Below are 57,671 nucleotides of genomic sequence, written 5' to 3'. Positions count from 1 at the left end.
TTGGTCAGCTCGGCGCTGCGCAGGTCCATGAACATGATGCGGTCGTGGTTGCGGTTGAACGGCGCATAGAGATCGCGCATGACCTCGCGCACTTCGTCACGTTCGCAGCCGATGATGATGCGATCCGGGCGCCGGCAGTCAGCCACCGCCGAACCTTCCTTGAGAAATTCGGGGTTGGAGACGATATCGAACTGCAACAGTCGATTAGCCTCCTGAAGCCTGCGCTCGATGTGTGCGCGCAGGGTGTCGCCGGTGCCCACCGGGACTGTGGATTTTTCCACCAGAATCACCGGTTGTTCGCGATGACGGGCCACCGCATCACCGACCGACAGCACGTATTTCAGATCGGCCGAACCGTCCTCGCTGGACGGCGTGCCCACGGCGATGAACAACACTTCGCCATGCTGCACGGCCAGTTTCTCGTCGGTGGTGAACTGCAGGCGCTTCGCCTCCAGGCTCTCTCTGACCAGACTGGCCAGCCCCGGCTCGAAAATGCTGACATGGCCCTGCTGGAGCAATTCGACCTTTTTGGCATCGATGTCCATGCAGATCACATCGTGGCCGACTTCAGCCAGAACGGCAGCCTGTACCAGGCCAACGTAACCACTACCAAATACACTGATTTTCATGGGTCATTCCTGAGAACGGAGACACGGGCAGGTCGAGAGTTGATGGTGATGACACCTAGGATGACGAGCGCCACCCCCAGGCTTTTTGCGAGACTGAAATGTTCGTTGAACGCCGGCAGGCTGGCGGCCAGCAGGTACACCAGCGCATAGCTGATGCTCAGCAGCGAATAGGCCCGACCCAGCGGCACATCGCGCAGGGCGAGCAACCAACTGAGCATCGACAGCCCGTAGGCGAGGATCGCTGCCAGTACCACGCCGACCGCAGTCAGATCGACGTTGCCATCCCGCAGAGCGGTTAGCCAATGATCGGGTTGCGGCAACCGGCTCATGCTCCAGCGCATGCCCAATTGCGCGGCGCTGACGAGCATCACACTGCCCAGGGCGAAGGTGACTCCACGGCGCAAGCTCATGCGTGTTGCCCCAGCAAAACCACACCGCCAATCACCAGCGCGACGCCGAGCCAATGACGATGGTCGACGGGTTCGTGAAAGATGAAACGCGCGACCAAGGTGATCAGCACGAAATTGAGGCTCAGCATTGGATAGGCGAGGCCGACTTCCAGGCGTTGCAACACCAGCAACCAGACCAGCAGGCCCAGGCCCAGGGAGAACAGCGCCAGCCACAGCCACGGCGAACGCAATTTCTCGCCCCAGCCGCCGTCTTTGCCGCGCCAGCTCTCCACGGCGTACTTCTGGGCAATCTGGCCCAGGCACGTCAGCAGGCACGCGGTCAGCAGCAGAAGCAGGCTCATGACGCATCCTTGGGGATAATCAGAATCACCAGGTTGCCTTGCTCATAACGCTTGCCCTCTTTAGGCAGCAGATCCACTTCGTGCAGTTCGTCGTCACCCTTGACCCGCATGACCACGCCCACCGAACCCTGCTTGCGAGCATCGCGCATCCACTGTTGCACTTTGTCGAGGTCGATCCGCCGATTAGCCGATTCGGGATAATTAAGCCCGTATTTCAGCTCGCCGACGGTGTTGTACAACGCCACTTGCGGGTTTTGCAGACGCCAGGCCAGCGCCGATGCCGCCCCCAGATCGTTACTCATGAGCTGGTGGGTCTGGCTGAGTTCCTGGGCGTGTTCGAGGATGAATTGGTCAGGGGTCTTGTTCGACACCACCGAGTTGGGCAGCCCGGACGGAATCAGCCCGATGAACAACAAACTGCCGAACGCTGGCGCCGCCCAGCATTGCAGGGGCCGGAAGGCTTGCAGCAGATTGGCCATGATCCAGCCGATCAGCGCGATGAACACCAGCACCAGGTTGTGCAGTTCGAGTTCGTACAGCGGCTTTTTCAGTTGCAGGTAAACCAGGGCCAGCAGCACCGTCAGGCCCAGTACCAGATTGAGCAGGCCGTTAAGCCCCAGCGCCCGACCTTGCTCAAGTCGCAGACGGTCGGCCACCGCATTGCCCAGCAACAGGGCCAAGGGCAGCAGGCACGGCAGGATGTAGGTCGGCAGTTTGCCGTTGCTCAGGCTGAAGAAAATCAGCGGCATGACCAGCCACAACAGCAGGAAAGCGATGCTCGCCTGACGTCGGGTCTGCCAGGCCTGTTTCAGCGCTGACGGCAGCAACACCGCCCAAGGCAAACTGAACGCCACCAACATCGGCAGGTAAAACCACCACGGTGCGTCATGCTGGGCGTCGTCGCCGGCAAAACGCCGAATGTGTTCGTGCCAGAAGAAGAACCGCCAGTAATCGGGTTCCTGAGCGTGTACGGCCAAGGCCCACGGCAGGCTGATCGCGATGGCCACGACGATCGCGAGCGGGCCGTAGACCAGCAGTTCACGCCAGCGTTTCTGCCAGAGCATCCACGGCAGCGCGACCAGCACCGGCAACACCCAGGCGAGAAAGCCCTTGGTCATGAAGCCCATGCCGCAAGCCAGTCCTAACGCGGCCCAGCTCAACAGCCGCTGGCCACGGGTGACGCTGTCCAGCGCAAACCACAGGGCCACCAGGCTCAAATTGACCCAGAAAGTGAATTGCGGATCGAGGTTGGCGTAACCGGCCTGACCGGCCACCACAGTGAAACTCATGTACAGCAAGGCGCAGGCGAAACTTTTGCGCGGTTCGTTCCACAGGCGCCGGGCGATCAAGTAACACAGCAACACACTCAACCCGGTGCTCAGGGCCGAAGCGAAACGCACGCCGAACAGGTTCTCGCCAAACACGGCCTGGCCAAGGGCAATCATCCAGTAGCCGGCCACCGGTTTCTCGAAATAGCGCAAGCCCATGAAATGCGGCGACACCCAGTTGCCGCTCAGGAGCATGTCCTGGCTGATCTGGGCATAGCGTGTTTCATCGGGAATCCACAAGCCATGGGTGCCCAATGGCAGCAGGTAAGCCAGGAACATGACGACCAGCAACACAGGCAAGGCCCAGCGTTTACTCATGCGCCTTGCACTCCCAGCCAACCTTCGCGGCCGTCGAGGGCGCCGCGTACCACATGCCCGGCCGGCAGGCTGGCGAACGACTCGGGCAACAGCTCGCCCAAGGGTTTGAAGCAAATGTCACGCTGGCGCGCATCGGCCAGCAGTTGACGAAAATCGTTGGCCATCAGAATCCCTTCTACCTCGGCGTGGATCGTGTAGACGTTGAGTTTTTCAGGGGTGAAGCGGTCGAGAATGAACCCGTTGAAGTCCTTGGCGGCTACGGTCGGCCCGACCACCTCGTCAAAGGTCGGTAAATCCACCGGGATTTGCGGCGCGCCCAATAGACCATTGGTCAGGGTCGGCTGGAACAGGCTTTGGCCCCGGCAATCGCTGTTGTAGCGAAAGCCGAACGCCTGCTTGGCTTCGATCACGCGTTCGTCCGCGCGCCAACCGGCAGAGGCGGAGCAGTCGACTTTTTCCCCGAGGATGTCACTGAGGCTATCCACGCCCCGGCGAATCTGCTCAATCAGTTGCGCCTCGCTCCAGCGCCCGGCATTCGCCTGCCAGCCATGGTGATCCCAGGCGTGCAGGCCGACTTCATGCCCGGCAGCCTTGGCCTGACGCATCAAGTGCCCGAGGTCACGACCGATGGATTTGCCCGGCCAGGCCGTCCCGGCCAGCAAAATGTCCCAGCCATACAAGCCGGCGGCGTTGGAACGCAGCATTTTCCAGAGGAATTGCGGGCGGATAAGGCGCCACAAATGGCGCCCCATGTTGTCCGGCCCGACGCTGAAGAAAAACGTCGCCTTGACCTGGGCCTCATCGAGGATTTCCAGCAACCGGGGCACACCGTCACGGGTGCCTCGGTAGGTGTCGACATCGATTCGAAGGCCTGCCTGCATCAGTGCTTGTCCGCGATTTCGAGCATGGCTTCACGCAGGAAGAAGTCCAGGGTGTTGCCGATGGTCTCGCTCATCTCGACCGTTGGCGTCCAGTCCAGCAGGCGCTTGGCGTTGTCGATGCTCGGTTTACGGTGCGACACGTCCTGGTAACCGGTGCCGTAGAACGCCTTGCTTTCCACATCGCGGAAACCGGCGAACGGCGGAAAGTTGCTGCGCAACGGGTGCGCTTCGAACTGACGCAGCAGCTCTTCGCCCAACTGGCGGATGCTGGCTTCGTTGTCCGGGTTGCCGATGTTGATGATCTGGCCGTTGCACACGTCATTGTCGTTGTCGATGATCCGCGCCAGTGCCTCAACGCCGTCAGCGATGTCAGTAAAGCAGCGTTTTTGCTCGCCGCCGTCGAACAGACGAATCGGCGTGCCTTCCACCAGATTGAGGATCAGTTGCGTGATCGCCCGGGAACTGCCGATCCGCGCCGAATCCAGTCGGTCGAGGCGTGGCCCCATCCAGTTGAATGGACGGAACAGCGTGAAGTTCAGGCCTTTCTGGCCATAGGCCCAGATGACGCGGTCGAGCAACTGCTTGGAGACCGAGTAGATCCAGCGTTGTTTGTTGATCGGGCCAAGCACCAGGTTCGACGTATCTTCGTCGAAACGCGCGTCCTGGCACATGCCATAGACTTCGGAAGTCGACGGGAAGATCACGCGTTTGTTGTACTTGACGCAGTAGCGCACCAGTTTCAGGTTTTCTTCGAAGTCGAGTTCAAACACGCGCAACGGATTGCGGGTGTATTCGATCGGCGTGGCGATGGCCACCAGCGGCAGGACCACGTCGCATTTCTTGATGTGGTACTCGATCCACTCGGAGTGAATGCTGATGTCGCCTTCGACGAAGTGGAAATTCGGGTGGCTGCGCAGGCGGTCGATGGCGTCGGAGCCTATATCGAGGCCATAGACTTCATAACGGTCGTCACGCAACAGGCGCTCGGACAAGTGGTTGCCGATGAAGCCGTTGACGCCGAGGATCAGCACGCGGGTACGACGCGGTTTGCGCCCGGATTCAGCGCCACGCAGCACCGAACCGTCGACCAGACCCAGTTCATTGGCCAGTTGCGGACCGCTCAGGAACAGACCGTTGTCATTGCGCTGACCGGCGGTGATCACCAGCGAGTCTTCGCCACACGCGATGCGCAGCGGATCGACGCTGATCACGCGGCCCGGGGCCTGGCCTTCGTTGCCTTTGGCGACTTGCGCGCCCCAGACAATCAGCTTGTGCTCGCCGACGTCGCAGAAGGCGCCCGGATACGGCTGGGTCACGGCGCGAACCAGGTTGAACAGCTCTTCCGCCGGTTTTTTCCAGACCAGTTTGCCGTCTGCCGGGGTGCGGCGACCAAACACAGTGGCCCTGGATTCGTCCTGCGGGGTTTCACTGACTTTGCCTTGCAGCAGCGCCGGCAGGGTGTCACGCAGCAGCGAACTGGCGGCGTCGCGCAGCTTGGCGTGCAGGGTCAGGGCAGTGTCGGAGCGCTCGATCCCGACTTTTTGTTGGGCGAGGATCGCACCCGCGTCGGCGCGCTTGACCATGCGGTGCAGGGTTACGCCGGTTTCGGTTTCGCCGTTGACCAGCACCCAGTTGGCCGGGGCGCGACCGCGATAGAGCGGCAACAACGAGCCGTGCAGGTTGAACGCACCTTTGCTCGCGGTGGCCAGCAGCGGCTCGCTCAGCAGGTTGCGGTAGTAGAACGAGAAAATGTAGTCAGGGTTGAGCTTGGCGATGCGCTCGATCCACAGCGGATGGTTGGCATCTTCCGGAGCGTGAACCGGAATACCTTTGTTGGCACACAGTTGCGCAACGGAGCCGTAGAAAGCGTTTTCCTTCGGATCATCGGCGTGGGTGAACACGGCCGCAATCTCATAACCTGCGCCAAGCAGGGCGTCGATGCCGGCGCAACCGATATCGTGATAGGCGAAGACAACAGCTTTTTTGCTCATGAGAGAACCTGTTCTGAAGAAGTGGAAGTGAGACCGTCGACCGTGACAACGGGAGCAGGCGGGGCAGGTTGGCTACGCAAGACTTTTTCGATAAAGAACCGTGGGCGAGCCCGGACATCGCTGTACATGCGGCCCAGGTATTCACCCAGCAGGCCCATGCCAATGAATTGCCCGCCGGTAAACACGAACAGCACGGCGAACAGCACGAACATGCCGTCGCCGGCCCACTGGGCGCCGAATGCCAGACGCAACACGATCAGCGCCATCGCGAACAGCACGCCAAGGCCGGCCATGGTGAAACCGACGATGCTGAGCAGGCGCAGCGGGGTGGTGGTCATGCAGGTGATCAGGTCGAACATCAGGTTGACCAGCCGCATCGGGCTGTACTTGGATTCGCCGTGTTCACGCTCGGCGTGGGTCACGAGGATTTCCGTGGTGTGCCGGGCGAAGCTGTTGGCCAGGATCGGAATGAACGTGCTGCGTTCGCGACAGGCGAGCATCGCGTCGACGATGGTGCGGCGGTAGGCGCGCAGCATGCAGCCGTAGTCGCTCATGGCCACGCCGGTGGAACGTTGCACCGCCAGGTTGATCAGTTTTGACGGCCAGCGGCGCAAGGCCGAGTCCTGGCGGTTGTTGCGCACGGTGGCGACCACGTCGTAGCCGAGTTCGGCCTGGGCCACCAGGCGCGGGATCTCTTCGGGCGGGTTTTGCAGGTCGGCGTCGAGGGTGATCACCACGTCGCCCTTGCACTGTTCGAAACCGGCCATGATGGCCGCGTGCTGCCCGTAGTTGCGGTTGAGAATGACCGCGACCACCCGGCTGCCTTCACGATGGGCGGCGTCTTCGAGGATCTGCGCCGACTCGTCACGGCTGCCGTCGTCCACCAGCACGATTTCGTACTCGTAATGCAATTGTGCGCAGGCCGCTTCAGTGCGACGCAGCAACTCGGGCAGGCTTTCTTCTTCGTTGTAGACCGGGATAACGATCGACACGCAGTGGATTGGATAAGGTTTCAAAGGCTTCTGTCCGTAATGTTGGCAATGGCAGCGACAACGCGTTCGACGTCGTCGGTGCTCATGTCGGGGAACAACGGGATCGAACACAGCCGCGCCGAGTTCCATTCGGTATTGGGCAGGTAGACATCCGGGAAACGCTGGCGGTAGTAGGTGTGCAGGTGGGTGGCGATGAAGTGAATGCCGGTGCCGATGTTCTGTTCCTGCAAGGCCTTCATGAACGCTTCGCGATCGAGCCCGCAGCGTTCGGCGTCAATGCGCAGGATGAACAGGTGCCAGGCGTGCTGCTGCGCATAGGCCGGGATCGCCAGCGGTTGCACCGGCAGGCCTTCGAGGCGTTGCAGGTAGGTCTGGGCCAGTTGCGTGCGTTTGGCGTTGATCTCGTCCAGACGCTCCAGTTGCACCAGGGCGATGGCGGCGTTGATGTCGGCCAGGTTGTATTTGAAGCCGGGCTCAATGACCTGGGCCTGGGGTTTGCGGCCACCGGTCAGGCGGTCGTAGGCGTCAACGCCCAGGCCGTGAAACTTGAGCATGCGCACGCGGCTGGCCAGGGCTTCGTCGTCGCTGACAAACATCGCGCCTTCGGCGCAGGTCATGTTCTTGATCGCGTGGAACGAGAAGATCGCCGTGCCTTGGGCGCCGACGTGCCGACCTTTGTAAAACGTACCGGCGGCGTGGGCCGCGTCTTCGATGACGGCAATCCCGTGTTTGTCGGCCAAGGCATACAGCGGATCGAGGTCGAATGCCGCACCGGCGTAATGCACCGGGATGATTGCCTTGGTGCGCGGCGTGATCGCCGCTTCGATGCGGTCCAGATCGGTCATCAGGGTGTCGCGATCGACATCGACAAACACCGGCGTTGCCCCCAACAGGCAGATCATGTTGGCGGTCGATACCCAGGTCTGGGACGGGGTAATGACTTCATCCCCGGGGCCGATGCCCAAGGCCAGCAAAGTGATGTGCATTCCACCGGTGGCCGAGGACAATGCCACCGCATGTTTGCAACCGACGTAGTTGGCGAAGTGCTCTTCCAAAGCCTGGTTTTTTGGCCCTGTGGTGATCCAGCCAGAGCGCAATACTTGCTCTACGGCTGCAATTTCTTCATCGCCGATACTGGGGCGTGAGAAGGGGAGAAAAGCCTGACTCATGGGGACCTCTGGGCTGGCACGACAACGAAATTTTGATTGCAAGGATTGGATCCACACCGAAGCGTAGACGCTAAAAAACAAATTGCATCAAGGAGTTGCTACATAAATATTACAAATTGCTTAGGTTGACTTTTGGCGGCGGCCTCGTCAGGTTGTGCTGACTGATTGCTGGCGACCTGTTGAATTAGAGTAGGCTCGAAAATGTGAAAGGGACATGAAAAACCGGTCGGAGAATCGTTTATCTGAAGTTCAGACAGCTAGAGTTCAGACTTCGACCGTTTATCGCGTTAATCCCAACGCTGGCGACTCCTTACAGCAAGTAGCCGAACTATTTAGTTGTTGTGTTGAACCGTTTTCATTCAAGGCTTTTTCGTTTGATTGACTTACCCGTTAATGAATCCAGGGCTGTAAAAGCCAACCCGTTGACCCTGTATCTGGCGCGCCTGGCGCCGTCCAGCCAACTGACCATGCGTTATGTGTTGCAAGATGCAGCGGATCGCCTGGGCTTCGAAGACATGAACATCGAGGAGATTCCCTGGTACGAACTCCAGCCCGAAGATGTCGTCGCGTTAGTGGCCGCGTTGCGCACTGACGGTTACGCGCCGAATACTTCTTCGCTGTATGTGAACGCAGTGCGCGGGGTGATGAACGAAGCCTGGCGCATGAGTTTGATCAGCCAGGAACACCTGCTGAAAATGCGTTCGGTCAAAGGCATCGCCGGCACGCGACTGTCCCAGGGGCGCAATCTAAAGCGCACGCTGATTCAGGAGTTGATGGAAGTCTGTGCCGCCGATCCCCGGCCTCAAGGTTTGCGGGACGCGGCGATCATTGCAGTGTTGTACGGTTCGGGCATGCGCAAGTCGGAGTCGGTGAACCTGGATTTGAATCAGGTGGATTTCAACGAGCGCAGCCTGCGGGTCACGGCCAAGGGCAACAAGCAGTTGATCAAGTACGCCCCGGCCTGGGCCTTCGCCAAACTGGAGGCATGGTTGGAGTTGCGGCGTTCGCAGTTGGGGGAAGGGCAGGCGGACGATTCGTTCCTGTTCAACCGTATTCGTCGCGGCAATCACATCACCCGCGAGCGCATCACCAAACATGCGATCTATTACATTGCCCGGCAGCGTGGCGCCCAGGTCGGGGTGAAGATCATGCCCCACGACTTCCGGCGCTCGTTTATCACCCGGGTGATCGAAGAACACGATTTGTCGATTGCGCAGAAACTGGCGCACCACAGCAACATCCAGACCACCGCCAACTACGACGTGCGCGATGACAATGAACGGCGCCGGGCGGTGGACCGTTTCGATTTGTGAAGGCTGTCAGTCGCTCAGCACATGGGCATGGCCGAGGGTGGTGACATGAACCGCGCTGCCGGCCGGCGGCGCGTGCATGCCGGAACTGCGCACCAGCAAGGATCGGCCCGGTTCGAACTCGCCGGGCAGCAATTCCACGGTCAAGGTGCAGGTGTTGCCGCCGAAATCGCGTTCGGTGACCACGCCGGGGCAGCCGCTGGTGTCCGCCGCTGAGCTGCCGATCTGCAATTGCTCGGGGCGCAGCATGATCTGCGCCGAGCCGTTTTTGTCCTGATTGTTGACCGGTATCCGCCCCAGGTCGCAGTGAGCCCAACCGGCCTCGATCCGCGCCGGCATCACCACCGCATCGCCGAGAAACAGCGCGGTTTGTTCGTGGTCGGGATAGCGGTACAGATCCATCGGATGGCCCGACTGCACCAACCGGCCTTGGCGCATCACCGCCAGTTGATCAGCGAATGACAATGCTTCGCTCTGGTCGTGGGTCACCAGAATCGTGGTGACGCCGGCAGTCTCCAGCAATCGCGCAACCATCTTGCGCATGGCCGCGCGCAAACCGGTGTCGAGGGCCGAGAACGGCTCGTCCAGCAGCATCAGCCGCGGCTGTTGCGCCAACGCCCGGGCCAGGGCCACCCGTTGCTGCTGGCCGCCGGACAGTTCATGCGGCCAACGCTTGGCCATGTTCGCGTCCAGATTGACGCTGTCCATCAACTCGGCGATGCGTTCCTGCCGGGCCGGGCCTTTGTCCGCCAGGCCAAAACCGATGTTGGCGGCCACGGTCATGTGCGGAAACAGGGCACCGTCCTGAGGCACGTAACCGATCAAACGCTGGTGCGCTGGCACCGAGTGCGTGCTGTCCACCAGCGTCTGGCCGTTGAGCGACAGGCTGCCGGTGTCGGGGAATTCAAAACCGGCGATCATCCGCAGCAACGTGGTTTTACCCGAGCCGGACGGCCCGACGATCACCGTGCGGCTGCCGGTGGGCACCGACAGGCTGATGTCTTCCAGGGCGCGCTGGGTGCCGAAGGATTTGTAGATCGCGTTCAGTTCGAGAGCGTTCATCGGCCTGCCGTGCGTTTGGATTGGTGATAGAGAAGGGCGGTCAGCGGTAGCGACAGCAGGATCATGATCAGCGCATAAGGCGCGGCTGCGGCGTAGTCGATTTCGCTGGTCATGGCCCAGAAACCGGTGGCCAGGGTCCGCGTGCCGTTAGGTGCCAGCAACAGCGTGGCGGTCAACTCGTTGGTGATCGCCAGAAACACCAGCGCCGCACCGGCCGCGGCACCCGGTGCGGCCAGACGCAAGGTGATCAGCCACAGCGCCCGACCGGGGGAACGACCGAGGCTGCGGGCCATGTTTTCCAGCTCCACCGGGGCCTGGGCGATGCCGGCGCGCAAACTCACCAGCGCCCGGGGCAGGAACATCAGCAGATACGCCAGCAGCACCGTAATGGTGGTCTGGTAGATCGGCCGAGCGAAGTGAATCGTCACCGTGACCAAGGCCAAAGCGACCACGATACCCGGCAACGAACTGGTGATGTAATTGCAGCTTTCCAGCACCCGTTGCAAACGTCCCGGCGAGCGAATCGACAGCCAGGCAATCGGGATCGCGGCGCACGTGGTCAGGGCGGCGCCGGCGAGCCCGAGTAACAGCGTCTGTTCCAGGGCTGGCAGCAATTCGCTCCATTGCCAGACCTCGCTGCCCCCGGCGATCAGCCATTTGCCCAGGGTTATCAGCGGAACGCCCAGCGCCAGCAGGCAGGTCACGACTTGTAGGGCGAGGGCGAGCCGGGTGGTGTTGCCATTCAGCCGCACAATCCGTTGCTCCCGGGCACTGCCCGAGCCGACGCGGGCGTAACGCGCACTGCCACGCGCCGCCGATTCGACGGTCAGCATCGCCAGGCAACACAGGGCCAGAACCCCGGCCAGCATGTGCGCGGCCGGGCCGTTAAAAGTCGATTTGAACTGATCGAAAATCGCTGTGGTAAAGGTGTCGAAGCGGATCATCGCGTACAGCCCATATTCCGCCAGCAGATGCAGGCCGACCAGCAACGCACCGCCGCAAATGGCCAGGCGCAGTTGCGGCAACACCACCCGAAAGAACACCGCCCAGGGCTTGAGCCCGAGGGATTCGGCGACGTCTTCGATGGCCGGATCGAGCCGGCGCAAGGTTGCGGCCACCGGCAGATAAAGGAACGGGAAATACGCGATCACCGACACCAGCACACCGGCCGGCAACCCATGAATCGACGGCACCAGACTGACCCACGCGTAACTGTGAACGAACGCCGGCACCGCCAGTGGCGCGGTGGCCAGCAATGACCAGACGCGTCTCCCCGGCAGGTTGGTGCGCTCGGTCAACCAGGCCAGCGCCACACCCAGCGCAATGCACAAGGGCAGGGTGATCACCACCAGCAACACGGTGTTGATCAGCAATTCGCCGACCCGTGGCCGGAACACCAGTTTCTCGATGGCGGCCCAACCGGTTTGCCAGGACACGCCAATCACAAAAGCAATCGGCAGCAACGCCAGCAACGACACCAGCACCGACAAACCCATGACCCACGCGCCACCACGGCCAACAAACAGACCGCGGGAGCGTCGCAGCGAGTTCGCGGGTATCACCGAAGCGACACCCGACGGCAGGGTTTCAGGCATCAATTAGAGCAGTCCGGCCTGGGTCATGAGGTCCACCGCTTTTTTGCTGTCGAGCTTGGAAGCATCGACGGCCGGTGCGTCGAGTTGCGCCAGCGGCACCAGTTTCGGGTTGGATTCGGCGTTCTGGCCCACGGCGTATTCGAACGAGTTGCCGTTCTTCAGAATCGCCTGGCCGTCCTTGCCGGTGATCCATTTCAGGAAGGCCTGGGCCTGTTCCTTGTGTTTGCTGGAGGCCAGCACGCCGCCGCCGGAGACGCTGACAAACGCGCCCGGGTCCTTGTGCTTGAAGTAGTGCAGCGAGGTGTTCTTGCTGTTTTCGCCGGTTTTGGCCTGATCGCCGAAGCGGTAATAGTGGTAGATCACGCCGCTGTCGATCTGCCCGGCATTCACCGCTTTGAGCACCGCGCTGTTGCCGCGATACGCGGTGGAATTGGTTTTCATCGCTTTCAACCAATCGAGGGTGGCCGCTTCCCCCTTGAGTTCAAGCACGGCGGCGACGATCGCCTGGAAGTCCGCGCCACCCGGCGAAGCGCCCCAGCGACCTTTCCAGCTGGGTGAGGCGAGGTCGAGCAGCGACTTGGGCAGATCGGCTTCGGCCAGTTTGCTCGGGTTGTAGACGAACACCGTGGAGCGCGCGGCGATGCCGACCCATTTGCCGTGGGCCGGACGATAAGGCGCACCGACTTGTTCCAGAGTGGCCGGTGCCACCGGGGCGAACAGCCCGGCGTTGTCTACCAGCACCATGGCCGGGGAGTTCTCGGTGAGGAACACATCTGCCGGCGACGCCGCGCCTTCCTGGACAATCTGATTGCCCATCTCGGTGTCGTCGCCGTTGCGCACGGTGACTTTGATCCCGGTCTCCTTGGTGAAGCCCTCGATCCAGGATTTGGTCAGGCTTTCGTGCTGCGCGTTGTAGACGACGATGCCGTCGGTGTCAGCGGCGTACACATGCCCGGCACTAACCAGTGCGGCGGTCAGCAGTGCGGTTTTAAGAAGCGAAGGGATACGGGAAGTCATGCGATGCGTGCTCCTGTTTTTCTGATTTTTGTTTGCGCCCTCCACCGCGTGGACGAGGAAGGTTCTCAATAACTGTAGATCAATAGGAATCATTTGCATGTTTGGGGCGCGGGGAATGTAGAGCGGGGAATGAGAAAAAAACGTTAAAAAAAATCGTCAATTCGTGTCAGTGACTGGGAGGTTCAGGTCTACACAAAAACCTGTGGGAGCGGGCTTGCTCGCGAAGGCGTCGTGTCAGTCGACATCTGCTTTGACTGACACACCGTCTTCGCGAGCAAGCCCGCTCCCACAGGTTCGGCGTTTGTCGTTAAGGGTTTTGCGGAAATATCAAAATCTCCAGATTGCCACGCTCATAACGCTTGCCATCCACCGGCAACAACGCGACTTCCTCAACTTCTTGCACACTGTTGACCCGCATCACCACCCCGACCGAGCCTTTCTTGCGCGCTTCGGTCATCCATTGGCCGACGCCGTCCTTGGTAACTTTGCGCGAGTCCATTGCTGGATCGTCGAGGCCATACGCGAGCTCGCCGACGGTGTTGAACAGATCAACCTGCGGACGCTTCAAGCGCCAGGACAAGGCCGATGCCGCGCCCAGGTCGTTGCTGAGCAACGAGGTGGTCTGGCTCAATGCATCCAGGTGTTCGGCAATGAATTGGTCAGGCATCTTGCTGTTGACGATGGTCGCCGGCATCGCGGCGGGCAGCAGCGCTACCAGCAGCCAACTCCCCAACGCCGGCGCAGCCCAGAACTGCAGGGGCCGCGAGACTTGCAACGCGTTGGCGATGATCCAACCGGCCAGCACGATGTAGGCCAGGGATAGACTGAACATCTCGGTGTTGTCGAAGATTTTTCGTGTCGCTTGTACATAAATCAGAGCGATCAGCCCCACGCTGGCCAGCACGACATTGAGTGCACCGTTGAAACGAATCGCCTGGCCGCTCTCCCGTTGCACCAGCCCCACCACGGTATGCCCCATCAACAACGCCAGCGGCAACAGGCACGGCATGATGTAGGTCGGTAACTTGCCGCTGCTCAGGCTGAAAAAGGCCAGGGGTAACAGCAGCCACAGCAGCAGGAAACCCATGGCCGGTTCACCTTTGCTTTTCCAGGCCCGGATGAACGTGGAGGGCAACAACACCGCCCACGGCATGCTCGACGCCACCAGCAATGGCAAATAGAACCACCACGGACGGGCATGCTGCGCATCATCGGCGGCGAACCGTCGAATGTGTTCATTCCAGAAGAAAAACCGCCAGAAGTCCGGTTCCTGATGGTGAATGGCAAGCACCCACGGCAGGCAGACCACTGCCGCCACGACCATTGCAACCGGGCCGTAGCGCAGCAGTTCGCCGAGGCGTCGCTGCCACAGCATGTAGGGCAGGGCGATCAGCACCGGCAACAGCCAGGCGAGAAACCCCTTGGTCATGAAACCCATGCCGCAAGCGGCGCCCGACACCGCCCAGGCACCGAGGCGCTTTTGACCCGGAGGACTGTCGAGGGCAAACCACAACGCCACCAGGCTCAAATTGACCCAGAACGTGAATTGCGGATCGAGATTCGCATAGCCGGCCTGACCGGCAATCAGCCCGAAACTCATGTAGAGCAACGCGCAGGCGCCGCTTTTGCGTGGGTCGTTCCACAAGCGGCGGGCGATCAGGTAGGTCAGCCACACGCTCAACCCGGTGCTCAGCGCCGAGGCGATGCGCACGCCGAACAGATTGTCGCCAAACACGGCCTGGCCGATGGCGATCATCCAGTAGCCGGCGATGGGTTTTTCGAAATAGCGGATGCCCATGAAATGCGGGGCGATCCAGTCGCCGCTCAGACGCATTTCCTGGGCGATCTGGCCATAACGGGTTTCGTCGGGAATCCACAAGCCGTGGCTCATCAGCGGCAACAAATAGAACAGCACAAAGGCCAGGAGCAAACCGGGAACGATCCAGCGTTCGACGGCGGTTGGGGCAGGGCGGCGGGACATCTTTAGCGCCGGGTGTTGCAACACGTTGTTGTGCGACGTCATGACTCGACCTTAAAGCAGGGACGCGGTGGATCCAGAGAACTATCAACCTTCCCGACTGAACAGTTCCTGAAGGAATTCAAACCAGACAAGTTCTTAAATAAGACGCGCTATAAATTGCAGAACTAAGAACTCCAAGTTTAGGCAACTAACGGCGGCGCACATTACTTCAGCGTTTTATCGCTCAACAGCGAATGCCAATCAGCGTCATTCAGTACGCCCAGTACCTGAAGTTGTCCGTCGGTGCCGATGCTGACAAACAATGAACTGCTGTATTGGCTGGTGGCTGCGTGTTTGAAACCGGTCTGCACTTCGAAATCACTGATACAGCCGCTGTGAGTGACCAGCACCGTATTGCGATGGGCAATTTTGTGCGCGACGACGTCGTTGCGCAGCGCCGTGCCACAACTGGCCAGCCATTCCTGGGTCAGCGCTTCTTTACCAAACATGGAGTGCGCCGTTTGCGCGGTACGGGTCAGGGGGCTGGTGAAGACATCGGTCTGTGCCATGCCCAATTGCATGAAGCCCCGGCCCACTGCGGCGGCAGAGTCGCTGCCGAGCCGGGTGATGCCGTCGGCCGGGCCCAGGCACGGGTTGCTGGACCGGTCGCAGCGCTCGGCATGACGAACCAGTACGGACACGTCGCCGGCGTGCCAGTGCCGGAGCAGTTCAGCGCGAACGGCCTGGGCGCCCGCACTACCGAGGTTGACCGGGGACCGATGCCACACGGCAAAACCCGTGACCAATGCCGCCGCCATCAGTAAGCCTGACACGCTGATAATCCGGGTGAGTCGCGATGGGTGCCAACGGCGAGATGGCATGGCGGATGACACTGATTCGAACACGGTGCGGCCCCTTTAACGAACAGTATTGAAAGTTATCAAGTCGAACTTTCTACAATGCTCGGCACACTAAGGGGCGGTACGTGTGAGCGTGGTGAAACGGATGTGAAAAATTTGCGCAGCTATCCTTTAACCCGGACTTCACGGTACTGACGTTATATAAAAGAGTATTTGATATTCAATACCAAACACCTTTGCGTGGAGTTACATCCGTAGGAGCAAAGCTTGCTCGCGATGGCCCCCCCGAAGACGCCATCACGGGCAAGCCATGCTCCTACAGAGGTGTGTCGCTCAAAGTGACGCCGGGCAACCCCGTTGCGTGGCGGCCGCTTGGCTGATCACTGCGGCCAGGCGTTTGACGTTGTTCTGCTGCGCCGTCACCAAGTCCTCGATGGACGGCCCGGACGGCGTTTGCAATGTGCTGCGGCAAGTGACCAACGCGTTATCGCCGGCGCCAAGCGGCCGCAGGCGCCATTTAACATCGATCAAGCCGTACTGGCCGGGAATCGAGTCGAAGCGTTGCACATCCACGCGCAACGACACTTTGCGTTGTGAGTTGCTGTTGGACAGTTGATCCACCAGCGCACTGCGCAATTCATCCGACAGACTCGCGCCCCACCAATCGGTTTCGAGGATCGACAGGCCGCTGTTGCCCTGACGAATGACGATCTGTGGGCGATCGACCTGGGGCGGCACGCTGATGCCTTCGATCTTGATCTCGTCGCCGCTGGTGCGAGCCAGTTGTGCAGGGGTCAGGGTGTGAAAGTGAATCGGATCGCTGCGGCACGCCGCGAGTAGCAGCAACGCAGCGATCAAGGTGATCTTCGGCGAAAAGGCCATGGGTGTTGCTCCTGTGGTCAGTTACGCGGAGGCCCTTGCAGGTCGGCTGGCGCGGCGTTGTCGGGGCGGCCGCGAATCAGCGATTCCGGGTGTCTTCCGAGGTAATCCGAGAGTTCACGCAGGGAACGCGACATGCGTTTGAGTTCGTCCAGGGTCTGGGTCAGTTGTTCGCGCTGCGGCGAGTCTTCGGCCAGGGTCGAACTGGCGGAGTTCAAGGTCTTGCTCACGTCAGCCAAAGTGGTCTGCACACCAGGCAAAGTCTTGGCGTTGAATTGCGCCAGGCCTTTGCGCAGCTCGACGAGGTTGCTGTCGAGGTTGCTGGCAATCCGTTCCACCGGCAGTTGGTTGATCTTGTTGACCATGGCCTCGAGTTTTTCCTGCAACTGCTCGAGGCTGCCCGGGATGGTCGGAATGCTGACCGGCCGGGCATTCGGATCAAACGCGACTTTCTCCGCTTTCGGGTAGAAATCCAGCGATATATACAGCTGACCGGTCAGCAGGTTGCCGCTGCGGGCCTGGGCGCGCAGACCGTTTTCGATAAAGGTGCCCATCAGGCGCACGCCAGCGGCTTCGTCATTCGGGTCATGCATCAGCGCCTTGATCATTTTGGTGTGGGCCTGACCGAGCCGTTGCGGGTAGATCACGATGCCGACGTTGACCGGGAAGCTGCGTTTCTTCTCGTCGAAGTCCAGATTGATCGCCACCACTTTGCCGATTTCCATACCAAGGAATTCCACCGGCGCATCGACTTTGAGTCCGCGCAGGGCCTGGTCGAAACGCAGGCTCAGGTATTGCGCCTTGCCATTGGGCGGGGCGAGGGCGGTGGTCTGGTCGTCGAACAGCTCGTAGGTTTTTTCCTCGGTGGCGGGCTGATCGTTGGGGCTGTATTGGGGGGCGACAAACGCGATGCCGCCCACCAGCAGCGAGGACAGCGATTCGGTTTTCACCGCGAAGCCATTGGCGCCGATGTTCAGGTCGATGCCGCTGGCGTTCCAGAACCGGGTGTTCTCGGTGACGTAAGCGTCATTCGGCGCGTGGATGAAGACTTCGAGATTGACCCCTTTGCCATCGGCATCCAGCGCGTAGGCCACCACTTGGCCGACTGGAATCTTGCGGTAGTAGACCGGCGAACCGATATCCAGCGAACCCAAATCCTGGGAGTGCAGGGTGAAGCGTTTGCCCGGCTCGCCGTAGGTGATGGGCGGCGGGTTTTCCAGGCCTTTGAAGTTCTTGGCGCGACCGTCGCCGTGACCGATATCGGCGCCGATGTAGTCACCGGACAGCAAGGTATCGATACCCGAAACGCCGCCGGCACCGATGCGCGGGCGCACCACCCAGAATTGTGAATCTTCTCGGGTGAAGGTTTCGGCCTGTTTCGACAGTTTGATCGTGGCGTCGACACTCTTCTGGTCGTTGCTCAACTCCACGTCCGAGACGTGGCCGATCACCACGTTGCGGTACTTGACCTCGGTTTTGTTGGCGGTCAGGCCGTCGCCGGTCTTGAAGGTCACGACAATGGTCGGACCTTCCTGCATCAGGCTGTGCACCACCAGGGAAATCCCCACCAGTACCGCCACGATGGGCACGATCCACACCAGCGAAACGCTGAAACGACGCGTCTTGATACTGGCTTGGCCCGGGGCCTGCGGCCCGTCAGTGGCTTGCGACTTCATCCATGTCCTCCTCGTTTTGTGATGGGGCCGGCGCTTGATCCCAAATCATCCGGGGATCAAAGCTCATCGCCGAGAGCATGGTGAACACCACCACCAGGCCAAAAAACAGAATGCCCGCGCGCGGTTCGATATCCGCCAGGGCCTGGAACTTCACCAGAGAGGCGACCAACGCCACCACGATCACGTCGAGCATCGACCAGTAACCGATGACCTCGACGAAACGGTACAGCTTCGAGCGCTCTTTGCGTGCCCACAGGCTGTCGCGGTGAACGGTCACCAGCAGCAGCGTCAGGGCGACAAACTTGATGCCCGGCACGGCGATGCTGGCGATGAAAATGATCAGGGCAATGTCCCAGGCACCGGCCTCCCAGAACTCCAGCACGCCGCTCATGATGGTGCTGTCGGCGCCGTTGCCGACCATTTTGGTGTTCATCACCGGCAACAGATTGGCCGGCACATAAAACGCCAGGGCGGTGAACATGTAGGCCCAGGTCCGGGCGAGGGCGTTGGTCTTGCGTCGATGCAACGGCGCGCCGCAGCGCTCGCATTCGTGGGGGGCGTCGGTCATGTCACAGGCCAGGCCGCAACTGTGACAGAGGCACAAGCCGAGTTCGCTGGCGGTCGGAGGGGTTGTCATAGGATGTCCCATAGATCACGGATATCGCGTCCGGCGATGCGGATCATCATCAGGCTAAGCACCGCGAGGGCGAACAGGCCGATGCCGGGCAGCACGTCGAGCAACCCGGCGAGCTTGATCACCGCGACCATCGCCCCCAGCAGGCAGACTTCCAGCATGCTCCAGGGCCGCAGCGTTTCCAGCCAGCGCATGCAAAACCTGAAACCCGGCGAGCGCTGGCCCTTGAGGGCGAAAACCAGGACCCAGATCAGCAGCAACAACTGGAAGATCGGCGCGATGATCATCGAGATCGCCGCCACCATCGCGATGAAGGTGATCGGTCCCAGGCTCAGGGCCAGCACCGAATCCCAGAGCGTGGCGCTGTTTTTCAGGCCCTTGAGGCTGATGCTCATGATCGGGAAGAAGTTGGCGAAGATCCACAGCATCAATGCGGTGAGCGTCAGGGCCAGCCGCTGCTCCAGCGTCAGGCCGTTATAGCGCTGGAGCACGCCGCCGCAGCGGGTGCACAGGGTTTTCTGATGTTTGGCGAGCGTGACTTTTTCATACACGCAGTCGCAGTGCTCGCAGATGATCAACTGGTCAGTCTTGGCCATGGGTCGCATTCGCAAGGAGGCAGGAAAGTCAGAGCACCTCCTCAATATAGAAGTGCCTTGCGATAGAGCAAATTAAAAGGCTGATGCTGTCGGTGTGGGGACGGGCTTGCTCGCGAAGGCGGTGTGTCAGTCCATCTGCTTTAACTGACTCACCGCCTTCGCGAGCAAGCCCGCTCCCACATGGATTTCACTGGGCTGATCGGCGTTGGTATCGCCGCTCAAGCGTGCGACTATCGGCGTCAGTACCGGGTTTTGATAAGGGGATGGCGTGCAGACTTCGGGTGTGGATATTCGCCAGCTCAAGGCGTTCGTGGCGGTGGGCGAGGAGCTCAGTTTCGTACGGGGCGCGACGCGTCTTTATGTGTCGCAACCGGCGCTGTCCCAGACCATCCGCCAACTGGAGGCAATGCTTGATGTTCAGCTGTTCGAGCGCAACACCCGCAACGTCGCCCTGACCGAGGCGGGCCAGGTATTGCTGGGTCAGGCCCAGGAAATTCTGGCCAGCCTGACGCGGTTGGCCAGAACCGCCGAGGAACATTCAAGAGGGCTGCGCGGGTCGCTGAAAGTGGGGTTCCTGATTGGCGCTGGCGTCGACTTGATGCCGCAGATCCTCAGCGCCTTCGCCAAGCGTTTCCCCGAGGTCAATGTGCGAGTGCGAGAGTACGACTTTGGCTCGCCTCGGGCCGGGATCGATGAAGGGATGGATGTGGCGGTGTTGCGCCCGCCCATAGCACTGGACGGCATCGAGTTGCAGACGCTGGTCACTGAGCCCTGCGTCGCGTGTCTGGCGTCCAGTCACCGCTTGGCCGGGGCCGGCAGTCTGAGTATTTATGACCTGCTCGACGAGCCGATTATTGCCGCGCCAGGCTCTGGCGTCTGGCGCAGTTACTGGACGGCTGACACGTACCGCACGCAACCGGCGCGCATCGTCCATGAAGCGTCTACCGTGGAAACCGAATTGCAGGCTGTGGCGTCGGAGCGCGGGATCAGTATCACGGCGTCCTCGACCGCGCAGTTCTACGCCCGGCCGGGGTTGTCGTTCCCGGTGATCCGCGATATGCCGATGTGTGAAGTGGCAGTCGCATTGCCGGCGCAACCGAGCGTGGCGGCGCGCAATTTTGCGCAGTTGGCGCTGGAAGTGGCGCGCGGTCGCCCCTGACAACCACAGAAACCTGTGGGAGCGGGCTTGCTCGCGAAGGCGTCCTATCAGTCGACATCTGCATTGACTGACACACCGTATTCGCGAGCAAGCCCGCTCCCACAGAGGATTGCGGTGATTAGATGCTTAGTGCTTATCCAGCGACTTTCTGCTCGGCCCCGCCGTCCCGTTGTTCAACCGCCCCCGCAACGAGAACAGCCACCACAGTGCACCGACGCCTAACGTAATCCCGGTGGTGATCGCCCCGGTATGGCTCTCCTGCGGCACGCTCAGGGTGAGGATCACCGCAATCGCCCACAGCCCACCCAGAATGATCATCGGCATCAGCCATCGGCCCAGACTGAACACACCCGGCGGCGCACTCGGCATGCGCCCGTTTTTATACGCCAGGTACGCCGCGATCAAGGTCAGCAGGTAGGTGCAGTAGTAGGTCAGGCCGACCATCGAATAGATCGCCGTCACAAACCCGCCGCTGGCCAGGTTGAGCAACACCGCAATGGCCGTGATCAGGATGATCGCCGCCACCGGCGTGCCGAAGTGCGGGTTGATCCGCGCCAGCACCTTGGAGCCTGGCAGCATGTTGTCCCGCGACAGGGCGAAGGTCATGCGCGTGGCCACGGCCATGTTGGCGATCAGGCAGGCGAGGATCGAGGCGAAGGCAATCACGATCATCACTTTGCCGGCCACGTTGCCCAGTTGCAGGCGCACGATGTTGATCACCGGGTTTTCCGATTGGCTGAGCAGGTCCGTCACCGAACCCGGAATCGCAATGCTCAGCAGCGCAAACACCGCGAAACCCAACACACTGGAGACCAGCACCGCGCGAATCATCGCTCGCGGCGCGGCCCGGCGTGGGTCTTTGGTTTCTTCGGACAAATCTGCCGCGCCTTCCCAGCCGAGCAACACCGAGACCGGCAGCAGCGTCGCCAACGCCATCGTGGTGAAGCTGAGCGTGCCGCCACCGACCGGCGCCGCTGACGTCAGGATCGCTACGCCCTGGGTGTGCTCAAAGAAGAAAAACACCCCCAGAAACAGCGCAATGGCCAACAGCACCGTGCCGATGATTTCGATGATCGCGCCGATGTCGTTGATCCGCGTGGCCAGGCGAATGCCACAGATGTTCAGCAGCCCGACCACCAGTGTCGCGCCGATGCTCAGCCCCTGGATTTGCCCTTGGGTCGGATTCGCCCAGATCTCCGGGGCGAACACGCTGCCGATCGCCGCCGACGTACCGGCCGTTCCCGCGACAAACGAGATAAACGCCACCCACCCGGTAAACCAGCCGAAATGGTTGCCCGCCAGACGACTGGACCACTGATAGGCGTAACCGGTCAGCGGTATGCGCCCGGCCAAATGGCAATAGACCATGACGATGCAGCACACCAGTGGAATCACCAGCAGCCACAACAGAATGCCGATGCCACCGACCCGATTGAACGGATCGGCGAACAGCGTGACCACGCCAGTGTTGATCGAGACCATGGAAAAGGCCAGGGCGAAGGAAGTGAACGAACTCATCGTCCGGTGCATCTTTTGCTCGTAGCCGAGGCTGGCCAAGTCCGCGTCATCGCTCGACAGCGATGCGGCCGGGTCATCGCTGGCGCTGACCCTCGGGGTGCTTTCGATTACGCTGCTCATGGCCGTTGTTCCTCGATGATGCCGATGACCTCGTCCAGCACGTCGAGGGCTTTGGCCAGCAGGGAGCGCTCGATATCCAGCGGTGGCTTGACCTTGATCAGGTTGCCGAGGCCCGCGTAGCGACTTTCGCCGAACAGCACGCCGCGTTCCACTCCTAAACGGTAAACCTCCTGGGATTCGCGACAGGCCGGCTCCTTGGTGACCCGGTCCTTGACCAGTTCGATCGAGGCCATCAGGCCGGGGCAGCGTACGTCGCCGATCAATGGATGACGCGTCTGCATCTCCCGCAAGCGCGCGGTGACGTATTCCCCCGCGTCCCGCGCCTTTTCGCAGAGACGGTCGGCGACAATCGCTTCAACCGTGGCGAATCCGGCGGCCAACGACACCGGGAAATGGCCGAAGGTCAGCGCTTCTTCACCCTCATCGAACCATCTGAGTGTGTCGTCGGCGAGGATGCCCGCCAACGGAAAGCCGCCGCCCACGCCTTTGCCAAACACAATAATGTCCGGCACCACGTCATAGTAATCGGCGGCCCACATGGTGCCCATGCGGCCAAAACCGGTCTGCACTTCATCGAAAATCAGCAGCACGCCTAACCGGTCGCAGAGTTCACGCACGCCTCGGTAATAAGAGCGGGGAAACTCGATATGCCCGCCGTTACCCTGAATCGGCTCCATCATTACCGCCGCGACACCGCCGTCGACACCTTTCTGGATCGTTTCTTCCAGCAGACCGAGGCACAGTTGGGATTCAGCCTCCGGGTCGAGGCCGAGACGCGTGCGGTAAGGGTTGGGATGTGGAACACGGGTAAAACGCGGCTGGATCGGCAGGAACGGGTTGTTTGGATGCGGCCAACTGGCGCCGAGGGTAGCCAGGGAACGACCGTGGTAGCCGTCCTGCAAGACAATCAGGTTCTGCGCGCCGGGACGGTTCTTGAACGCCAGTTTCATCGCCATTTCCCCGGCGAGGCTGCCGTGCAAGGCAAAGCCCATCTGGTTCAGCCCGGCGGGGGAAACTTCACGCAACTTGGCCACCAGCCGGGTGTGGGCCGCAGAGCCGAAGTTGGGGCGGATGTGGGTCATCTCGCGTAATTGGGTAATCGCCGCTTCGACCACCCGAGGGTCGTTGGCGCCGAGGTTGTTGGACCAGGCCTGGGCCGTGCAATCGATATATTCCTTGCCCTGATCGTCCCAGACCAGTGAGCCGCGGGCCTTGACCAGGTTGATTTTCGGGGCTGAGTTGTTTTCCGGCTTCATCGCGTCATTCATCTGCGTTATCTCTTTTGTTGGACGGCAGTGTTTGTGAATGTGCAGTTGTGATTGGAAGACTCGCTGCATCGAGTTGACCCGATGCTAGACCCGAGGGGAGTGGGAATAGAAAGACCGATTGCCGAGGGATTATGTTGCTTGGCTTATTAATGTAGGCGCAGCGTTATTGCCGGCTTGACGCTTTCAAACGTAGGAGCTGCCGAGTGAAACGAGGCTGCGATCTTTTGATTTTGATTTTTAAGATCAAAAGATCGCAGCCTCGTTTCACTGGGCAGCTCCTACAGGGGATCGGATTTCAGCCGAGCATTTCGCGCAAGCGATACCAGAACATGCCGAGGGCCAGCAGCGGCGAACGCAAGGCGCGGCCACCGGGGAAGGTCATGTGCGGCACGGCGCTGAACACGTCGAAACCTTTGCTGTGCCCGGCATGAATCGCTTCGCCCAGCAATTTCGCGCACCAGTGGGTCACGTTCAGGCCATGGCCGGAATAACCCTGGGCGTAGAACACATTCGGGTGCTGGCTCAAGCGGCCGATCTGCGGAAAGCGATTGGCCGAGATGCCGATCTTGCCGCCCCACTGATAATCGATGCGCGCGTTGGCCAGTTGCGGGAACACCTTGAGCATGGCTGGGCGCATATAGGCGGCGATGTCCGAAGGATCGCGCCCGGAGTAGTGACAGGCGCCGCCGAACAGCAAACGTCGATCCGCCGAGAGCCGGTAGTAATCGAGGCCGACTTTCTGGTCGCACAGCGCGAGGTTTTGCGGGATCAACTGCGCGGCGACCTCGGCTGACAGCGGTTCGGTGGCGATGATGTAACTGCCGGCCGGGAGCACTTTGCCGCTGAGTTTCGGTTCCAGCTCTTCCAGATGCGCGTTGCAGCCCAGCACCACATTGCCAGCGCGGATCGTCCCGCTGGCGCAGCGAACCTGCACCGTGCTGCCATGGATGATCTCCAGCACCGGGCTCTGTTCGAAGATCCGCACCCCGAGAGATTCGGCCAGTCGCGCTTCGCCGAGGATCAGATTGAGCGGGTGCAAATGCCCGGAACCCATGTCGATCAAACCGCCGGCATAGACTCCGGAATTCACCACTTGCTGACGGATCTGTTCTGGCCCGATCAGGCGAGTTTCATGGGCGTATCCGGACTGAATCAGATCATCCTGCTCAGCCTTGAACGCCGCAAATTGCGCCTTGGTGTTGGCCAGTTCACAAAAGCCCCAACGCAGGTCACAGTCGATTCCGTTTTCCTGGATTCGATTGCCCACCAACGCCACGGATTCAACCCCGGCGCGCGCCATATAACGCACGCCTTCTTCGCCGACGTAGCGGGTGAACCCGCTGACGTCATGGCCAATCCCGCGAATCAACTGCCCGCCGTTACGCCCGCTGGCGCCCCAGCCGATGCGCCGGGCCTCCAGCAGAATCACCGAGAGCCCGCGTTGCGCCAGTTCGATGGCGGTGTTGACGCCGGTAAACCCGCCGCCGATCACGCAGACATCGGCCTCCAGGTCCGAGGCCAGCGTGGGGTAGGGCGCCAGACTTTTTGCCGTTGCTGCGTAATAGGAATGGGCGTGTTCATTGCTGTACTGATTCATTTGTTGGACTTCACTTTGCTCCAGGAACGGGTCATCAGACGCATGATCGCCTGGGGCGGGGTGGTGGAAATGTAAAGTTTGTCGAGGACGGCCTGAGTAGGGTAGACCTCGGGATTGTTCACCAGCGCCTCATCCATGTATTGCTTGGCGGCCGGGTTCGGGTTGGCGTAACCCACCGAGGCACTGACCTTGGCGATCACTTGCGGGTCCAGCAGGTAATTGATGAAGGCGTGGGCTTCTTTCGGGTTGGCGGCGTCGGCGGGAACGGCCAACAGGTCAAACCACAAGTTGCTGCCTTCCTTCGGGATCGCATAGGCAATGTTCACGCCGTTCTTCGCTTCCTTGGCGCGGTTCGCGGCCTGGAACACGTCGCCGGAGTAACCGAACGCCACGCAGATGTCGCCATTGGCCAGGTCCGACACGTATTTGGAGGAGTGGAAGTAGGTGATGTAAGGCCGAATGCTCAACAGCTTGGCTTCGGCCTTCTTGAAGTCTTCCGGATTCTCGCTGCGTGGGTCCATGCCCATGTAGTTGAGGATCGCCGGGAACACTTCATCCGCCGAATCCATCATCGACACGCCGCACGCGCTGAGCTTCTTGATGTTCTCCGGTTCGAACAGCACGGCCCAGGAATCGATATGGTCGATGCCCAGCGCTTGCTTGACCTTGTCGACGTTGTAGCCGATGCCGTTGGTGCCCCACAGGTACGGCACCGAGTGCGCGTTCTCCGGGTCGTTTTTCTCCAGCAGCGCGAGCAGTTTCGGGTCCAGATTCTTGAAGTTCGGCAGTTGCGAGCGGTCCAGTTTAAGGAACGCTCCGGCCTTCACCTGGCGTGCGAGGAAGTGGTTGGACGGCACCACCACGTCATACCCGGTGCGCCCGGCGAGCAGTTTGCCTTCGAGGGTTTCGTTGGAATCGAAGACGTCGTAGATGACCTTGATCCCGGTTTTGGCCTGGAAGTCGGCGAGGGTGGTTTCGCCGATGTAATCGGTCCAGTTGTAGACGCTGACCTGTGGCTGAGCCTGGGCACCGGCACTGAACATGATCGCCAGCGCGACCGGAACCATGGATTTCAATAGACGCATTCGACACCTCTTTGGGTTGTTGGATTTTTCAGGCGTTGGCACTCTCCCTGTGGGAGCGGGCTTGCTCGCGAAGACGGCGGCACAGTCAACATTGACGTCGCCTGACACACCGCTTTCGCGAGCAAGCCCGCTCCCACAGGGGAATGCAATTTCATGCGGGGGATTGCTTAGACGCTCAGCAACAGGAACTCCCGCTCCCACGAACTGATCACGCGCTTGAAGTTTTCATGCTCGGCACGCTTCACCGCGACATACCCGCGCACGAACTTGCTGCCCAGGTAACGCCCGACGGTTTCGCATTCTTCCATTTGGGTCAGGGCGTCTTCGATCGTGATCGGCAAGCGCAGGTTGCGACGTTCATAGGCGCGGCCCTGCACCGCAGCACTCGGCTCGATCTTCTCGACCATGCCCAGGTAGCCGCATAAAAGACTCGCGGCAATCGCCAGGTACGGGTTGGCGTCGGCGCCCGGCAGACGGTTTTCCACGCGCATGGCGTCCGGGGTGGAGGTCGGCACCCGCAGGCCGACGGTGCGGTTTTCTTCGCCCCATTCGACGTTCACCGGTGCTGAGGTGTCCGGCAGGAAGCGGCGGAACGAGTTCACGTTCGGCGCGAACATCGGCAGCACTTTGGGGATGTACTTTTGCAGGCCGCCGATGTGGTGCAGGAACAGTTCGCTCATCTTGCCCTCGGCGTCGGCGAAGATCGGCTGACCGGTGGCGATGTCCACCACGCTCTGGTGCAAGTGCATGGCGCTGCCCGGCTCATCGCCAATCGGCTTGGCCATGAAGGTCGCCGTGACATTGTGCTTGAGCGCCGCTTCGCGCAGGGTGCGTTTGAACACGGTGATCTGGTCCGCGAGGTCGAGGGCATCGCCGTGACGGAAGTTGATTTCCATCTGCGCCGGGCCGTCTTCGTGGATCAGCGTGTCGAGGTCCAGACCCTGGAGTTCACACCAGTCGTAAACGTCTTCGAACAGCGGATCGAATTCGTTGGCGGCATCGATGGAAAACGACTGCCGACCGCTTTCCGCGCGCCCGGAACGCCCCAACGGCGCCTTGAGCGGCAAGTCCGGGTCTTCGCAGCGCTGGGTCAGGTAAAACTCCATTTCCGGCGCGACAATCGGCTTCCAGCCCTTGTCGGTGTAGAGCTGCAGGACTTTCTTCAGCACGTTGCGCGGCGACAGTTCGATCGGGTTGCCGAACTTGTCGAAGGTGTCGTGGATGACGATGGCGGTCGGCTCGATGGCCCATGGAATCACGTAGACCGCGTCAGCGACCGGGCGACAGATCATGTCGATATCGGCCGGGTCGAGCAGGTCGTAGTAGATGTCGTCGTCGACAAAATCCCCGGTTACTGTTTGCAGAAGCACACTTTCCGGCAGGCGCATGCCTCGCTCATGCAGGAACTTGTTGGTGGGTGCAATCTTGCCGCGAGCGATGCCGGTCAAGTCGCTGACCACACACTCGACCTCAGTAATCTTGTGATCTTTCAGCCACGTGAACAGCTGATCGAAAGGGACATTCATAAAGACCTCGTTATTGGTTTTGGTAACGCCGGGGAGGGCGGTCGCATCCGACAGACACTTCCCCTGAAGCGCGTTGACGACTATCTTGGGCGAGCCTTGCGGTTCCATCTATCCACTTTAAGCAGCACCAAAACGCACCAAACGAGTGCGTAAGGTCACCCCATGACAGTGTGCAATCCGTTACAAGTCCAGGCGTTCAACACCGCCGATGTCGCTGAGCAAATCCGCGCCACGCCGGGTTGGGTGCAGCATTACCAGCAGATGTCGCCAGGGCATTTCGCCGGGTTGGTGCGCTATCTGGACCTGCAAGGCGTGGAGATTTACGAAGAGCACATGAACACCCGGGTCGAGCAAAATTTCAGCGCGCCGCAAGGCTCGCTGGCGTTCTGTTTCGATCGCAGCGACAACTCGCTGTATGTGTTGAATGGCGAAAGTCGCAACATCTGGATCACCCCGGAGAACTACCAGGAGATTGCCGTGGTGTTCGGTCCGGAGTTCGTCCAGCGCCATGGCTTGAATGCGGCGCGGCTGGATGGCCTGTTCATGTCGCCGCTTAACTGCCAACAGAACGCGCTGTTCAGCCGTTGGCTCAGTACCACCTTGACCCGACTGGCGCAGACGTTCGATCCGCCCAGCCGCGAAGCGTTGACCCTGCAATTGCTGGAAGACTGCCTGTACATCCTCGACAACGCGTGCGTGCGCCTGGATCGCGGCGGCCTGCAGCGACGAGCCGAAGAGCGCACGATCATGAAACGGGTAGGGGAGTGGGCTGCCGATGCGCCGGAAGAAACCCTCAACCTGCTGGAACTGTCCCAGGTGGCGGAAGTGTCACTGCGTCAGTTGCAGCATGCGTTCAAGGCTTTTACCGGGATGACACCGACCCATTGGCTGCGCTTGCGCCGGCTCAATAGCGCGCACCGTGAACTACTCAGCCGCACGGCGATCGATACGACGGTCGCCGAAGTGGCGATGCATTGGTCGTTTTGGCATTTGGGGCGGTTTTCCAGCAGTTATTACGCGTTGTTCAAAGAGTTGCCCAGTGAAACGCTCAAGCGTGGAAGCCGAGTGTAACTAAGACACCTATTAATACTTGGCTGTAGGACATGTCCTGCATATGTAGCTCGATGTTTCGATCTTTCGATATACCCCATATTAATCAATGGCTTAGTTTTTTTTCGGTCATTCAGATCATTTGACGCTTGATCATGCTCATCTAGCTTCTGTTCATCGATACAACGGGTGTATCGAACTTAATGAACCGAGGCAACGTTATGGCTGTTCAGTTGAAAGATGCAGAAGTCAGTAATGATCTTCCCAAAGCCGTACTCCATTTGATTTCGGGTGAATATCCCGGTGTGGCGCGCAGCGCCGGGGTATTTACCAAAGAGGATCTGATCAAGATCAAACAGTATGTGAAGAAGGGCCTTTCGCTGCCGAGCGAACTGCCGGAAGTCGAGTCCTACCTGAAATACACCAAGCTCGAAATTCCCGGGTTGGAGCCCAGCGATATTCAGGTGCTGTTCAAAAAAATCCGGATTCATGCCTCCAGTTGGGATGCGGTCGAAAACAAGATCATTCAGCAAAGTATCGACCTGAGTTCGGCGGCTAAAAACATTGTCAGCAGTGGTAGCGAGATCATTTCCTTGATCAAGGAAATGCCGATCATGGAGCGAGTCAGAACCACCCTGGGTCAACGGAGCAAAGATGAATTGGAGGGCATCCGATACACGTCGGACGATGGTGAAGTCGCGTCGGCGGTGCCTGAAATCATCGAACTGATGAAGGTCGACATCCAGCGTCAGCAAAGCGCAACCAAAGAGCTCAAGGACCGCATTTCCAACTTCAAGATCGAACTGGCCGGTGGTGAGTTGTCGACCGGTAAGCGAGTGTTTGGCTTGCAGTCCGAGGTTAAGAGTAAGTACGACTTGATGGAACGCAACAGTTTGCTCGAATCCATCGCCAGTTCAAAAGAATCCATTCGCACCAAAAAAAACCGCATCATTCAGTTGGACAAGGACTACGACTATTACGTCGGCATGTCGTTTTCCGGTGGCTTGCCGATTTTCTGGCCGATTTCCGGTTCAATCTTCGGCCCGAAAGCGGAATCTGCCCGTAAGGAACGTAATGCGCTGAAAACCGAAGTGGATGAACTGGAGCAGTCGGTCAGCGGCAAGGAAAGCTTGCAGGGCGCCATGGAAAGTTCCTTGTCTAACTTTAGCGATATCGGCATTCGCATGGCCGGTGCAGAAGCGGCGCTGAATATCTTGAACACAATGTGGCAAACCATCCTGAGCAAAATCGATGCTTCCGCCGAGCAGTTTGCGCGGATCAACGATGCCATGCGCCTGACTTCATTTGTCGCGGAATTCGCGATGGTGATCGACCCGTGGCGCGATGTGAAAAACACCGCAGGCGAATTGGTGGTCGTGTTTAACGAAGCCCTGGAAGAATACAAAAAGAACTTCAACTGATTGCCCGGCGACCAAAGGATGACTGCCATGAACAATGTGACACCGATCGACACCCCGTTTATTCCCGCGATTGACGTTAAAAAGATCATTCAAACCATTCGCGACGTCTCGCGCCTGGCCAGCTTTCGACAGGACCGGTCTGAAGTCTTGCAGGAAAGAGCGCAACGGGTAGCCGCGTATTTGAATAACATCGACAAAACCATGCGGGAATCTTTTCCGGTACTGCTGACGGCACTGAACAGCGCTTCCGGGCAGAGTTATTTTGATGCCCTCGCGGAACTGAACGACGCCTTGGCCCGGAATGATCTGACGGCACAGGATCGGATAATGGTCAGCGAAGAAGTCGTGAACATCAAACGCAACATCGAATCGATGCTGGAAGGGGTCGAGGCAAAGTTCACCGACCGCTCGCGATTTCTGGAGAACGAAGTGCGCAGCTTATATAAGGTCGAAATCGATGAGCGAGCGGACGAACCGCTGAAGGTGGCCAGGGACCGCAAGGCCCGGATCCTGCTGACACTGAATGATCACAGTTTGAACAAAGCGAAATGCGTGGAGCAGCGAGACGCACTGATCAAGGCGCAGGACGTCATTCGCGAATTCAACCTGGCCGACATGTACAAGAACTACATCCCTGACGGCGACGCACTTGATGACCTGGACATGGAGAATCCGAAAAAAGAAGCGGTGAAGCAGGGGATCGAACTGGTCAGACAGGTGTTAGGCGTTGTTTCCGACGGCATCAAATACAGCGAACTCGCGGCCTCCAGGAACAATCTGGATAAAGAAATTCAAAGCCTCACTCTATTAATGGGGGGACTGAACCGCGAGTTGCAGACGGCAGAGGATGCTTTATCCGATATCACTGCCGTCGTAGAAATCGGCCGGCAACGCAAAGTCATCGGCGAGGAAATCATTGTGGTAGTTGGTGTGTGGCTGGGGTTTTCAACAGGCCTCGATCAATTGAAAAACACCGATTACACCCAAGCCGAACTTTCCAGGTTTCTGAGTCGATACAAGACTCATCTCGAGGTGCTGACCGCTGACTACAACAGCATCATGATCCATTAAGAACGCGGCGCGGTTGATCATGCGTGATTCAGCCGCACCGGCATCCCGTATCACTCAAGCATTTCAAGTGTCGCGCTGTTCGAAGGCGCTTATACTGCGCGGGCTTTTAACCAACCTGTTAACCGCCTCGGTATTCCCTTGATACGCGACCTTCGACTTGCCACGTTACTGACTGCCCTGGTGTGTATCTCCATGGTGCTGATGACTGCATGGCAGATCTGGACCTCCCGCCAAAGTACGTTGGGGGATATCCAAACCGACACATTGAATCTGACGAATGCCCTCAACACGTACACCGAAGGTACTTTCAAGCAAAGTGAACTGGTGCTGCTGGGCCTTACCGAGCGCATCGAACGAGACGGGACCGGCCCGCAGCAACTTGAACGCTTGAGTGCGCTGGTCGCGCAAGAGATGCAGGCACTGTCGCAACTCAACAGCGTGGTGTTGTATGACGCAGAGGGAGACTGGACGTTTTCGACCAACGCACCGATGTCATCGGGCAGCAATAATGCGGATCGTGCGTTCTTCAAACATCATCGCGACAATCCCGATCGAGGCCTGTTTATCGGCCCGGCGATCCTCAGTCGTGCCACTGGCGTGTGGGTCATTTCGGTCAGTCGGCGTATCGACCATCCGGACGGCAGTTTCGCGGGAGTCATTGCTGCCACCATCAGCCTCGAACACTTTCTCAAGCTCTATCGCACCATTCACGTCGGGCAGTTTGGCGCGATCAGTCTGACCACGTCCGAAGGGCGGCTGTTAGTCAGATACCCATTCAAGGAAGAAGACATCGGCCTTGATTTGTCGCCGGCGCCGATATTTTCCGAGCACCTGCGCAAAGCATCATCGGGCAGTGTGGATTTCGTTTCAAAAGTGGATGGCATCCACCGTATTTACGCGTTTAAACGCAGCGATCAATATCCCTTTGTGACCACGGTAGCGGTGGGGCAGAGGGAAGCGATGCAAGCGTGGTGGAACCAGACAGAGCAGTCTGTCGCGGTGGTCGCTGTGCTGCTTGGGCTTTTGATTGCGTTGGGACGGCGGTTGATTTCCCATATCAATCGGCGGATCGGTGCCGAGAAAAAACTACGCTCGACCCAAACCGAATTGATCGAACTCAACCATACGCTGGAGATACTCGCCAGCGAGGACAAACTCACCGGGTTGGCCAACCGCCGGCATTTCGATAAATTCCTGGATGTCGAATTCAAACGCGCCAAGCGACTGGGCAGCCCATTGTCATTGATCCTGATTGATGTGGATTTTTTCAAACGCTACAACGATCACTATGGGCATCTGGCCGGAGACGAGTGCCTGCGGATCATCAGTCAGACAATCAAACAGTGTGTGCGACGTCCTGGTGATATGGCGGCGCGCTATGGCGGTGAAGAAATTATCGTAGTGATGCCCAATACCAACGAGGCGGGCGCACGCTCGGTCGGCGAGGCGATTTTGCTCGGCATCACTGATGAGCGGGTTGCGCACGTGACCAGTCCTTTCGGCATCGTGACGGTGAGCCTGGGGGTGGCAACTTATGGTTCTTATGATGACGACAGCGACGAACAAGCGCTGATCGAAAGGACCGACCGCGCGCTTTACTCGGCAAAGTCTCAAGGCAGAAATCGACTGAATGTTGCCGTTGAGCAAGTGCAGGGCGAGCATATTTGAGGCGATCTAATATAATTAATAATTATAACTATGCTAAATGGTCGTTTAGTTTAGTTATTAAAAACCGATCAAAACCGGCTTCACTCAGAAGAAGGACGCAGAATGACGCACAGCCAACCCAATGCTCGAGCACTCATCACGGCACTCGAACTGGAACAGCACGTGGAAGGCGGTTACTTCCGCAGAACCTTTCAATCTGATGACCGCGCAATGGTCGAAATCGAAGGCGGTCAGCGCTATTTGATGACGTCCATTTATTACCTGTTGACCGAGGATTCTCCCATTGGTCATTTTCATCTGAATCAATCCGACATCGTGCATTACTACCATCTGGGTGACGGGATTCAGTACAGCCTGATTTTTCCGGATGGCACATTGAAAACTGTGGTGATGGGCAGCGACGTCATTGCCGGTGAATGTTTGCAGTTGCATGTGCCTGGTGGTGTCTGGAAGGCTTCGCAGCTTAAGGATGGCGCTGCAGGTTACGGTCTGATAAGTGAAGCCGTTTCCCCAGGGTTTGATTTTGCGGATATGGAATTGGGCAACAGGCAAAAACTTACAGAACAGTTTCCCGAGCATTCAGCGCTGGTTGAAAAGCTGACGCAGGTGTAACGGCTAAGGTGAGTTTGGGTGAGCGGTCGCTCAAGCAATGAGCCTGGTGTGGAGCGCTGCAATCTGCGGATAACCAGGCTAATCCTGAAACATATTGTTACGTGTAATGTATATTATGTTAAATAATGGATTATGGCTCACTACAAACTCTGAACACCGATCAGCGGCCCCTGCCTGGTATCCACTCAAGGCACCAGCAGCGCTTCATGGATCTCAATATAGGGAATGGCGCCTTCTATGCTGCGCCAATCGCGGTTTAAGTGGAAAGCCCTTTGCTATTCCCCTGAAACCCTTGATCCCCAAGGGCTGGAGCGCAGCCAGCATGCCATTGCGACAGGTTGTTTTTAACAAAATCAGTGGAAAAATCTGTTTAATGAAAATTCGCAAGTTACTGATTAATAACGATATTTATTGAACAGCCTCAAATTGAATAGCTCCCGAGTCTATGGAGAAATAAATGGACTGAGATCCGAAGGTGCGCATCCTTGGCTGCTCTGAAGCCCACGGAAGACGCGGGTTCCAGCGATTTTTGAAGAAATGAGTAGACATTCCCACCCCCCGTTTCTTGAGACGAAACAAGTGGACATTCCATGCCGACAGAGTGCTGCCAAAGGTCTTGCCGGAGACCTGCTTAAGCCTAGCGTCCGCATGCTCATAGGGCCTAAGCTGAAGCTTCTCAAAGCCGCATCAACCTCTCCAAAGTCCAGTAATAAAGGGCCAGTGCCATGGACGCCATGGTTCGTGTTGCAATCGCGCAATGATCCTTGTCTGCTCGTCGCCGCTCCTGAACGACATGATCAACAACACGTAGCTGGGTCGTAGCCTCCCTCGATGGCGCCGTTATTTATTGACAAAATAAGTGGAAATGCCATGTTCTAATCAGACTTAAAATCCGTGCAACCCACGAAACTCGAGCTCTCACGGGTATTTAACAAAACAAGTAGATGTTCCAGAGTGCGTTTCCATCAAAAGATTTAAATGGAGAAACCAATCGTGCTTTTCCACTCATTTCTTGATTTCTGCCTGAGCTTCGTTGAAGCGAATATTATTCCGAAAATGCAAAGCCCGAAGCATGAATTACACAACAATTGCCACTGACCTTGTGTCGAACAAAGCCGCTCCAATGAGCTTAACTCCGTTTTACGCTCATGAAACCCAAAGAATAAAAATGGAGTTCGCACACTTTGACAATATTGGGTTAATGATTTTGATAATGATCCAGAAAGGTTTAAATGCATAATGCAGCGGTGAATTCAGATTGGTCTGACAATACATATTTAAATATAAAGAAATTCTGCGCATGACATGAGGCGCAAAAAATCTACACAAAGTAATTAGCGGAAAAACCAACAGGGCAATCGCTGCTTAGTGCAGACTCCAGGCTTTTGTCAAGCCCATGCTAAAACTATGTCTGCTGAGCAAGGGTAGTTGCAACGGAGTCTTTCAGGGGCTACCATCGATCAATGCTCATCAGTTCAGATTAAAGAAGATGGAAAATACAACCACCCTGCCCTAACTTCCAGTTACTTCCATTACTGGAAGTTTCTCATCGAAGCAAAACTATACGGTAAAGCACAACAATGGTTACGCAGCCAATGCCTCTATTCGAGTCCTACGAAATCTTTATAGAGATGGACTTTAGTATGCGCAAACCTGTTATGGCTTGCGTCCGTGAATACATCGAACAATTTCCATCTTCCGTAGAGGCTATCAAGGGCTACCTAACAGCCCGTGATTTTCTGAGAGCGTTTTCAGATAACGATCTGACATTCACTTCTTATAGAACCCATGTTGAGCGCTTGCTGCTATGGACGCTCATCATCAAGCAAAAGCCTTTTTCTCAGCTCAAACGCCAAGACGCGGAGGACTATCTGGAGTTCTGCCGTAACCCTCCAGCTAACTGGATCGGCCCGATCGTGCGCGGCCGATTCGTGACAAGCGATCATACTGAATCAACTTGGGGTGATCCTGTCATGCCAAACGAGAAATGGAGGCCATTCAGATTGAAACAATCCAAGGACTCATCGAATGAGCTGAAGTCACCTTCAGACGCTACGTCCCGGGATGGGGAGCAAGGCATAGCCGTCGGCGTCACTCTTTACAAACCTTCCTCGAGCACCATCAACCAGATCTACACGATCTGCAGTCGTTTTTTTGAGTACATGGTCGAGGACGGTTCGGTTGCGGCGAACCCTTTCCGGATGATCAAGAAGCGGAGCGTTAGCGGTGGAGCGCCACAACAGGAAGCTGTGAACCGCGCCCTTACGCCCTTGCAGTGGGACTACGTACTGGAAACCGCTGAACGGATGGCCGTGAATGAGCCAGAGCGGCATGAGCGCACCTTGTTCATCGTGGCTACTCTGTTCGCAATGTATCTGCGGGTGTCCGACATTGTTGGGCGCCCGAATTGGCGCCCAGTCATGGGTGATTTCCGCCAAGATCCGGAGGGCAACTGGTGGTACCACGTGATCGGAAAAGGTAATAAAGCCGGCAAAGTCGCGGTGAGGGACGAGTACGTCTCCAAGTACTTGACGCGCTACCGCCGATTCGTTGGGCTGTCTCCATTGCCTGAGTGGAATGAGCAGACGCCGCTGCTCATGACGCTCCGAGGACGCTCAGGGCTTTCTGGTCGGCAGGTGCGCGCCCTCCTCCAATCGGTCTTCGATAACGCTCTAGCGCGAATGCGCGATGAGGAGCGCGCGGAGTATGAGATGAACAGCCTGCGGGCAGCTTCCGCACATTGGCTCAGGCATACCTCGGCGACGTTCGACGCGCCCCTGCGCAGTCCGAAGGATCTCCAAATGGACTTGCGTCATAGCAGTCTCAGCACAACCCAGAACGTCTACTACCATTCGCATGACCAGGAGCGCAGTCAATCCGTGCGTGGCGTAAGCATGCGCGACAGGGGTTAAAAGTCCTCGGCGACTTGCACCGAACCTAAATTCTAAACTTTGGCCGGTCGTGAATGCCTTGACCGACTAGGCTCAAATTGGCGAAAAGTACTTCCGTTGATGGCGATCAATGCGCCCAAACCGCTGCCGAATTTTTGCTTGAGGCCGCATACTCACACGTTATAGTCTCAAAGTTCTCTGGGACAGCAACTGAACGAAGAAACGATACTTTTCTCCATTCGAACGTTATGAACTCGTCTAGAACAGGAGCAATTAAAGCCAAACGCTTGTCGGCGTCCAGAAACACCATGCTTTTAGTGGCGCTATCTATGTTTGCACAAGGAGAGTACGCATTGAAATCTACCGCGTGGGCAATCCTGTAGATCATTTGATCCCTCGAACTCTCCCTGTCGATCCTGAAGTGCGAAAACCCCGCCATGGTAATAAATGAAATTCCTGTAACGACCTGGCAGACTATTAGCATGAGCCCTTTGCCATGATGGCTTCCTTGCAATACTGAACTGACCACTAATAAATTGCACACAAAACCTGAGATAATGAAAAACCAAAACAGAATACTGATCATATGTAACAAAGTGGTTGCTGCTAAGGTCATCGGAAAAGCACTGGCCTCCATGTGAAATATTCGGTTGATATCCACTGACGCTCTTGTTCTAGCGACGTAGCCTAGGCACGCCACGAAGAACGCCCACAATAATAAACTTGATTTCAGATTCATGAGGCGATGCATGAGGGTGACTTCAACCAAACCCATGAACACATAAATCGAGCCTAGCAGGACACCACACATAAAAAGGGCAAACTTTTCGGGTTCAGGGTCAGAGCCGTTAATACATGAGATCGCGATGCCAAACATTGCAATGACCCCCAGGGTTACGCCAAACAGAGCCTGGGTAGCGGACTCTTTAGCTTTATTTTCACTAGGCGGAATGCTGTAGGAATTACTCAACGCTCTATAACCTTATTTGATTCGTGAATGATGACAGCCGCAACGACAGGAGCGACCGCTTTCTGAAGAAACTAGCTATGCTTGCCCGGGTGTCGGGGATCATGATGGGGCAGCCTGGGCGGTTACATTTAGAGACGTGAACTACGACTGCCCTCTGCCTCCAAAATACGACAAATAGCGGGCGCCCCCTGAGAACCTCTAGGTGTACGGCGATTGCCAGATCGGGGCTGCGATGGTTACTAAGCCAGGCCTCGAACGCTCAGGAAATGCCGGTAAGCATTCCCTGCGAACCAGTCGTGGGGTCGAGGCTAGCCACCCTTCCCCATCAGCTTAATGATCCACTCATACGCCGCAACTGCCTTGCCCACTACCTCACCCGATGTGTTCACCAGTTCTAGGGCCGATTTGATTCGGGTCAGTTGATTTCGGTTGATACGGGTAGTGGCTATTTGTTTGCCCGGCAAAAGACCTTCAAGTTCTCCGAACAATTTGTCGCGGCTTTCCATCCAATGCTGAGCCTGCTCCGTGACCGATGGGATAAAGAGGCCACCACGTTGTAGCTCAATCAGTGGTGCTCGACGGCTGTCCAGCTCATCCGCCAGCCTCAACAAGCGCGAGATTTGCTCGTCTCTGAGAAATTTCTCAGACTCTTTGAAGGAGAATCGCGACAGGACATCTTCGAGTATCTTTCGGCCCTGACAGCCTTGAGCCACATAAGACACCACCATCCGACGATCTTCATCACTGCCATCATACCGTCGAAGCATCTGATCCAAGATTTTAGAGATCTGACTCGTCTTTGCACCGATGCTGTTGACGAGATCTTCGATTCGCTCCAAGGACTTAGGCAGCAGGCCTGCCATACTCGAAATAACTTTTTTGAAATTAGGCGTGCCATCCACAATCTTGCGGATTTTCTGCAGGAGCTCTTTGAGATGTTCTGTTGTCCACTCCTTGTCTAAAGAAAGGACAAGGGACTCATCCACTCCATGCACGACCAAGCAGAGGCATGGGAGGTCGGCGGGTTCCACGTTGAAAATCTGCATGAAGTCCGGAACGAACCGGGCCATTCCTCTTGCTGACGTCTTTGCTACATGATCACGGTGCTGCTCCCACTCATCAGTGAGATCTCGAAAGCTCGTGGTGTCCCGTAAGGGAAAAGCCACTCCTGAAAACGCCCCTACCTCACCAAGACCCCGGTCAAGCCCTACCGCTGAACTTCCAGTGGGGTCGAGTAGAATGAAGGCTACCTCTCCACCGAGCACCGCGTCTGCAGCTGAAAAGCCCAGGATCAAGTCCTTCAACTTTTGCTGGTCTTCCAATTCCGGCGCCAGCATAACGCACATGATTCGTTGTTTTTCTTGCTTGACATGAAACCAGTCAATGAGCTCCTGCGGAGTTGCGGAGGTGATCAGCATTGGTCTTCCCTTCTAATGCAAAGTTAGGTCTGTAGGTGTTTGATCCAGGGTGTTCGTAATGCTACAAAGCGACTATGCGCAGCCTTGTGGCCCAACGGCGTGGTCGATTCCGGTGATCCCTATTTAGGTCGCGAGCTCCAAAATTGACCACCCTGCCGCTTTCAGGACAGTCCTTCGCTTTTCGCCAGCGGCGCCCTCCCCCAATGAACTCTGACGTACGGCCAAGCACAGCATATGCGACGGTCGGGTCATCCCCACGTACATCAACATCATGTCTTTCTTCGCAGTTTCCTGTGGCCTCTTGACCGCTGTCGTCTTGCCCTCAAGCCACGGCATGAGCTTCTGAATGAAGTGGGTCTTCCTAAAAGTCTCTAGGATCAACGTTGCGGCGTGGGTTTTGCCCTTTTCCGAATGGATGGATGACATCCGGATATCGACGCCATCGGCGCCATCCTGGAATCGGTAGGTGTTGATCAGTGAACCGCCGCTTTCTCCGGCTTCAGTGGCTGCGGGCGCAGTGTCCCAAGCAAGATACTGGTGAGCCGGCAGGTCTACAGCCACGCCTTCGGCATCATGAAGCGCAGTTGCCAGAAGCAAGAGTTTCGGAGCGATGACTTTGATCCAGTCTTGCTGAGTCATTTCAGTCGGCACGAATAGGATCAGTTGGAGGCACTCTCGATACTGGGCAAGTGCTTGTGGCTTGGCGTTGAGCTTCTCCCCCACAGCAGCTTGATGTCTGCCTTTCAGCTTCACCATGCTTCCAGGAAAGGCCAGCGTGCCGAGGTTCACCAGACACGAAGCCAACAACTCAACCGCGGAAGCAGCTGTGGGCTCCCGCATCGCGTAACGCCGGGCAATGTGTGCACCTTCAGCGAAGGTACGGGGCTTGAACGATATTTTGGTAGTATCAGACCGATAGGATGGCCAGTAATGCTCCAAGGCCTTTGGGTACTGGTTCGCCTTGTAGTTCTCAAGCCGGTGCACAGCACCGACGGCGAACACACCAGCCTTATAGGATTCCGCCGGCAGATGCTTCAGCACCAACTTCCCGAACTCATCTAAAACACCAGTTGCATCGTCGTCAGGGAAGACGATGATTGTGTTAGGGATAGTGTCTGAGTCACGCGGAGCCCCAAGCCCTATCAATCCGTTCGTGATGGGGGCATACGCGAACGGGTTGGCGATCGATGCAATGGACTGATCAAAGCGGAAACTGCTGGTGATTTCTAACTGACGCCCTGGGTCTGGGAAGGGATCCTGCAATGGCGTCTTTTTCTCAAAGATCTCTTGGTTCGGATCGCCAACGCGAATGACGCGGACATCTGGATCGTCGTGGGGAAATACCCGTTGAAGCACTCCCGCCTGATTAGGCTGCGTGTCCTGCATCTCATCAATCAACACGCATGGGAAACGCTGGCGCAATGCGCCGCCTACGGTCGGCTCCTGATTGAGCAATGCGTGGCCTAGTACGAACACTTCATCGAAGCAGAAGTAACCAGCTTTGGCCGCGCCGCTCAGCGATTTCACCACACTCTTATAGGTCGCCGTGTGTGGTGCAAACCCAATATCTTCATCGCCAAGTGGACGGTCGAAATCGGCAGATTTGACTCTCAGGCTTTGAAGGCTTTTGAATTTGTTCTCGAAGGCAGCCAGTGCGCCAAAGTGCTCCCTGTTCGTCAGTTCGCTTCGCCGAGCCTTGTGCGTGGCCTCATCGTCGATGGCCTGCAGTTCAATCCCTTTCGAGCGTAACCACGGAGATGCAAGGAATCGGCCGGTGAAGCCATGGATGGTGTCGATGTAGTGAGGAAAACGCAGCAGCCGTTGACCCACCTCGGTGCCACCAAGGCGTTTCTCGATCTCCTCCCGAGCCGCGTTGGTGTGCGAAAGCACGCAGATACCCTGCATACGGCTCTTCCAGTGGCGAGCCAGAATCGCAAGCTTTGCGACGACCAGGGTCGTCTTCCCGCTCCCAGGACAAGCCGCCACATCTACCGTGTCCATAGATTTCAAAAAATCTCGACGGGGCTCATCCAGCGTTTCCAGTCCCATCAGCTCGATGACCCAGTCCACATCGGAGTCAGTGATGGGTGCAACCAGTTGGTTGAGCGTCATTCGGCGAGCTCTTCCAGAGAATCGGCGGATCCTGCCGGTGCTGCTGGCATCATCACGGGATGAGTGAGACTGGTTGTGGTCAATGCTGCCCCGCCGGTTGCGTACTCAATCGCATGAACAACATAGGTTGGCAACAGCCCGCGGAGTTTCGTGGCATCCAGGGTGCCGTTTTCGAAACGCAGATCGATAAAGTCGATCAGGTGCTGGGCTGCGATTGCTTTTGACGCCCTATTAAACAGCTTATAAATCGCGGAGCAACGGGCTTCCTCGGTGGCATGGGTCGTCTGGATCTTATCGAAGGCTGTCTGCGCCTTCTTCAGCAGGCTAGCTTTAGTTTCCGTGCAGTCGTCGATCTTTTCCTCATAGATGGCGAAGAACGCAGCATGATGAACTTCCTTCGAGAGCCCTTTAAACGCCAGGTCGTATTCGAGCGTCCAGTGGTCGGCAACGAATGTACGGACACATTGCCCATCGCTCTCGGCGCGCTTCTCGCGATGTTCCTTCAGGCCTTTTTCGACGTCCACTGGAGTAGAACCAAAGTCTTTTATGGAGCGCCAGCGGCGCTTGGCGATGTCTGGCCAGTCCATCCCCCTCACACCCTTCAGCCCCCGAATTTCGGGCGCGCAGTCCGGCATTACATCCATGTCGGTAACGCACGCGGTGGGCACAGTGATTTCGCCCTTGGAAGTATCCTTGCGCTGCAGGATTTTTGAATAACGCCGAAGCCCCACACCACCCACATTGATGATTGATACGCCGTGCTTGGTGAGATCCTTACCCAAACGACGTGCCAATGACGGCAGCAGTATGGCTTCCGCATCACCTTCGACAACAAGCAAGCCCTTCGCAAAGAACAGCCCCGCCTTTGAAACGTCTAAGAACCTGCTAAGGAAGCGATAATCATCAGGTGCCAAGCAGGTCTGACTCTCGGCGAGCGAGAAAGCCCTTTGCCGTTGCATCAAAACCATGTTCTGCAGCGGTATCTTTGAGCTCAGGTTGGGGCTATGGGTGCTGAGGATGACCTGAACCGGCCTCAACCCCGTAGAGGGCCTCGCCGCGGCTTCGAGAAACTCCATCAACTGGAGCTGGCGTTGCGGGTGCAGGTGCGCTTCCGGCTCTTCAATGAGAAGCAGCGGCAGACCGTCAGGTTCTTTGCCGAGGAGCAGTAGTTCGCAGGCCATGAACAACACGTTGTTGGAGCCTAGCCCGTAGATGCCTCGCGCCTCTCCAGTGGCATGATCCAGCAGCCCGAGCTCCAATCGCTCCAGGATTTGCTTGAGCTTGGCGGGATCAGTTCCGGCTTCCCCGAAGCCGATACGACTCGTAAGGGGCTGTCCAGCCAGTGACAGCGGGCGAAGGTATGTGTCGTTGATTGCCTTCTGAGCGGAGACAATGGCGCCGTGAGAGTTCACCAGGTGGCGGAGGAAATCACCCATGCCGGCAATGCTAAGCGCTTCTGCATCCGTGAGGTCGGTGGGGAGGGTTGCGGGATCAAACGTGTTGCCTGCATCAATATTAGGGAAACTGCTCAATACCTGGGAAAGCCGGGAATTCCGGCCCGGGGACATCTCCCGCTCTGCGTCGCGCAGCGGTTTAAGGTACGCAGTGGCGAGCAGTTGCCTTACGCCCACGTCCAGAGACGGGCCTTCGCCTTTTTCCCCCGAGCGAACCGAGATATCCACCCATTTGCGGGTTGAGGCCGAGGCAACAACGCGGCGAGCTGACCAGTGCACATACAGGCGGGCCATGTCATTGGTGTAGGTCACATACTCAGCGAAAGCACCTAGTTCCGAGGAGCTAAGTCCTTCCAAGGTGCATCTGAGCGTGATGGTCTCCGCTTGAGTGCCAACGCTGGCGATGTGGAAGTCCTCAATCTGCAGCCGAAGGTACTCGGCATCCCGTGTTTGCAACACGTAACGGATTGCATCGATGACCGCGGTTTTGCCCGCGTCGTTTTCGCCGACGAGTGCAGTCACGCCTTCGTTGAACTGGATGTTCAATGCATGATCGCCATGGCCGAACTGGCGGAAGTTTTCGATTTTCAATGCCGAAAGGTACACAGCGCTGTCCCCATCCTGGTTCAGTGGCAGGGAGCGAGTTTTTGCAGCGCCATACTGGCCGGCACCCTCCCTGTGCGTGCTAGCTATATGCCACGAAACACCGCAGAAGGCTACTCGATTACCGATCGCTTGCCGGGGGTCGTGACGAAGCGACATACCAAATGGTTCCTTATCCGGCTCTCAAAGGACTGGTGGCAGCAACTTGACTGGAGGCCCATATCAACTGGATAACAGTTGCCGGGCTCGGGAAAGGCCCGGTGTTCCAGTGGATTGATCGCTGTGGCAATCTGTCAGGTAAAGCCATGCAACCGCATAGCCTGATCCCTGTGCTGCGCCGAATTTTCAAAGAGGCAGGATTGCCAGCGGAGTTGTATAGCCGCCACTCGATGACGCAAGGCTTCGCGATCTGGACGCCTGCCAATGGTTGGGACAGCAAGAGGCTGATGAGCTATGTGCGCTTGAAGGATGTGAAGTCGGCGCTGGGTACGCGGATGCCGGAATGTCGTTTGGCGGCTTGGCCGCGTGGGCAGGCCGTGTGTGTCTTGAAACGTTGCCGCATTCGGAGCATCCGTAGATACTCATTAACCGTGCTTGGCCACTCGCGCGGCACCCGTTAACTCATCAAGCCGTTGCTCAATGTCGTCCGCCGTGTAGCTGAATCACATTGCACGAATCGTTCTGCGCGACATTTCCGCCGTTTCGAGAAGTTAGCTGCCGTGCACTCGCGCAACGCTTCGGATGCTCGATAATGGAACCAGAAAAACAAGCTTGACATCCTCTTACTCAGCTTGCGCTTAGCGTGGCGGCTGATCATAGTGGCGCTTGGTCACCTGGTCGTACAACCACTCCAGCAATCGCACCGTTGCCCGCCGGTAGTGGCACTTATCGGCGGTTAAACTCAATAGACACTCCGTATCCAGTTCTGAGAGCTCACAGGAGCCGACAGAAATTTGCACTCAGACTGGAGACGAAATGGCTTACGAAGCCAATCCAGTAGCGCCTGACTGTAGCTGAGCCGCCGCAATAGGTATTGACGTTAGAATTCGTTTGAGTTCAACCCCCAACGCCTCACCTTCTGATTCAGCCCCGATTTGCCAAGCTCCGATCCCATAGTCCGAGTGGTAGGTCGGGCTGGCCAGCAGCGTAACCTCGTCTGCCCTTGGGATAAGAAGCAATGAAGTGTCAGGCTTTATGCCCTTCCAGCGGAGACAATCGTGATAAATGTGCGCTGACTCCATCGCGTCCAGGACGCTGGAGCGGGCGCTGCGATACTTCGCGTCGAAAACCAAGAAGCGCTTCCCCCATGGCGATTCCAAAGTCACAACGATATCCGGACATCGTTCTCGCGATAAGCTTTGAAAACCGCGGTGCGCAGCTTGATCGATCGCGGGGCATCGGACTTGGTAACACGCCTCAACGGTGATATCAGCCGCTTTTCCCCTCCACAGGATTTCTTTTAAACCCACTGATTGATATTCACGACTCCAAACGAGTTCAGGGAACTGACGTTGCAGCTGTGAGACTACAGTCACAAAGCACCACCGCTCATAGATTTCCCATGTTGGGCTGATCCACAGCGTCTCGTCAGGATCCTTTCCCAACCATCCTGAACGCAACGCGTACCAACCAAACCGATAAGCTCGCGCATATACAGGGTGAGCAGAGATCGCATTCAATCCTGCGGCCGATAGACGTCTGTCAGTCAAGATGGAAAAAGGTCTTGCGCGTTGAAGCCGTTCAAGCTTGCGAGCAAGCGACTCGGTGAACGCGATTCGACGTACGAGCCTTGGCGCCAACGCTGATCGGGTATCGCTGGCCACCTCAGTGGCAGCAGCATGTTGAAGCCCCTTCACCACTTGCCGGCAACGTCTAAGGACATCGAAGAGAACAAGTCCAACGGCCTGATTCGCCGGATTGTCCTCTTCCTCGTAAGATCTGTTGACCTCAAATCGAAAAGTGTTCAAGGCCGGACGCTGAGTGCTACCTGGATGCAAGAGTGCCTGCCCCGCTGGCCCTCTCAGTGCCTTACGCACGGATGCAGAGTCCAACCGCTTGACCGTGTGCGCACTCACCGACATGCGATCGCTCTTCAAGGATGTTAACGGACTCTGGGATATCTGCTTGAGCGCGCGCTGCAGCCGATCCCCGTAGCGTCTCAGCCTCGCGTACTGCAGATGCGGGTTGGTTAGTGCTCCATCATGGCCAATTCCAAATTGAGCCTCTTCTGTGCCCAGAACGAGAGCCGGGTCGAAATCAAGAATTGCCTCAATCATGGCAGTGAATTCCTGACCTCCAAGCTTGTTATCGGCAGCTGAGACGTCCAGCCGGAAACTGGCGGCAGTCCGCCCCTGGTCATCCAGAAGCTCTGCCGCGACCTCTCCTGCATAAAAGCCTGGCGACCATAACCACGCACACGCCCCGTTTTGGTCGACCGTCTCGATCAAGACGTCATCAATGTAGAAGCAAAAGCCTTCAAGCGGGGTAAAACGATAAGCCTTCCTCTCCATGAAACCTGGGTTCAACTGATTTGGGTGCACGTCAAATCGAGCATCCCCCTGCTCTACCTGCAAGATGATCGACATTGTTTACCGCCAGAATCTGGTCGAGCCGGAGTGAGCCAGGTCGTCGGCCATTTCTTTGACCTTGCGCATCGACATTCCCAACCCCGCTTGTTTGAGCGTGGTATGGAGCAATGTGAAGACCTCCTGAAGTCGAGGGCTGTCTTCACCGCGCAACTTGGGGAGTATCTTCGAATAAATGGCATGGTCGAGTGCGCGCGAGAACTCGATGACACCACCTGCCTGTGTTTGCTGCAGATAGCCGATCACGTCGCTGAGCGTGCGCCACCCGAAATGCAGTCGTGCTGGACGAAGCACATCCATGAGTGAGGACATGAGATTTCTGACGATTGAAATATGTTCATCCTCAAGCGAGCTCTTCTGCCAGCCAGGAAATGCTCTGACCTCAATGTCCCAAAATTCGATCACAGATGCTCGATCCAGCACCTTGTCGCTCAATCCATGAGTGGTCTCGTCCATGTTCACAGTGCCGATGATCACGAGGTTGCTCGGATAGGGAATACCCGGAGGTACACCATCAATCTCGTCGACTTGACCGTGAAAAATGATTGTTTCGCCGGTCTCCATCGCTGAAAGCAGAGGCGCCAGATATTGTTCCGGATGAGAGAGGTTCATTTCATCAAGAACGAGTGTGTAAGGCTTCGTCGGGTTTGCGCTTGCCTGCAGGAGGAAATCCAGAACGCCGGTACGCACATACGCGTCTGATTCCAGCGGATTAACGTAACCCAGTAGACTCGAGTAGTCGTGCCAGCCTGGCTGGACAGGCACGATCAGCAACCCTTCACTTGGCTCGGGATCGTCCTGCCACAGACTCAGCGCATAGTTACGGGCAAGTTGCGTCTTTCCCGCACCGCTTAAGCCTGTGAGCACCGCGAAATGACGCCTCGGATGCCCCCACAATCCAGCATCAAGTTGTCCGATCAGCTCTTCTGGAAATCGAAACTCTTGATCAAATCGGGCAATCAGAGCGCCTAGCTTCGGCCTCTCAATTTCGATATCGAGCTGTAATGGCGGTACTTGAGCCAAGGACGGGCTGATACCTGGAATGCTCGCAAGGCCCTTGGGCTCCCAGTGAATGCGATTAACCCACTGCCTACCCCTTTCGGTGAGGCTGAGCACTTTCTCGTAGATCGTGGCCAGATCAAGGTACCTGAACCAACTAATAATTGCTGAGGGAGCAAAGTCAGACGTCCATCCAGGATTCGCCTTTCTGAGTGTGAGGATGGCATCACGGTTGGATAACGGTAGGTCACGCAATGCCGCTAGCAAATAGTCAAACCCCAAGATGCGGGTGATCATCCAGTCAATGATCTCATCTGGATCACCCGACTCGAGGAACGCTTCGCCGCGGGGTGTTAATTGCAGGTTATTTGCGTTGGCACGCAGCACCCCCCATTCGGCAATCAGAGCGTTCAGCTGAGTGTTGCAAGTCGACGTTTTTGATTGAGGGCTGATCGATTGCAAGTGTTGGATGAAGTCCTCACGAGTGCATCCATCTGTTGCAAAGTCGATCATGCTTTGAATGGTGGCTGTGCCTCCGCCAATCGCCAGCAGACCGCGCCTCCTCCTCTCAGGAGGCAAGGGCTTAAGTACTTCGTCACCTGTCTCCAGATCGGATATTTCGGTGGCTTCGCCTTCTGGGTTCTGAACATAGTTGACGAACATTAGCCAAGGCAACGTCAAACGTGAGACGCCCTCTCTGGAATAAACGTCAGCCACTTCACCCAGCACTTCATTTAACCGGTTCAATACGAGTCGGTGCAAATGACGCCTCTGACCGCTCAGTGGAAGCCCCAAGGCATGAGCCAGCTCGCGCAGTTTTCTATGATGCGCTATCGACGTGAAAGCACCTGGACAAAGCAACGCGAAGACGCGGTACATCTTAAGTCGAGGGTTTCGTTTGGTCAGCCCAGCAACTGTGGAGGCAATTTGAGCCCAGGCGTCAGCGATGAGGATCTCATTCTCAGCAGGATCCCGGGTCTGCGAATACTTTTGCTTCAGTTGCCAGAGGCTCTCTGCGATTGCCGAATCTTCGGCGACCGCAGAAATGTTGATGCGCCCCATGCCTGTTGCCGAAACAGCCTCGGTGTCCCAGATCGCCAGTTGGAAATCATTGCTTAGGAACTCCTCATGAGACACATCCCTGACACGCACCAACCATTTTTGAAATTCGGTGATCCAGCTTTGATTCCCCGCCAAGGACATTACCTGCTCTTGGAGGCTAATACATGCAGCCCTGAGCTGTTCGTCATCCTTAAGATCCAGCAAGTCCATTCTCCACCAGCGATATTTATAGATGGCGAGATAATGTCATCACTGAGAGGCGGATGCCAGATTCGGCCTTTGCATCAAGAGAAGGCACAAAACAGAATTTTCGCAGGCCCTGCACTGAGTAAGTCGTCGCTGGGGGGAGATCACTAGCAGTTGCAGCTAAACGTAATGACTTTTCAGAAAATGGCGTTCCCCGACCAAATCTGCTGATTTGCTTTGTCAGCGAATGAGCAAGGTTGGTTGAACGTCGAACGTCGCCACATACCGCCTTTGAAATCTACCCGGTCGGATCGAGTGTTCTATTTGTTTGGAGTGAAGCAGCAGGGATCCAAGTTGTAGCGAGACGTTTTCGATGTCGCGAATGGAGATGTTTCGACCAGGGGCACGCAGCAGCTAGGCTCCTATTATCAAAGTGACGGTCGCCGCTCACTTAACGAAGCTGGGTAAGCGAAGAAGAATAAAGGACTGTACGCCTCATCGAGGCCGACTCATCTGGTGTCTCTGCCCTCTGCAGGATAGTGCGCTAGCTCACCAAAACTACAGAAGCGCAGGGGTATTCTCAACGCTATGCCGCGTTACCATCCAGCGGCACACAATCTGAGCACGAACAATCAGGAGTTTAGGCCCGGATCGGCTGGTGCGTTGTGCATACGACGATGTTGGGGTCAGTCGAGCAAAGCTGTTAGCCCTGTAAGAAAGGTTTCAGCCTGTAGGCGCTGATCCAGCACTTCCTGCTTAGCTTCGACGCACTCCTGCTGACGTGCCAGCAATTGTTGATCCAAGGCGCGGCTTGAATCCGTGTACAAGCGCAAAGCCTGCTCCCGAATAAGACCTATATTCTTATCAAGCTGTCTTTGGAGCGATTCGCGCTTTTGGATTCCCGCTTCAATCTGCTGTTGACTTAAATGCTGCTGCAGCAGGTCAGTGCCTACAGACGCCAGTTCTGTGACAAGCGGAGCCAATGCAGTAATCGCCGAAGTCCAGCGCACGTAGCTGCTTGCCTTTTCCATTGCCTCCTTTGACTTAAAGATTTTGGCGATTGCGTCCTTCAATTCGTCCCCGGTCAAACCGACAAGCTCCCCGAGCTTGACACGCGCCTCCTCGATCGACATTCCAATGTCAGACTCAGCTAACTTTTTTACAGACTGGCCGAGCACAGGAAGGAAACCGAACAAGCGCTTGCTGTGCTGGGAGAAAGACCCCGACTCAGCCCCTTCTTTATTGGAAGCCTGGGCCGCAAACCCCTCCTTATTTAACAGGCTGCCGATGTCCAGCCGGCTATTGGACTCACGAATTTCAAGTTCTATTTCCTGCGCCAGTCTCTGCAGTGTTGAGGTGCTGTCCGTCGCCCACAGCCCGATAGTTTCAGCAAGCGTAGCCTCCAATTGCTCCAGCACCCTGTGTATGTCCTCCAGATCTGCCTGTGCGGTGGGGCGAAGCGCTTCTTCGATCCGGCCTCTCAAGTCCATCTCAGCGTGGGCCGCTTGGTTTTGTAGCCTTTGGCTAAACAACGCGTACCGTTGCGAGTCATTGTCAAACCGCTCTGCTTGCAACTTCAGAACACCCGACTGGGCCCGCACCGCCTCTTCCAGCTCTGCGGCTATCGAATACACAAAACGCAGTCCCGAAAGCTCGCGTAAGCGTGGCTTGTCTTTTTCCAAGCTATGGAGCGTCGTTTCAAGAGCGGCAATTCCGTCCCAGTCCCGGCCAATGTCATACATGCTTCTATCTGGATCAGACATGTTGCCAACAATTTGATACGGGTCGGCCACGACGCAATGAACCACCGCAACGTTTTTTGCCAAGTCATCCTTGGAGAGCATACTGGCAAGCTCTTGCAGCTTTTTCTCAACCTGGCCTGCATAGCCATCCGGACTGTCGCCGGGATCCACCCCTGCTTCGTCCATGCGGGAGATGACAGCAACGGTCACGCCTTTCAGCGCGGTAGCTGGCAGTTTCGGGTGAAAGAACCTACCACTGATCAGTGAGACATAATCAGACTGGCCAGAAGTAACGAGTTGCGGTGGCATTACCCAGATGTAGGCGTCAGCAAGCTGCAGTGTCTTGCGGGTTATCGTGTCATGCTCAGCGTTACCGCTTCCCAAGCCAGGCGTATCAATAAAGGTGATGGAACCCGCGCGGGTTTCTGCACTTTCGAACGTTTCACGTCGAGCACTGATCACAACCCAATCAGGCACCGGACTACCGGAATCGACCAACAACCGCTTCAACAAGCTACTTTTGCCAGCATCGTAAGCACCGAAGATGACGAATCGGGCGGTAGGTATTTCGGCAATCGTCAGCCATTGGTCGCGGTACTTCGCCACCACATCCGTGGACGGGACGTAACTCAGTAGGTGTTGCCAGATTCGGTCGATCAGGTGTGCTGTCGAGTTACTCAAGTTCGCCTCCATTCTTACCTAAAAGTATCAAGCCCCTGCTGCATAGGCTTCGATACACATCAACACGTTCTGAAGTCGTTTCATACTGCTGGCTGAGTATCAGAATATCGCGCCCCAACGCCTCGTCGCACTCTCGGAACCTGCCGACAAGCTCATCCTTTCCTCTTATGAGCCCTGGAGCGTCGTCTGTGCCCTCGGTCAAGATTTCAGTCAACTGATCCGAGGATTTATACAGCGAATCGGCCAGTGCTTTCCGGGCGGCTTCGCGCTCTGCGACTCGCTTCTCGTCTACAAAAATGAAGGCGAAGTCCACCACAACTCCGATCACTGCAATCACCGCCCCCGCTTTGGCGAAGGTTTTGGCCAGCTTTACTGCGCCCCATGGTCGGAACTTGAAACCAAGCGATTTGCCAATGCTGTAAACGACATCCCGGGTAGCGCCGCCAAATGAGCGTCCGACTTTATCGAAGATCTCAAACGCCCACCCCTTACCTTTGGCATCGTTAATTTTTTCGCCTCTAGGCTGTTCGCGTTTGAAGGCATGCCGAAAAGTGACGGATTCTATCCGACGAGAAATACGTTCATTCGATAAATGCTGCCATCGCTCCAGATCTTTACTGAACATTGTCTGCCAGTCGATAATATCCGCTTCAAGCTCCGGGTCGCTCCACCAGTTATGCAGGTGTTCCGCTTTTGCTTTCAGCTTGACTGGGTCACGCTCCGAAAGCATCGATTGCTTAAGCGCGTTTGCCTTGTTGTGCACAAGAGATCGGAGCCTGAACCGATAACTCTCACCAAGCCGATCGCCTTGGTCGATGCATTCCAAGATGAGCAGCTTGAGGTGTTCGAGCTCTGTAATTTGCCTGCGCATCTGTTCCAGCTCAGATCGCAACACCAGTATTTGTTGCCACAGCCGATGGATGCCTCCATGCAGGATCGAATGGGCTATGCCCGACATCGACAAACCTTGTCGCAATGCACGAAGCTCCACCATAAAAGGCGTGAAACCATCCCAGTTTCGATAGGGATCAAAAGCTGACGCGTCTGCTTCACTGCGGTCGCCGACGAGCCCATAGGGATCGCTCGACATGAAAAATATCTGCCTTTCATCAACATTGATAAAACGCGACGCCAGCGCCTGTCGCAGTTCTACACCTTTGCGTTCTACCAATTTCAGATAGACGTCAGGAGAAAGCTCCGGGTCGACCCCCAGTTCGTCTGAACGGTTGACGATGAAGTACGTGCTGTCTCGTTTATCAACGATTCCCTTGCCGTAGTCGCCAGAAATGACCGTACGCAACGGTGAATCATCTCCCACTATGAGGTTGGGTTGCAGGAGGAAAATGACAATGCTGGCGTCAGCCAACGCGGCCCAAGCTTCTTGAGTATGCACGTGGTGGCTGCTTTGGAAGCCAGGACTGTCAATAAGGTCGACACCGTCAATGTCGTACGTGTGCGAAACATCCGTCAATGGCTTGCCGGCCACCTTGAGCGTATCCGGCACTGGTAGGCCTGCATCTAGCAGCAGCCGCTTGATGAAGCTGGATTTGCCGGTGTTGTAGTCGCCTATAACATGAATGCGCGGCCTGCCTGACCGCGAGTAATCCACGAGGGTTTTCAGAACGTCTTCGTCTCCTGGGTAACGCGCACAAGCTTGCTGCACATCATTGAGCCACGCCAGGGAGTCCGGAAGTGTGAGGTCGCGGGTAAATCGACTAAGGAAGCCGCGCATGCCCAGAAACAGCTTCTCGAATACGTTGAGTTCGTAAGTTCTGGATCTTCCAGCGATTGAGCCTCCCTGAGTCAGCGTCAGGCCGTGCGGATCCTCAATCCAATCCTCACCTAACCAGTAAAGCGCGCCAGCATTAGGACATTGGCTGAACATCTCCCGTTCGCGATTTTGGGCGATCTCCCATACCAGCAGCTGTGCGTTGCGTGAGACATCAAGAGAGGCAGATTGCTCGTTAATGGTCTCTATGACTGTCGCGCATCTCTGCGCGACCAGGCGCAACGAAAGCGCGTTACGAACAGCTGGAAACAACAGATCGCGTGTAGCACTCAGTAGGACGAGCTCCGATTGTGCAAGCACCTCCTCCCTTACACCACTATATGCCTTGTATATGAGCTGATGCAGCTCGGCCGTGGCCCGCCGCCTTCCTTCCAGATGCTCACGCTCTGCCTGATCTCGCGCCTTCTGCCCTCCCCAACCGAAGAAGCTAGCGGCGACAGCGCCAGCAAGACCTATGGCCGCCGCTGCACCAGCTGCCCACCCGAAAGGATTCCAGGCGTTGATGGCAGCAAAGCTTCCTAATGCGCCAATTACACCGGCCAGTACACCGCCCCCCTTTATCGCCCAGGCGCTGTACTTCCAACCACTGCCCGCATCACCATCGATCGTGCATCCTTGAAGCCGAATATCCATTTCCAGCTTGGCATCACTGAGTGTCAGTCGCGCTTTAGCTTGAAGAAACCGCAAGCCGCGCACCAGCACGGACTGCGCTTGCTCGATAATTTCTTTTTCATCGAAACACTCTGCCCTGACGTCTTCCGAAGACAGCTTTTTACGACGTTCGAATGCAACGCGGACAGTGCGATCGGCTTTACTGAGCGAAGCGTGACATAGGTTGCCCAACGTGGTGCCGAGCATTAGTGATATTTGCTGAGCGTATTCCCCCTCCTGCGACGCCTGAAACCTTCCGCCTCTGATCTGTTCAAGTTCAGTCAACAAGTCCACGTCATCAACTGCCAGAGTTTTTCTTCTAACCGAATCATCTAATGCTGGATAGCCCACGAGCGCCAGCATCGGTTCAAGCATGCTCCTCTCTAGTGACTCGGCACCCAGAGTGGACTCATGCCTGATTTCATCGATAGCACGCCTCAAACTGCTAAAAACACCCCTTAGCTGGTCATTCAGGGAGCCAAGCCGAATATCAACCGCCGCATCGGTGATCACCGACACCAACAGGTCTTCGAGACGCGGATAATTAGACCATTGCTCCAGACTGTCACAGCTGTACAGATTCCTCTGTTTGGTCAAGCTTTCAAGATCAGGGCCTTCAAATGGCATTGACGCCCGAGCGAAGACAGCACGCTTGGAGCTGACCGCAACAACCGGTACGTCATTCACGCCGAGGCGCGACAATTCATCTCGGATATTGGTCGCATGCTCGCTGACTGCTCGTGAAAGATTACCGCGGGCCATTGGTGCGGACACGCGGCCCGGCATTCTCCACATAGCGTTCCGCGGGTTGAGTACCGCGATTACTGGTTTGCGATACTCGCTGACCCATGCGGTAAACTTGGCAAACTCGTCTGCCTGCTGGCTTTGGCTGTCAAAGCAGACCAGAACAAAATCGGCGACCTCGACTGCCTTACGGGCCCGCGCTTCAAGATCTTTGCGCGAGTTATTCCGTCCCCACCCGTTGATGCCCGGCGTGTCGTAGATCAAGCATGCATTCCAGGCGAGTGGTTGAACGTCAGTTGTCCAGTCACTCTCACCTTGGGAAACAATTGATCCGTTACCACGGGTGAATGCTGTGATCAGCGAGCTCTTCCCTGCACCCGTACGACCAAAAAGCACGATATTGAACGTGCTCAGTGCATTTTTTTGGCGATTAACGAGATCCAAAATCAATCGACGCTTTTCGTTCAGAATGTCAGCCAACGTCTGGGCAACGTCGCCTTCAGCACCCGGTACTCGCTGTGAGAGCGCAAAGTCTGCAGTCTTACCCATTTGGGCTAATACAGAAGCAACACGCCTGCTGAGCTTGCTCACCTCCTCCTGGCTTCTCGCGACCGCATCCGCGGTTGCCTTGGATAAGGCGTCGTCCAAAGCCTCTTTTGGTTGGTTCATCTCAGTCCACCTTTAGTGTGGCGAAGGCACTAAGTGCGGAATTGGTAGGTTTGCGCGGGGAGAAATTTACGCGGCGCGTAATTTGAGCACGGACGGAGGTAAACCGGGCAGTACAAGCCATACACTCACTTCCTTGTCGAGATGCGCTTAAGCCCGAGAGGCTAACGAGGTTATGGGCGGAATGATAGCGTGTATCCCATGCTGCGGCGTAACCGTCCCCACCTACGTCAACTAGGCGCTGAGGTGCGAATACTGTCCTCGGCTCCCAACAAACAATGGCGCTGCCGTAGCCAGCGTTTGTACTGTCCCTTACCCGTGCTCCGCCGCATTTTTAAGGAGGCAGGATTGCCTGCGGAGCTTTATAGCAGTCACTCAATGCGGCGTGGCATTGCAACCTGGGCGTCCGCCAATGGATGGGACATCAAAGGTCTGATGGGCTCTGTGGGCTGGAAGGATATGAAGTCAGCGCTGCGTTATGTCGATGCGGGCACGTCGTTTGGTGGCTTGGCGTTGCGCAATACAAGCCCCAAGCACGTGCCTCTTGCCTGACAAAGAGCAGATCCCCCTGAGGCGGCGATCTATAAAGCAACGGCTTGACCCATTTCCACGCAAACCAAAAGCTCACGCTTTACGTGCCTGCTGTTACCGCTTGGTACGCCGGCGAGCGAAAGTCCGACCCCATCGCTTCCCTCAGCCCTGACGGCCAGGATAAGCGTTGAGGCACGCTCTGAATTTAGACGCTGGATTTTGACTAGAGCTATTCCGAATTCTGAATATCATACGGCCATGGATTCCAGAAACGAGACGGCATGATGAGACAATGCTTTGGAAGGACGCGTAACGGAACCAGATGCAAAAGATCTGGAAATTGGTGGCTTTTTTGCGCTGAGCATCGACTGATGGGCCTGTTGGCTATTCCGCTAATCATCGGGGCGCTTTGAATTTCGCAGGCAATGCCACCTCGGTTCTGGGCTGGCTATCCATTATGCCATCTAACCTTGCGGGATTGATCAATCCGCATCAGGTATCGCTGCCAGATGCGATCAAGTCTGCTGTGGTTGAAGGGATCAACTACACAGCGGCACCCACCAGTGAGATTCTTGTAGCCAAGGTAATTACGCGCGCTAGCTTGGATGATGCGAACTCAGGCGCTGACATGCCTTTTCTGTTTTCGTAGGTGAGTCCGTTCAAACCTACCGGAATGAATACGATCTTCCGAGGCGACGGCTGCAGATTCCTCGGAAAAGGGAGGGGGATTTCTCAAGGCAAAAACGGAGGGTACATCGACATCGTCGGTGCGTCGTGTGTGGACGACCGTGGTATAGCTTACGAGCTCCACGCGCAGGGAACGCGTCGGCTTGGCTTTGTGGCCAACGTGGGTGATTTCACCAGCGGTACTGTGAAAGTGATCCGGGACAAAGGGGGTCACACGCTGCAGCATGCCGAGAATGTAATGCTCCGTTTCGACCAACCAGTTGCCTTACTCCTGGAAGTAGGTCGAGTGAGGTGAGAAAGAGTGCCTGGCTCATGACAACGCTAATGCAAGTGCCGGGGAAGGCGCACAGTCGTTCATAGGTGGACGGAACTTCAATGGCCGTTCGGAGCTGTGGATATTGATCCTAGCGGGTAGGAAGCCATAAGCTCGCACCTAAGAGTTTCTTCAAAACTGCACTTAGCAGCTACATCTGACTTAGCAATTGGACGATCTCATGACCGCCTCGTTTCCTCCTCGCTTGATTATCGATGACCAAAAGACGATGGTCATTCTGGATACCGTAGTCGCGCGAGAGCTTGTCGACCTCGAACACTGCCCCGCTTGGGTGGAGACGTTCGAGAAGATGACAGCGGATGGATATTCCTTCTCCCTCGCCGACGGTACGTTTATAGAGCTTGTAAACCAGAGAAGCCGCGGATCAATTACGGCAGATCAATTCCAACGCATGTGCACTCGATTGACCCAGTTCCTGAGCACTGAGCTCCCTATAGCACCCGGGCGCAGAGATTTGTTGGGGATGCTGCAACAGGACGGAGAGCCTTGGAGTGAGCAGGAATGTCGCTCAATATCTCTGGACAGTTGGGCTGAATTGCTTCGTTGCGCTGACGCTGGATATACCCCCGGCTCAACTGAGCATTTGCTGGAGGAGGAACGCAATGCATGGAGAGCGATGCTCGTGGGCTTCCAGGAAACAGTCAACACCCTAAAACACAGTGAGCAGCTTAGGATTGAAGTGCTACACGCCCTAGATGAGGCTGGCTTGCTGTCTGCCTTCGACACGCTTCCTGATCATGAATTTCTGAAAGCGTTGGAGGCTATCCACACCCTTCAGGCGAGCCCGTCCGAGGAGGTGTTGGATCTTTTCAAAGCTGTGCCAAATGTGGCACTGCAAAAGGTATTTCAGTCACTTGAGGCTCTTAGTCCGCAAGATCTGAGCGGAGTGTTGCAGCTAGCGCACCCATACAAAGACCAGAAGCAGCATATCGATGATAATTCCAAAGACCCGACCGATGCTTGGCAAGCTTGGACAGCTCAACAAGTGAGCTGGAAAGTCATTGGGCCCAAAATTAACGTGGGTGTCACCAAAGCGTTTGAGAATTCGGAGTCGGCTTTTTTCACCATGAACATGCGCAGCCACTTGGAGGTGATTTACTGCTGGACACGGTTTTCAAGCATGCAGAAAGTGAAGCGAGCCTATGACCCGACCTCCAAAAAAAGTCGCAACGACGGCGTGGATTTCGACCTATATCGCTTTTTGAAGTTGCCTGCCTTCGTGGTGACGCTGGATAAGGGGTTTCTTGAGGGACTTACTGACGTCAATAGTTATCAGGCCAACTGGTTCTTCAGGCCGCAAGAATTGGCTGACTCCTGGAACGCTGGGATTACGCCAGAACTCCGCTGGCCAGCAGTCAAGGATCTGAGCAAACGCTGAACGCATCGCAACCCTGCTTCACGAGCTCACTGTAGGAGATCAAACGCGGCTCACCAACCCTAATCTCGCAAGAGTACCGACTCGCCCGTTCCTAGAGCTATCACTAGCCAAGAATGGCGCATGGTGCCCCCGCATAGTAACCACCCGGCGGCCTGCTACTCATAGCTCTGCGTGGAAAGTAGAAACCAAACCTGGGCCTCCATTCCGGTGTCTCAGGCAAGGAGCAGTAGGGTTGCTTTCTCATAGCCGGTACCAGCAAGTTGCGGGAGCTCCCGCCGTCACCACTCGCGCATGTTGATCAGGCGCTCCTTGAGCTCAGGTACCAAAAATGCGAATAGATGATTGTATTGCCGATCGGATCGATATGCTTCATCCCGATTTTGCAGTGCAGCGCGGATAATCCCGCGTCGCTTCGCCCAAGTACCCTTCTTGTCCTGTTCGGCCA

At 56.9% G+C, this 57,671-nt stretch carries 42 protein-coding genes and 1 pseudogene (2 of these 43 only partly in view); 12 read left to right on the top strand and 31 right to left on the bottom strand.

From position 1 onward, the window contains the following. The 8 genes in view from HB680_RS16445 to arnB are tightly spaced (each overlapping or abutting the next) and all read right to left on the bottom strand, a layout consistent with a single transcriptional unit that may run on beyond the window. On the bottom strand, positions 1–629 hold the 5' end (the start) of the coding sequence (locus HB680_RS16445) for a UDP-glucose/GDP-mannose dehydrogenase family protein (RefSeq protein WP_213939661.1). It extends 751 nt beyond the left edge of the window; the window shows 629 of its 1,380 coding nt (coding positions 1–629); the start codon lies at positions 627–629; its stop codon lies beyond the left edge, outside the window. After that, positions 626–1,039, bottom strand: coding sequence for a 4-amino-4-deoxy-L-arabinose-phosphoundecaprenol flippase subunit ArnF (arnF, locus tag HB680_RS16440; RefSeq protein WP_213939660.1), 414 nt, complete (start codon positions 1,037–1,039; stop codon positions 626–628). Before arnF ends, HB680_RS16445 begins: the two co-directional genes overlap by 4 nt. Further along, entirely contained in the window at positions 1,036–1,380 is a 345-nt protein-coding gene (gene arnE / locus HB680_RS16435; protein WP_213939659.1) for a 4-amino-4-deoxy-L-arabinose-phosphoundecaprenol flippase subunit ArnE, read from the bottom strand. The genes arnF and arnE overlap by 4 nt, the downstream gene beginning before the upstream one ends. Next, positions 1,377–3,026, bottom strand: a complete 1,650-nt coding sequence (gene arnT, locus HB680_RS16430) for a lipid IV(A) 4-amino-4-deoxy-L-arabinosyltransferase (RefSeq protein WP_213939658.1) — start codon at positions 3,024–3,026, stop codon at positions 1,377–1,379. Before arnT (HB680_RS16430) ends, arnE begins: the two co-directional genes overlap by 4 nt. Then, entirely contained in the window at positions 3,023–3,907 is an 885-nt protein-coding gene (gene arnD / locus HB680_RS16425; protein WP_213939657.1) for a 4-deoxy-4-formamido-L-arabinose-phosphoundecaprenol deformylase, read from the bottom strand. Before arnD ends, arnT (HB680_RS16430) begins: the two co-directional genes overlap by 4 nt. After that, positions 3,907–5,898 carry a bifunctional UDP-4-amino-4-deoxy-L-arabinose formyltransferase/UDP-glucuronic acid oxidase ArnA gene (gene arnA / locus HB680_RS16420; RefSeq protein ID WP_213939656.1) on the bottom strand — a complete coding sequence of 664 codons (1,992 nt, stop codon included), beginning with the start codon at positions 5,896–5,898 and terminating at the stop codon, positions 3,907–3,909. Before arnA ends, arnD begins: the two co-directional genes overlap by 1 nt. Beyond that, entirely contained in the window at positions 5,895–6,914 is a 1,020-nt protein-coding gene (arnC, locus tag HB680_RS16415) for an undecaprenyl-phosphate 4-deoxy-4-formamido-L-arabinose transferase (protein ID WP_213939655.1), read from the bottom strand. The genes arnA and arnC overlap by 4 nt, the downstream gene beginning before the upstream one ends. Further along, a complete protein-coding gene (gene arnB / locus HB680_RS16410) occupies positions 6,911–8,059 on the bottom strand; it encodes a UDP-4-amino-4-deoxy-L-arabinose aminotransferase (RefSeq protein WP_213939654.1) in 1,149 nt (382 codons plus the stop codon). Before arnB ends, arnC begins: the two co-directional genes overlap by 4 nt. Before the next feature lie 374 nt (positions 8,060–8,433). On the opposite strand from arnB, the gene HB680_RS16405 reads away from it, so the two are divergent. Beyond that, a complete protein-coding gene (locus HB680_RS16405; RefSeq protein WP_213939653.1) occupies positions 8,434–9,372 on the top strand; it encodes a tyrosine-type recombinase/integrase in 939 nt (312 codons plus the stop codon). Positions 9,373–9,378: 6 nt separating this feature from the next. On the opposite strand, the gene HB680_RS16400 is transcribed toward HB680_RS16405, so the two are convergent. The 9 genes from HB680_RS16400 to HB680_RS16360 all read right to left on the bottom strand — a co-directional run bounded on the left by HB680_RS16400 (position 9,379) and on the right by HB680_RS16360 (position 19,648). Further along, positions 9,379–10,431, bottom strand: a complete 1,053-nt coding sequence (locus HB680_RS16400) for an ABC transporter ATP-binding protein (RefSeq protein ID WP_213939652.1) — start codon at positions 10,429–10,431, stop codon at positions 9,379–9,381. Further along, on the bottom strand, positions 10,428–12,026 hold the full coding sequence (locus HB680_RS16395) for an iron ABC transporter permease (RefSeq protein WP_213939651.1): 1,599 nt from the start codon (positions 12,024–12,026) through the stop codon (positions 10,428–10,430). The genes HB680_RS16400 and HB680_RS16395 overlap by 4 nt, the downstream gene beginning before the upstream one ends. A gap of 3 nt (positions 12,027–12,029) precedes the next feature. Then, a complete protein-coding gene (locus tag HB680_RS16390; RefSeq protein WP_213939650.1) occupies positions 12,030–13,043 on the bottom strand; it encodes an iron ABC transporter substrate-binding protein in 1,014 nt (337 codons plus the stop codon). Positions 13,044–13,350: 307 nt separating this feature from the next. Next, complete coding sequence (gene arnT, locus HB680_RS16385; RefSeq protein WP_213939649.1) at positions 13,351–15,066, bottom strand: lipid IV(A) 4-amino-4-deoxy-L-arabinosyltransferase; 1,716 nt, start codon at positions 15,064–15,066, stop codon at positions 13,351–13,353. Between the two features lie 161 nt (positions 15,067–15,227). Next, positions 15,228–15,821 carry a histidine phosphatase family protein gene (locus HB680_RS16380; protein ID WP_256735565.1) on the bottom strand — a complete coding sequence of 198 codons (594 nt, stop codon included), beginning with the start codon at positions 15,819–15,821 and terminating at the stop codon, positions 15,228–15,230. 375 nt (positions 15,822–16,196) lie between these two features. Next, on the bottom strand, positions 16,197–16,745 hold the full coding sequence (locus HB680_RS16375) for a PqiC family protein (RefSeq protein WP_213939647.1): 549 nt from the start codon (positions 16,743–16,745) through the stop codon (positions 16,197–16,199). A gap of 17 nt (positions 16,746–16,762) precedes the next feature. Then, entirely contained in the window at positions 16,763–18,418 is a 1,656-nt protein-coding gene (locus tag HB680_RS16370; RefSeq protein ID WP_213939646.1) for an MlaD family protein, read from the bottom strand. Further along, the gene (locus HB680_RS16365) at positions 18,399–19,055 is read right to left on the bottom strand and encodes a paraquat-inducible protein A (protein WP_213939645.1); all 657 of its coding nucleotides are present in this window, start codon (positions 19,053–19,055) and stop codon (positions 18,399–18,401) included. Before HB680_RS16365 ends, HB680_RS16370 begins: the two co-directional genes overlap by 20 nt. Continuing rightward, on the bottom strand, positions 19,052–19,648 hold the full coding sequence (locus tag HB680_RS16360; protein WP_213939644.1) for a paraquat-inducible protein A: 597 nt from the start codon (positions 19,646–19,648) through the stop codon (positions 19,052–19,054). Before HB680_RS16360 ends, HB680_RS16365 begins: the two co-directional genes overlap by 4 nt. Positions 19,649–19,916: 268 nt before the next feature. Between HB680_RS16360 and HB680_RS16355 the strand changes: the two genes are divergently transcribed. Both HB680_RS16355 and HB680_RS33095 read left to right on the top strand, forming a co-directional pair. Next, complete coding sequence (locus tag HB680_RS16355; protein WP_213939643.1) at positions 19,917–20,807, top strand: LysR family transcriptional regulator; 891 nt, start codon at positions 19,917–19,919, stop codon at positions 20,805–20,807. A 15-nt stretch (positions 20,808–20,822) separates the two neighbouring features. After that, positions 20,823–20,912: pseudogene (locus tag HB680_RS33095) on the top strand (metal ABC transporter ATP-binding protein); the annotation flags it as partial. Positions 20,913–20,933: 21 nt separating this feature from the next. On the opposite strand, the gene HB680_RS16350 reads toward HB680_RS33095, so the two are convergent. The 5 genes from HB680_RS16350 to HB680_RS16330 form a co-directional block, all read right to left on the bottom strand. Next, positions 20,934–22,445, bottom strand: a complete 1,512-nt coding sequence (locus tag HB680_RS16350) for an amino acid permease (protein WP_213939642.1) — start codon at positions 22,443–22,445, stop codon at positions 20,934–20,936. Beyond that, positions 22,442–23,713: an aspartate aminotransferase family protein gene (locus HB680_RS16345; protein WP_213939641.1), complete on the bottom strand. Its 1,272-nt coding sequence runs from the start codon at positions 23,711–23,713 to the stop codon at positions 22,442–22,444. Before HB680_RS16345 ends, HB680_RS16350 begins: the two co-directional genes overlap by 4 nt. Before the next feature lie 295 nt (positions 23,714–24,008). Then, positions 24,009–25,310, bottom strand: coding sequence for an FAD-binding oxidoreductase (locus HB680_RS16340; RefSeq protein WP_213939640.1), 1,302 nt, complete (start codon positions 25,308–25,310; stop codon positions 24,009–24,011). Continuing rightward, positions 25,307–26,395 carry a polyamine ABC transporter substrate-binding protein gene (locus HB680_RS16335; protein WP_213939639.1) on the bottom strand — a complete coding sequence of 363 codons (1,089 nt, stop codon included), beginning with the start codon at positions 26,393–26,395 and terminating at the stop codon, positions 25,307–25,309. The genes HB680_RS16340 and HB680_RS16335 overlap by 4 nt, the downstream gene beginning before the upstream one ends. A 167-nt stretch (positions 26,396–26,562) precedes the next feature. Continuing rightward, positions 26,563–27,921, bottom strand: a complete 1,359-nt coding sequence (locus HB680_RS16330; protein WP_123408195.1) for a glutamine synthetase family protein — start codon at positions 27,919–27,921, stop codon at positions 26,563–26,565. 162 nt (positions 27,922–28,083) lie between these two features. On the opposite strand from HB680_RS16330, the gene HB680_RS16325 reads away from it, so the two are divergent. From HB680_RS16325 to HB680_RS16300, 6 genes are all read left to right on the top strand, one after another. Beyond that, positions 28,084–28,992, top strand: coding sequence for a helix-turn-helix domain-containing protein (locus HB680_RS16325; protein WP_213939638.1), 909 nt, complete (start codon positions 28,084–28,086; stop codon positions 28,990–28,992). 200 nt (positions 28,993–29,192) lie between these two features. Then, positions 29,193–30,392 carry an alpha-xenorhabdolysin family binary toxin subunit A gene (locus HB680_RS16320; RefSeq protein ID WP_213939637.1) on the top strand — a complete coding sequence of 400 codons (1,200 nt, stop codon included), beginning with the start codon at positions 29,193–29,195 and terminating at the stop codon, positions 30,390–30,392. Positions 30,393–30,419: 27 nt separating this feature from the next. Further along, complete coding sequence (locus tag HB680_RS16315) at positions 30,420–31,463, top strand: alpha-xenorhabdolysin family binary toxin subunit B (protein ID WP_213939636.1); 1,044 nt, start codon at positions 30,420–30,422, stop codon at positions 31,461–31,463. 138 nt (positions 31,464–31,601) lie between these two features. Then, the gene (locus tag HB680_RS16310) at positions 31,602–33,131 is read left to right on the top strand and encodes a diguanylate cyclase (RefSeq protein WP_256735560.1); all 1,530 of its coding nucleotides are present in this window, start codon (positions 31,602–31,604) and stop codon (positions 33,129–33,131) included. 102 nt (positions 33,132–33,233) lie between these two features. Beyond that, positions 33,234–33,743 (top strand): cupin domain-containing protein, encoded by a 510-nt coding sequence (locus HB680_RS16305; protein WP_213939634.1) that lies wholly within the window; start codon positions 33,234–33,236, stop codon positions 33,741–33,743. 1,580 nt (positions 33,744–35,323) lie between these two features. After that, positions 35,324–36,655 carry a site-specific integrase gene (locus HB680_RS16300; protein ID WP_213939633.1) on the top strand — a complete coding sequence of 444 codons (1,332 nt, stop codon included), beginning with the start codon at positions 35,324–35,326 and terminating at the stop codon, positions 36,653–36,655. A gap of 106 nt (positions 36,656–36,761) precedes the next feature. Here the strand turns inward: HB680_RS16300 and HB680_RS16295 are convergent, their stop codons facing one another. The 4 genes from HB680_RS16295 to HB680_RS16280 form a co-directional block, all read right to left on the bottom strand. Continuing rightward, entirely contained in the window at positions 36,762–37,604 is an 843-nt protein-coding gene (locus HB680_RS16295; RefSeq protein ID WP_213939632.1) for a hypothetical protein, read from the bottom strand. Positions 37,605–37,912: 308 nt separating this feature from the next. Continuing rightward, positions 37,913–39,022 carry a hypothetical protein gene (locus tag HB680_RS16290; RefSeq protein WP_213939631.1) on the bottom strand — a complete coding sequence of 370 codons (1,110 nt, stop codon included), beginning with the start codon at positions 39,020–39,022 and terminating at the stop codon, positions 37,913–37,915. Between the two features lie 123 nt (positions 39,023–39,145). Continuing rightward, positions 39,146–41,134 carry a UvrD-helicase domain-containing protein gene (locus tag HB680_RS16285; RefSeq protein ID WP_213939630.1) on the bottom strand — a complete coding sequence of 663 codons (1,989 nt, stop codon included), beginning with the start codon at positions 41,132–41,134 and terminating at the stop codon, positions 39,146–39,148. Beyond that, positions 41,131–43,350: an AAA family ATPase gene (locus HB680_RS16280; protein ID WP_218627690.1), complete on the bottom strand. Its 2,220-nt coding sequence runs from the start codon at positions 43,348–43,350 to the stop codon at positions 41,131–41,133. Before HB680_RS16280 ends, HB680_RS16285 begins: the two co-directional genes overlap by 4 nt. Before the next feature lie 101 nt (positions 43,351–43,451). Between HB680_RS16280 and HB680_RS16275 the strand changes: the two genes are divergently transcribed. Beyond that, positions 43,452–43,811 (top strand): hypothetical protein, encoded by a 360-nt coding sequence (locus HB680_RS16275; protein WP_213939629.1) that lies wholly within the window; start codon positions 43,452–43,454, stop codon positions 43,809–43,811. Between the two features lie 360 nt (positions 43,812–44,171). On the opposite strand, the gene HB680_RS16270 is transcribed toward HB680_RS16275, so the two are convergent. The 4 genes from HB680_RS16270 to HB680_RS16255 all read right to left on the bottom strand — a co-directional run bounded on the left by HB680_RS16270 (position 44,172) and on the right by HB680_RS16255 (position 54,299). Then, positions 44,172–45,776, bottom strand: coding sequence for a DUF2357 domain-containing protein (locus HB680_RS16270; protein ID WP_213939628.1), 1,605 nt, complete (start codon positions 45,774–45,776; stop codon positions 44,172–44,174). Between the two features lie 3 nt (positions 45,777–45,779). After that, positions 45,780–48,041, bottom strand: coding sequence for a hypothetical protein (locus HB680_RS16265; RefSeq protein ID WP_213939627.1), 2,262 nt, complete (start codon positions 48,039–48,041; stop codon positions 45,780–45,782). 668 nt (positions 48,042–48,709) lie between these two features. Further along, a complete protein-coding gene (locus tag HB680_RS16260; RefSeq protein WP_213939626.1) occupies positions 48,710–50,446 on the bottom strand; it encodes a GTPase in 1,737 nt (578 codons plus the stop codon). Further along, positions 50,439–54,299, bottom strand: a complete 3,861-nt coding sequence (locus HB680_RS16255) for a GTPase (RefSeq protein ID WP_213939625.1) — start codon at positions 54,297–54,299, stop codon at positions 50,439–50,441. Before HB680_RS16255 ends, HB680_RS16260 begins: the two co-directional genes overlap by 8 nt. A gap of 198 nt (positions 54,300–54,497) precedes the next feature. Here HB680_RS16255 and HB680_RS16250 point away from each other — a divergent pair, with 198 nt between their 5' ends. Then, positions 54,498–54,848, top strand: coding sequence for a tyrosine-type recombinase/integrase (locus tag HB680_RS16250; protein WP_213939624.1), 351 nt, complete (start codon positions 54,498–54,500; stop codon positions 54,846–54,848). A 1,160-nt stretch (positions 54,849–56,008) separates the two neighbouring features. After that, complete coding sequence (locus HB680_RS16245) at positions 56,009–57,226, top strand: hypothetical protein (RefSeq protein WP_213939623.1); 1,218 nt, start codon at positions 56,009–56,011, stop codon at positions 57,224–57,226. A gap of 278 nt (positions 57,227–57,504) precedes the next feature. On the opposite strand, the gene HB680_RS32835 is transcribed toward HB680_RS16245, so the two are convergent. Then, on the bottom strand, positions 57,505–57,671 hold the final stretch of the coding sequence (locus tag HB680_RS32835; protein ID WP_256735559.1) for a DUF6035 family protein. 670 nt of this gene lie beyond the right edge of the window; only the last 167 of its 837 coding nucleotides appear in the window; its start codon lies beyond the right edge, outside the window; its stop codon occupies positions 57,505–57,507.

The sequence above is a fragment of the Pseudomonas sp. dw_612 genome (assembly GCF_018449725.1).
GTDB lineage: Bacteria > Pseudomonadota > Gammaproteobacteria > Pseudomonadales > Pseudomonadaceae > Aquipseudomonas.
This window is presented reverse-complemented; position numbering and strand designations above follow the sequence as displayed.

Bases quoted from the DNA above. Each gene is read 5' to 3' on its own strand.
- arnE (WP_213939659.1), bottom strand. From the start codon at position 1,380: ATGAGCCTGCTTCTGCTGCTGACCGCGTGCCTGCTGACGTGCCTGGGC.
- HB680_RS16270 (WP_213939628.1), bottom strand. From the start codon at position 45,776: ATGTCGATCATCTTGCAGGTAGAGCAGGGGGATGCTCGATTTGACGTG.
- HB680_RS16255 (WP_213939625.1), bottom strand. From the start codon at position 54,299: ATGAACCAACCAAAAGAGGCTTTGGACGACGCCTTATCCAAGGCAACC.
- HB680_RS16305 (WP_213939634.1), top strand. From the start codon at position 33,234: ATGACGCACAGCCAACCCAATGCTCGAGCACTCATCACGGCACTCGAA.
- HB680_RS16250 (WP_213939624.1), top strand. From the start codon at position 54,498: ATGCTGCGGCGTAACCGTCCCCACCTACGTCAACTAGGCGCTGAGGTG.
- HB680_RS16375 (WP_213939647.1), bottom strand. From the start codon at position 16,745: ATGGCCTTTTCGCCGAAGATCACCTTGATCGCTGCGTTGCTGCTACTC.
- HB680_RS16350 (WP_213939642.1), bottom strand. From the start codon at position 22,445: ATGAGCAGCGTAATCGAAAGCACCCCGAGGGTCAGCGCCAGCGATGAC.
- arnA (WP_213939656.1), bottom strand. From the start codon at position 5,898: ATGAGCAAAAAAGCTGTTGTCTTCGCCTATCACGATATCGGTTGCGCC.
- arnT (WP_213939649.1), bottom strand. From the start codon at position 15,066: ATGACGTCGCACAACAACGTGTTGCAACACCCGGCGCTAAAGATGTCC.
- HB680_RS16285 (WP_213939630.1), bottom strand. From the start codon at position 41,134: ATGACGCTCAACCAACTGGTTGCACCCATCACTGACTCCGATGTGGAC.
- HB680_RS16360 (WP_213939644.1), bottom strand. From the start codon at position 19,648: ATGGCCAAGACTGACCAGTTGATCATCTGCGAGCACTGCGACTGCGTG.
- HB680_RS16365 (WP_213939645.1), bottom strand. From the start codon at position 19,055: ATGACAACCCCTCCGACCGCCAGCGAACTCGGCTTGTGCCTCTGTCAC.
- HB680_RS16380 (WP_256735565.1), bottom strand. From the start codon at position 15,821: ATGGCGGCGGCATTGGTCACGGGTTTTGCCGTGTGGCATCGGTCCCCG.
- HB680_RS16390 (WP_213939650.1), bottom strand. From the start codon at position 13,043: ATGACTTCCCGTATCCCTTCGCTTCTTAAAACCGCACTGCTGACCGCC.
- HB680_RS16370 (WP_213939646.1), bottom strand. From the start codon at position 18,418: ATGAAGTCGCAAGCCACTGACGGGCCGCAGGCCCCGGGCCAAGCCAGT.
- HB680_RS16400 (WP_213939652.1), bottom strand. From the start codon at position 10,431: ATGAACGCTCTCGAACTGAACGCGATCTACAAATCCTTCGGCACCCAG.
- HB680_RS16300 (WP_213939633.1), top strand. From the start codon at position 35,324: ATGGTTACGCAGCCAATGCCTCTATTCGAGTCCTACGAAATCTTTATA.
- HB680_RS16315 (WP_213939636.1), top strand. From the start codon at position 30,420: ATGAACAATGTGACACCGATCGACACCCCGTTTATTCCCGCGATTGAC.
- HB680_RS16290 (WP_213939631.1), bottom strand. From the start codon at position 39,022: ATGCTGATCACCTCCGCAACTCCGCAGGAGCTCATTGACTGGTTTCAT.
- HB680_RS16280 (WP_218627690.1), bottom strand. From the start codon at position 43,350: ATGTCGCTTCGTCACGACCCCCGGCAAGCGATCGGTAATCGAGTAGCC.
- arnB (WP_213939654.1), bottom strand. From the start codon at position 8,059: ATGAGTCAGGCTTTTCTCCCCTTCTCACGCCCCAGTATCGGCGATGAA.
- HB680_RS16340 (WP_213939640.1), bottom strand. From the start codon at position 25,310: ATGAATCAGTACAGCAATGAACACGCCCATTCCTATTACGCAGCAACG.
- HB680_RS16345 (WP_213939641.1), bottom strand. From the start codon at position 23,713: ATGAATGACGCGATGAAGCCGGAAAACAACTCAGCCCCGAAAATCAAC.
- HB680_RS16335 (WP_213939639.1), bottom strand. From the start codon at position 26,395: ATGCGTCTATTGAAATCCATGGTTCCGGTCGCGCTGGCGATCATGTTC.
- HB680_RS16245 (WP_213939623.1), top strand. From the start codon at position 56,009: ATGACCGCCTCGTTTCCTCCTCGCTTGATTATCGATGACCAAAAGACG.
- arnF (WP_213939660.1), bottom strand. From the start codon at position 1,039: ATGAGCTTGCGCCGTGGAGTCACCTTCGCCCTGGGCAGTGTGATGCTC.
- HB680_RS16395 (WP_213939651.1), bottom strand. From the start codon at position 12,026: ATGCCTGAAACCCTGCCGTCGGGTGTCGCTTCGGTGATACCCGCGAAC.
- arnT (WP_213939658.1), bottom strand. From the start codon at position 3,026: ATGAGTAAACGCTGGGCCTTGCCTGTGTTGCTGGTCGTCATGTTCCTG.
- HB680_RS16330 (WP_123408195.1), bottom strand. From the start codon at position 27,921: ATGAATGTCCCTTTCGATCAGCTGTTCACGTGGCTGAAAGATCACAAG.
- arnD (WP_213939657.1), bottom strand. From the start codon at position 3,907: ATGCAGGCAGGCCTTCGAATCGATGTCGACACCTACCGAGGCACCCGT.
- HB680_RS16325 (WP_213939638.1), top strand. From the start codon at position 28,084: ATGACAGTGTGCAATCCGTTACAAGTCCAGGCGTTCAACACCGCCGAT.
- HB680_RS16320 (WP_213939637.1), top strand. From the start codon at position 29,193: ATGGCTGTTCAGTTGAAAGATGCAGAAGTCAGTAATGATCTTCCCAAA.